Here is a 57,671-nt window from a genome sequence, read left to right on the forward strand (position 1 = left end):
TGGCCGCGTCACGGGGGAGCACGGGCAGACGGGGCACGACGATCAGGAAACAGATCAGGCTGAGCGCGCCCACACCGGCCACACTCGCCACGGCCACCCGCCAGCTGGTGGCCTGCCCGACCACGGTGGCGATGGGCGCGCCGAGCACCATGGCCAGCGACGAGCCGGTGAAGACGACGGCGGTGGCCCTGCCGCTGTGGCCGGGAGGGGCCAGACGGGCGGCGATCGGGGCGACGATCGCCCAGAACACGCCGTGCGCGGCGGCGGAGAAGATCCGGGTCACGGACAGGATGGTGAGGCTGGGCGCGAACGCCGCGACCAGCTGGGCCACCACGAACACGGCGAGTGTGGCCGCCAGCAGCCGGTTGCGGGTGAAGCGCATGGTCAGGGCGGTCATCGGGATCGTGGTGACGGCGGCGACCGCGGCGTACGAGGTGAGCAGCAGGCCCACCTGGGCCTCGGTGACGTCCAGGTCGGCGCTGATCTGGGGCAGCAGGCCGATCGGGAGGACCTCGGCGGTCACGTAGATGAACGAGCACGTCGCCAGCACGGTCAACGCGGCATAGTTGGGTCTGTCCGGCGCGGTGATCGTCGGGTCGGGCAGGCCAGGGGTGCGGGTCGGGCTGGACACGTGATTCACATTAAACTCTGTCTTCGAGTAAATACAGGGAGTTGGACCGATCGTGATCGGGACCAGGGCGTCCGAACTACTTCGGGTGGTGCACGAGAACCCGGACATCACCCGGGCTGACGCCGCCCGTACGGTCGGTATCGGCACCGGGGCGGCGACCGAGCTGGTGGCGCGTCTCACAGCCGCCGAGCTGATCAGCGAGCGCCCGGCCGGGCCGGCCGGGCGGGGGCGGCCCACCACCGTGCTGCAGCCGCACCCGCGCGGTCCGCTGGTACTGGCCGTGGCGTTCGCCCACGAGACCTGGCGGGCCGAGGTGGTGCAGCTCGGCGGTCAGGTGGTGGCCTGTGACGGGGACGAGCAGATGGCCGGCGCCTACGGGGACGGCGAGCGCATCCTGCACGAGGTACAGGGGCGTCTGACGAAGCTGCGGCGGCGTTTTCGCGGCCGGATCCGGGGTATGGGCGTCTCGGTGCCCGGGCTGGTGGCGATGGACCGGTTGATCGAGGCGAGCACGCTGGGCTGGTCGGGCCTGGACCTGAACGTGTTGTGGCCCAAGGCCCCGGTGATGGCGGTGGGCAACGACGCCACGTTCGCGGCCTCCGCGGAGTCGCGGCGGGGTGCCGCGGTCGGGGCCGCGGTGGCCCTGCACATCCGGGTGGACGCAGGTCTCGGCGGCGCGCTGGTGGAGTCGGGCCGGGTGCTCACCGGTGCGGTGGGGCTGGGTGGGGAGTTCGGCCACGTGCCCTTCGCCGGGGACGACGTGGAGTGTCCCTGCGGGGCGCGGGGTTGCTGGGGGGCCAGCCTGGACGGTTTCGCCCTGGCCCGGTTGCTCGGTCAGCCGGTGCCGGCCGATCCGGTGTCCTACGCCCGGCGCGTGGTGGCCTCCGGCGGCCGGACCGAGCGGCAGGCCGTGGAACTGGTCGCCGGTCGGCTCGGCCGCGGGATCGCCGGTCTGGTCAACGCGGTGGACCCGGAACTGGTGACCGTCGGCGGGCTGGGCGTGGACTACCTGAACGCGGCCTCGCGCGCGCTGGACGACGCCTACCTGGCCGGTCTGATGGCCTTCCGCCGCGCCGACCCGCCACCGGTGCTCGCCGCGCAGTTGCTGGAGGGCGGTCCGGTGGCCGGGGCGGCCGAGGAGGCCTGGACGCGGTTGTGGCCGTTGCTGCCGACCTGATCGGTTCTGTGTCGCAGGACTGTCGCAGGATCGTCAGAGGAACAGGCAGAACGGATGGCCCGAGGGGTCACTGAGGACGCGGACGTCGTCCTGGGGCTGAAAGTCGTGCAGCACGGCGCCGCACTCCTGGGCGAAGGCCACGGCCGGTGCCAGTTCCGTGACCCGGATGTCGAGGTGGACCTGCATCGGGGTCTGGTCGGTGCCGGCCGGCCAGACCGGCGGCCGGTAGTTGCTCTCCAGCTGGAACGACAGGCCCGGCCCGGCCGGGGCCCCGAGCGTGCGCCAGTCCGGGAGCTCGTCCTGCGTCAGTTCCCAGCCCAGGAGGCGGAGGTAGAACTCCGACAGCATCTGCACGTCGTCGGTGTCGAGCACGATGTTGCTCAGCGACAGGTCCGGTCGATCCACGAGATCTCCTTATCTAGGATGCAGCTCATGTCCGTTTCGTACTCCGATGTCGAAGCCGCGGCCGAGCGTATCGCCCCAGTGGTGCACCGCACACCCGTGATGACCAGCCGCCGCATCGATGAGCAGGCCGGTGCCCAGATCTTCCTGAAGTGCGAGAACCTCCAGAGAGCCGGTGCTTTCAAGATCCGCGGGGCCTACAACGCGCTGGCCCGGCTGGATGAGGGGCAGCGGCGGGCCGGGGTCGTCGCGTACTCCTCGGGAAATCACTCCCAGGCCGTGGCCCTGGCCGCGAGCATCCTGGGGATGTCGGCGACGATCGTCATGCCCCACGACTCCCCGGCATCGAAACTGGCTGCCACACAAGGCTATGGCGCTCAGGTTGTGCACTACGACCGCTACACGCAGGACCGGGTGGCGATCGCGGACGCGCTGGCCCGCGAGAGGGGCCTCACCGTCGTGCCGCCGTTCGACGATCCGTACGTGATCGCGGGGCAGGGCACGGTCGCCAAGGAACTGATGGAGGACGTCGACGGTCTCGACGCGGTGTTCGCCCCTCTCGGGGGTGGTGGGTTGCTGGCCGGAACCGCGCTCGCCGTGCGCGCACTCGCGCCCGCCGCCCGGGTGTACGGGGTCGAGCCGGAAGCCGGTGACGACGGCGCGCAGTCGTTCCGCTCGGGGGAGATCGTCACCATCGCGGCCCCGCGGACGATCGCGGACGGTGCGCAGACCACGGCGCTGGGCGCGCACACCTTCCCGATCATCCGCAGCCTCGTGACCGGCGTCCTCACTGCCACCGATGCCGAACTGATCGACAGCATGCGGCTTCTTGCCGGTTCGGCGAAACTCGTCGTGGAGCCGACCGGCGCCCTGGGCCTGGCCGCCGCACTGCGCCTGGCCCAGGGTGAGCTGGCCGGCCGCCGGATCGGGGTGGTGCTCAGCGGCGGGAACGTCGACCTGGACCGCTACGCGTCGCTCATCGCCCGCGGATGAGGTAGTCGCCGGCCTCGGGAACCGGTAGTGGGGCGCTGTAGTAGGTGCCCTGGGCGTGGTCGGCGCCCATCGAGATGATCAGCGCCTCGTCCTGCTCGGTCTTCACTCCCTCGACCGTGACCGACAGGCCCAGCCGGTGGGCCAGCGCGATGGTCGCGGCGAGCACGTCGCGCCGGGCCGAGCTGTGGGTCGGCGGCTGGTGACGGCCGGTGCCGAACCAGCGGTCGGTGAGACGTGTCGGCGCCGGCTCGGAGCGGGCGGTGTCCTGCGTGTCCTGCGTGGCCTGCGTGGAGAGGAACTCGCCGGCCAGCTTGAGCGTGTGCACCCCGAGAGCGGGCAGGTCGGGCAGCCGCGCGAGATGGGCCTGGCCGGTGCCGAAGTCGTCGAGCGCCAGGCTCACGCCGATGTGGGCGAGGTCGCGGATCACGCGGCGGGTGGCCGGGTCGCCGAGAGCGGCGTCCTCGGTGATCTCCAGCTGCAGCAGATCGGCCGGGAGACCGGTGCGCTCGAGGATCGTGACCACGTCGCGCACGGTCGCCGGATCGGTCAGCTGTTGCGGGTCGAGGTTGACCGAGACGATCGGCCCCCGCGGCAGCAGATGGTTCCAGGCCAGCCCCTGACGGCAGGCCCGCTCCAGCACGCTGCGCCCCAGTTCCTCGATCAGCCCGGCGCGCTGGGCGAGCGGGATGAACGCGTGCGGCTCCAGCAGCCCGTGACGCTCGTGCTCCCACCGGGCCAGAGCCTCCACCATCTCGACCCGGCCCGAGCGCAGCCCGACGATCGGCTGGTAGTGCGCCAGCAGCCGTCCCGATCCGATGGCGCCGGGCAGTTCCGCGGCCAGGGCGAGCCCGGCGACCTGCTTGGTGGCGCGCTCGACCTCGAACAGGGCGATCGAGCCGGTGCCGCGCTCGCGGGCCCAGGAACCGGCCAGACCGGCGTCGCGGAGCACGGTCTCCGGATCGGCGGAGCCGGTGAGCCGGGAGACGACCCCGACCGACGGTGACAGCACCATGGCCCGGTCGCCGAGGCTGATCGGCGCGCGCACCGCGAGCTGGGCGGCTGCCACCCGCTGGAGGACGTTCTCCTGGCCCGCGGTCGGCGATTTCGCACCGATCGCCGCCACGATGAACTCGTCACGCCCGATCCGGCCGATCAGGTCGTCCTCACCACCGAAACGGGCCGACAGCCGCTCGGCGACGGTGCGCAGCAGCTGATCGCCCACCTCGGTGCCGAAACCCCGGTCGAGGGGCTCGAACCCGTCCAGCGAGAGCAGACAGGCGCCGAGCACGCCCGGGGGTGAGGTGGCCAGCCGGTCGGTGAGCGCGGCGACGAAGCCCTTACGGTTGAGCAGGCCGGTCACCGGGTCGAGCAGCTCGGCCTGGCGCTGGTCGGCCCGCGCCCGTTCCAGCGCCAGCAGCGCGGAACTGCGGATGGCGTCCTGCTCCTCGAGCGTGCGGTCGCGCACCGCCCGCACGAAGCCCTGGCTGATGAACGAGATCACCTCGGCCACCCGCTCCTGCCGGTCGTCGTCGGCCGGGACCAGGAACTTGCGCATCACCAGCGCGTTGGTGCGGCCCAGGGCGATGGGGGAGCCGAAACCCAGAGCCACGAGCGCCTGGCCGATCTCGGTGCCGGGGGAGGGATCGAACGGGGTGCGCCCCAGCATGTCGATCAGCCGGATGGTCCACCGGCGCAGTTCGGCCACCACCACGGTGCGGTCGGCGGTGACGTAGCCGGTGGAAGACAGCAGCCGTGCCCATTCCCAGGCGAACAGGGCGGTGTCGATGGCTGCCTCGTCCGGGGGCGTCGGGTGACCGTCGGTCGTGACCGTGGGAATGCTCTCCTGGCTCATCCGGGCCTCGCCATTGCCTTTGCTGTTCAGGAGTGGACTGTTCGGAAGCGGACTGTTCGGGAGTGGACGGGAGCCGTTGGCGCCGGCGCGGATACGCACCAGGTGTCTGGGTATGCCGTTCGTCGTGCCGGCCGGGATCGTCTTGGCCCGTTCGGGGCTGGGGTCCACCGGAATCCTCCGCAGCTCAGTGCAAGGAACTCAGTCCAACAAGGCCGACGCAGCAGTTCGCTGCGGCAACACGATGCACATGCTCCGTCATCTTGCCGTGGCAACGGTGACCACGCGGCAGTGGTCTCGGCCGTCGTACGAGCCTAGTGGGTTGTTTTGCGCATACCTAGCGGAAGCGGGCACTGTGTCGGGGAATGGCGCTGACCAGGCCCGACGGCGTGTCGCGGGCCGGGAAGGCCTTCTTCGCCCACGACGGGGATGCAGCGCGGGTGCCATAACTCGGTTCGGACACGCAGAAGCTTTAACTCAGAGTTGACGTCCACTACAGTGAGCGACGCCAATTCGGATGGCGGAGTGGAGCCGGTCAGCGCCTGCAGGGAATGCACACTGCGCCCCGGGCAGCCTGGGGTTCAGGAGCGTGCGGAGCTCCTGTACATGTGAAAGGGGCTTCGCCGTGCCGGAGGACCTTTCGGAGGTCGATCTCTCGGGTGTCGCCGTCGGCGGCGCCGGACTCCTCCTCGTCGTGCTCGGATGCGCGGTGGTGTTTCTCGCCGTGCGCTACCGGCGCGAGAACATCCAGCTGAGAGTGAGAAACACCGAGTTGTCGATGGAGAACGATCGCTGGCACGAAGATTTCGCGGCGGCGACCGGTGAGCTGACCGCCCTGCGCGAGGGTCTTCATGCGGACTGTGCCTATCGCGGATCCCCCCGGGCGGAGGCATCATGAGCGACTTCCCCGCCGGGTCGAAGGTCGCCCAGGTGCGTCGTCTCGCCGGTCAGATGCTCGACAGCGCAGCCGATTCGGCCGAGCGCACGCGCACCGAGATGGAGCGCAACCCTGAGCTGACGGTGGCCGCGTTGGCGATCTCCGCCCTGCTGCTGGTGCTCGTGGTGCTGGTGATGCGTGCGATCCGGCGTAGCGCCCGCCGTCACCAGGCGGCCGAACTGCGCGACGACCTGGTCGACGCGGTGCGGATGGGCGAGATCGACGTCAACGACTTCCGCGTCTTCGCGATGATCGACTTCTGTGACCGGGTGGCCCGGCACGGCCGCCGTCCTCACTCCGGCCGCCATGCGAGCAGTCGGCCGGTGCTCGACAGCGCCCTCGCCAGCAGTCTGATCAGTGCGGTCGGGCCGGGCAGTCTGCTGCCACCCGGCGGCCCGTTCTGGCCGTACGCCGCGCCCGAGCCCGGTGAGGTCGAGGTCACCGACGTGTGGGTGCGGGCCGTGGGCTTCCAGCGCCAGATCGTGGGTGAGCGGCGCAGCCGTCTCGACGAGACCGTCGAGGCCGTGCCGACACCGGGCTCCGGCCCGCGTCCGCGCCGCTTGGTGTCGGTGCCGACCGGCGAGGTGCCGGTGGCGGGCGGCCCGGCCGACGACCGCGACCTGGCCGCACCGGAACGACTGCTGTCCGCGGAGTCGGCCGCGAACGTCGGGTCGATGCTCGAGAACGCTTCCACCCGGGCCGAGCTCGACGCGGTGCGCTCGCTCGAGATCGTGCCCGCCCCCGAGACCGACGAAACGGGTGACCTGGAGACCGCGCCGGCGCGTCATCGGCTCCCGACGCAGCCGGCGCCGGTCGTCGACCTGCGTGACTCGTCCGTCGACGTGCGGTTCGCCGGGGACGACGCCGGGTCCCGGACCATTCTGCCGGTGACCAGCCCGATCGGCCCGGTGGTGGCGTCGGCGGTCACGGTCGGTGACGAGTGGAAGCCGGTCAGCGGTGAGCTGCGGATTCCCGGCCCGTCCGGGACCGACCTGGCGGTCGTCCACCCGTCCGGGGGGTTGGAGGACGAGGCACCTGTTCGGGTGGCCGGTGCGACGACCCAGGCCAGTGGGTTGTCGGCTGTCGCCGGACTCTCGCCGGTGGAATCGCCTGCTGTGGAAGACTTGTCGGCCGGTTGCGTCGACAGCAGGGTGGCTGCAGGTTCTGGTCTGGCGGAGGGTTTCGTGGTTGATGCCGCGGGAATCCTGCCGGTCGGTGCCACCCGGAACCCGTCGGTGGATGCTCCACGAGACGTGACCGGTGCTGGTACCAGTGCTGTGGCTGGTGCTGCGGTGGACGCTGGGGCCGGTGCTGCTGAGGGTGCTGCTGAGAGTGCTGTGGACGGCGCTCGGGAGAGTGCCTCGACGGGTGTCCGCGCGGATGGGGGAGCAACTGCTGATGTGCCCGCGGCCCGCCCGGGGATGACCATGGCCGAGGCGATGAAGGTCGCGGCCACGCCTCCGGTCGGGGTGCCGGCCTGGGTGCCGGGCGAGGCGCCGTTCCCGGATGCGCACGATGCGCTGTTCGGGCCGTTGGCCGGTCCGGTGGTGACCTCGGACGAGGAGCCTTCCGCCGAACTGGAACCGGTGTTCTTCGCTGCGACGCAGGCCAAGTGGGCCGCGAGCAGGGCGGCGCAGGACCGGGCCGCCCTGGAGCGTCTGGCCGGTGAGGTGGCCGAGCGCGAGCGGGCGCAGGCCCGGGCCGCCGCTGACCGGCTCGGGGCCGAGCACGCCGCGGCGGAGTGGGCGGCCCGGGAGTGGGCGGCCGTCGAACTGGTCGCGGCGGAGAAGGCGGCGGCCGAGCGGGGCGAGGCCGACCGCCGGGCGAGGCTTCGGGCCGACCTGGAACGTTTCGAGCAGGCCCGGGCCGCACAGGTGCGGGCCGAGCGGGAGCGTCTGGAGCAGGCTCGTCTGGCCGAGCTGCGCGCCGAGCAGAAACGCACCGAGCGACTGCGTCTCGAGGCCGAGCAACTGCACGCCGAGCGGGAACTGGCCGCGGCCGAGTTCCGGGCGGCCGCGCAGTTCCGCGCCGCCGCCGCGGCCCGGGCCGCCGAGGCCCGCCGGGTACTCGCCGCTCTGAAGAACCTGGACACCCCGATCGCCGACCAGGTCGCGGCGCGGGCTGTCGGGTCGGGCCCGGTGGCCGGGGTCGAGATGGAGTCCGGTGCGCCTGAGGTCGACGCGTCGACCTGGACCGGCGCGTCTCAGGTCGCGGCGCGGGCTGTCGGGTCGGACCCGGTCGCCCGGGTCGAGACGGTGGCCGGGGTCGCTGCGGCTGACCTGGCGGACCCGGCTGCCGGCGCTGCGTGGTCGGACGCGCAGACCCGGACGGAAGTGGCTGCCCGGTCGGAGGTACCGGCTGAGATGGACGCCGAGGCGGCTACGGCGGATGCCGTGACCGTGCGGTCCATCGACCTGCGCGGGCTGGAGGCTCCGCAGCAGATCGATCTCACCCGCATCGAGCGCGAGCAGGCTGAGCGCGAGCAGGCTGAGCGTGAGGAGTTCGGGGACGGGCCGTTCGGACGGGTACCGGCGTCGGCGGGGTTCGGCCGTCACGAATTGCGAGACATCGGGGCGGCTTCCGTGCCGGTTCACCACGGGGCACGTCGGGGGCCGCTACCGGACTCCTCCGCCCCGTACGACCACCTGAGCCTGAAGATGACGCACGGTTCGCCGGTGCAGACCTTCGCGGGTGGGTTTCCGGGCGACGGGCGGTACGGCCCGCGTTCGGGTGCTCCGGGAGGATTCGCGGACGGTGCGGCATCCCGTCCGGAGGGCCCGGCCCGTCGGACGGGACGCCGTGCCGACCTCTCCCGGCACCAGGCCGGCCGGCCCAAGGACGCGATCTCCGGGCCGATCGACCTGCCGTTCTTCCCGAGGACGTCCGTGGCCCCCGAGACCAACCCGATCCCGGTCGTCGAGGGGCCCGGCGATCCGGAGGGGCTGCGGGCCGTCGTCGGCCCGAGCACGCCGAGCACGCCGAGCACGCCGAGCACGCCGAGCACGCCGAGCACGCCGAGCACGCCGAGCACGCCGAGCACGAGGAACGGACGGACACCCTCGTCCCCGGATACCTCCGCGATGTCAGTCGTCCCGCCGGGGTCGGACGGTGCGCCTGCCGGCGACGGCCGCGTGCCGTCCGGCGCATCGTCCGGAAGGACGTCGTCCTCGGACACCACCCCGGCCCCGCGTGGTTCGGAGCACCGCCCGCGCTGGATGGCGCCGGCCGAGCAGGTCGGCGGGGTGATGGAGAAGGGACCCGGCGGGCAGGACGATGCCGGAGAGCCGGGCGGCGGGGCTGCGCGGACCGGGTTCTGGGGGTTGCTTCCTGTCCGCCGCCCGCGCACCACGGTCACCGAGGTGACCGGGCACGGCAAACCGCCGGGGGGCCTGGTGCCGTTCACCGGGCAGATTCCGGTGCAAGGTGGTTCGGCCGGTACGGATGGGCAGGATCTGCGGGAGAACGAGGGCGAGGCGGTCCGGCACTGATTACCGCGGGTCATTTCGTTTAAAGCCGTCGCCGCGCGCTCACCGAGCGTGCGGCGACTGTTGTTTGAGGCATGGATGCACCCCTGCACTACCGAGAAATTACATCGCGAGATGTCCTGAATTGAACCGGCAACGAATTGGTTGCCACGGGCATCGGCCGGAAGAGTCCACGGGTGAGGTGTGCCCGATGAGGCGGTATCCACCCGCACAGGGGTCGGGTGGATACTCGCCTTCGCCACAGGGCGCCGAGCGGCCGAAAGGCTTCTGAGTAGCGCTGCGCTGCAGTCACTTTGCCGAGCGGAGGGGGTTCGGTTGCGATGCGGCTGCAGTGCGCGGGCGCGGAGACGATTGCTGAGATCACATAGCCATACCACTTTCTTTTAGTCGTCAATGGGCCGTTCGTGCCGTACCTTGCCTTGACCGGTGACAGATCCGGGCGAATGAGCGAAAGTGGGAGTCATGTGTGCGTTGCGCGGACTTCCCGGGAAGGACTGCGCGGATGGGGCAGATGGGCATGACCCAACAGGTGCCGAGTGGCGCGATGAGCCAGCCGATGAGCCAGCCACCGTTCGGTGAGGTGGGGCCGGCCGCAGTGCTCTTCTCCGTGGTGGAGGGAACGACGCGACGGGCCGTGCCCCCGGGGCAGGAGGTCACGATCGGCCGGAGCCGCAACTGTGACCTGCGCATCGCCTTCGAACCCGAGGACGACCACGTCTCCCGGCAGGCTGCCACCCTGCGGGTGCTGGCCGACTGCGTGCTGATCCGCAACGTCTCCTCGTCCAAGCTGCTCCAGCTGCGCCCGCCCACCGGCGCGGCCCGCACGGTCGAGCCTGGCGCGGCGACCACCTCGCTGCCCTGGCGCCAGTTCGACGTGGTCGTCACCGGCCGGTTCGGGCGCGACTACGTGGTGCACGTCGACGCCCGGGGTCTGCCGCCCTCACGCGCCGAGGTGGACGACGAGTCCGACTCCTCGCCCACGGTCGTGGTGCCGCCGATCATCCTCACCCCGGCCCAGCGGCGCCTGCTCACGGCGCTCTGCGAGCCGCTGCTGACCCGTTCCGGCCCGGAGGCCGGTGCCGCCACCTACCGCCAGGTGGCCGAGCGGGTCGGGCGCCGTCCGGGCTATGTGCGCAACGTGTTCAAGCAGGTGCGCGAGAAGCTCGACAGTCACGGCGTGCCCGGCCTGGTCTCGCGGGAGCGCCCCGACGCGGCTGAGGACTTCCGGTTGCCCCTGGCGATGTGGGCCATCCGCAGCGGCACGATCACCCACGCCGACCTGGCCCAGGCCCAGACCTGGTTCGCCGTGGCCGCGTCCGACCCGGAGGCCGCGCTGGACACCGACGACGACCACGACGCTCAGTAGGCCCCGTCGCCCTTCACCACGGCCCGCACCGTGCGCCAGAGGATGCTCAGGTCCAGCGTCATCGACCAGTTGTCCACGTACCGCAGGTCGAGCAGCAGCGATTGTTCCCAGCTGAGGTCGGAACGGCCGGACACCTGCCAGAGGCCGGTCATACCCGGGCGCACGCGCAGCCGGCGCACCGCGTCGCCGGAGTACCCGGCCACCTCACGGGGTAAGGGCGGGCGCGGGCCGACCAGGCTCATGTCGCCCTTGGCCACGTTGATCAGCTGGGGCAGCTCGTCCAGGGAGTAGCGGCGAAGGAACGCCCCCAGCGGTGTCACCCGGGGGTCGGTGCGCATCTTGAACAGCACCCCGTTGCCCTCGTCGTGCGTGGTCAGGTCGATGAGGCGGTGTTCGGCGTCGGTGACCATCGAGCGGAACTTGTAGATCGAGAACTCCCGGCCGCCCACCCCGACCCGGGTCTGCCGGAACAGGGCCGGACCCGGGCTGGTGACCCGCACCGCGATCGCCAGGCCGATGAGCAGCGGTGACAGGGTCAGCAGGATCGCGGTACCGAGCATCCGGTCGAAGGCGGCCTTGAGCAACAGATCGCCGCCGGTGGCCGTGGGCTGTTCCAGGTGCAGCAGCGACAGGCCCGCCAGCGGCCGGATGGACAGGCGGGGCCCGGCCACCTCCACGATGCCGGGAGAGACGATCAGCTCGACGTCCAGGTCTTCCAGGGCCCAGGCCAGCTCCCGCAGCGGATGGCCCCACAGATCGGGGTGCGACACCACGGCCACCACGTGGGCCTGCGTGGCCTCGACGGCCTCGATCACATCCTCGGGGCCACCCATCACCGGCACGCCGTCCATGTCGCTGGGGGTGACCGGGCTGGAGGCCAGGCAGATGCCGACGGGCACCATGCCGCGATGGCTGTTGTGGCGCAGCAGGTGCACCAGCTCGCGGGCGCCCTCGGCGTCTCCCAGCACGATCGTGCGCTCCAGCCCGATGCCCGCGGCCCGGGCGTGGTGCAGGCGCACCCGCAGGAGCTTGCGGGCGGCCAGGGCACCGACGACGGTGACGGGGACGGCGAACACCACCACCGAGCGGGACACGTTCGTGCGGGAGAGGTACGAGGTGACGGCGATCATCGCGAACAGCACCACGCCCGAGCGCAGCACCCGCTGGAACTCCTCGGTGCCGGCCCCGAGGAACCGGCGCTCGTAGACCCGGTCCAGGCCGGCGATGCCGATCCAGATCACCGGTAGCACGATCGGGATCCAGGCCCAGAGGCCCGGCGCCTCCCGGTCGAAACGCAGCATGATCGCCAGCAGCGCAGCGGCGCCGGCGCACAGCGCGTCGGCGAGGATGGCGTTGCGGCGGTACCGGGTGAGTACGGCCCGGGCGTCGATGTCCGCGTGGCGGGGGAGCCCCTTCGGTGGGGTGCCGGAGGGGACCGTCACTGAACCTGACACTGCACTCGCACTGCCCACAACCCCCGGTGCCACGGGAGCGCCGGGATCAGTGGCATTCCTGCGTTCAGCGTGACCATCGGTACTGACGTGCAGGTCGTGGCCAGTGGGGTCGGTCTTACCTCGTGAGTGCTCACGCCGGGACCTCAAGACAAACCCCCAGAACATGCCAGTCGGGTCAATGTCGTTTTCCCGGCCCGTATTTGCTGGCCCCCCAGCTCCGGGTCCGGGCGATCACACCTTAGGCCATTCATCACTGCCCGAGGTCGGATATTCACAATTGGTGACGCGATTATCCGAGCAGGTCAGAGGTATGAGTGAATTGCCCGGAATTGTGATGACCTTGAGGCGTAGGTGACGCCGGGCGGTGTTCGGGACTGGTCCCGGAACCGGGCGGCCGACGAAATGTGACCGGCAAAGATGGCCGACTCGCCCCGGGGTGTCGCTGTTGGGCTATTACTCGGTGCATCATCTAGACGGTGCGCCCGGACGGGTGAAAGCGTCGTCTGCGGTTAGCGGTGCAGAAACGGTCAATGAGCGACGCAGGGAGCCTGAATGCCGCCCTCGGAAACTTCGCGTCACCACGGTGCCGCCCGGACCGTGGTGGACAAGCTGCAGCTGATGTCCAACGCACCGCCTGAGGTCCGGGTCCGGCAGGCGCTGCAGCCGCCCTGGGCCGGCCGACGGCAGCCGGTGCGGCGCCCGCAGTCGTTCACGCCCGCCGGTGACGGCATCACCCGGCAGCTCTGCTCCGCCATCCATCTGAACGCCTCGTTCGGCGGTGAGGTGCTCAACGACCTCGTCTACCCCGACTGGAAGGCGATGGCGCCGAACTGGCACATCGATGCGGTCGCGCTGGCCCGGCACGCCGCCCAGGCCAAGCAGCGCCGTGAGACCCGTGACGTCTGGCTGCTCGTGGTGACCGCCGCGGTGGCCATCGTGCTGGAGGTCGCGCTGGTCTCGATCTTCACCGGGGAACTGGGGCCCGGCGGCCTGCTGATGCTCGCGTTCCTGGTGCTGGTCGGCTCGTACCTGGCGGGCTTCGCGATCATCTGGAAGCACTACCGGGCCGTACACGACTCGGCCCTGGCCTCGATCGGCATCAAGGGCCTCAACGCCGTGGAACCCCCGCCGCTGCCCGAGGAGATCGAGGGTCCGATCCGCAGTTCGGGGCGGGCCAACGTGGTGGTCTTCGCCGGGAAGACGCCGTTCAACGGTTCCGGCGAACAGATCGACAGCTGGAGCTTCACGGTCGACACCCGGGTCGGCACCGCGAGCGACCTGGGCAAGCGCGGTGAACCGCAGCCGTTCGACAGCATCGACCTGCATCGCTACCTGCTCGAGCAGATCCCGCTGACGATGGAGAACAAGCCGCGCACGGGGCACCGGCTGTACGTCATCGGGGGTCACGCCCGGGCGGTGGGTGGCCTGTTCCGGCAGGGTCCCGTGCTCGACGACCCGGACTACGAACTGCGCTTTCGCCGGCCGGTCTCGGAGGTCACGCCCGAGCACATCGACAAGGCGCTGCGTAACCAGCACCGTTCGGCCCGGCCGTACACCTTCTTCGAGGTCGTCGGCTGGGACGGGCAGGTGGTGGTGACCCTGTTCGTGCGGGTGGAGAAGCACGGCCCGATGCTCGAGGTGGAGATGGCGGTGACCGCGCTGCGGCCGCTGAAGCCCGACTACGGCGACGTGGTGAAGATCCCGCTGGGTCCGGGTGCCCATCGGCTGCCCCTGCTGCGCACGGTGCTGCCGATGGTGTGGCCGTTGCTGTGGGGCAGCCCTTCCCGCACCATCCGCAAGATCCGGATGGACCGGCACGAGGGTGCCGCGCGGGTCGACCTGGACCAGGAGCTCGAGGAGCGCAACGACCTGAGCTGGGCCGCGGCGCCCAGCCTGCGTGACCGTACGGCCGCCGCGGCGAACGGTAACCACTTCGGGGCGGCGGACGAGAAGATCTATCAGCACGCCTTCAAGCGCCGGTCGATCGACGTGCTGCGGCAGTTCCTGGTGGAGCACGACGTGGACGTCAAGGAGTTCGACCTGGCGGCGTCATTCATGGTGCCGGGCCAGGGCGCGGCCAGCTGACGGGTTTCCATAGCTGACGTACAGGTAACGGTCGGCCCTCGTGCAGGGGCCGGGTAGAGCGTTCTCACCATGACGACGACCTCGCCCGGCCCAGACACGGTTCACCGGGCCGACCCATCGGGCACTGCGACGCCCGGCCGGCTTGACGACTCTTCCGGACGGCAGCGTGGCCGTCGTCGCTTCCTCAGCTCCGCGGACGGTGACCCGCGCTGGGCCCGCCCCGCCTTCCTCGTCCTGTTGCTCGCGACCGCCGTGCTCTACATCCAGAACGTCGCGGTCTCCGGTAACGCCAACGAGTTCTACGCGGCCGCCGTACAGGCCGCCTCGAAGAGCTGGAAGGCCTGGTTCTTCGGCTCGTTCGACGCCGCGAACTTCATCACCGTGGACAAGCCCCCGGCCTCCACCTGGGTGATGGGCCTCTCCGCCCGGATCTTCGGGTACAGCAGCTGGAGCATGCTGGTGCCGCAGGCCCTTGAGGCCGTGGCTGCCGTCGGCCTGCTCTACGCCGCGGTGAAGCGCTGGTCCGGGCCCGCCGCCGGACTGCTCGCGGGGGCGGTCCTGGCGCTCACCCCGGCCGCCGCGCTGATCTTCCGGTTCAACAACCCGGACGCCCTGCTCGCGCTGCTGATGACCGCCGCGACCTACTGCATGGTGCGCGCGGTGGAGAACGGCTCGACGAAGTGGGTGCTGCTCTGCGGCAGCGCCCTGGGCTTCGCCTTCCTGACCAAGATGCTCCAGGGCTGGCTGATCGTGCCCGCCCTCGGCCTGGCCTACCTGGTCTGCGCGCCGACCTCGTTCAAGCGCCGCTTCGCCCAGCTGATCGGCGGCCTGGTCGCGATGATCGTCTCGTGCGGCTGGTGGATCGCCATCGTCGAGCTGTGGCCCGCGGACTCCCGCCCGTACATCGGTGGCTCGGAGAACAACTCCATCCTCGAGCTGGTGCTCGGCTACAACGGCCTGGGCCGGATCCTCGGTGGTGACGGCAACGGCGGTGGCGGTGGCGGCATGACCGGCGGCACCGCCGGATCGTCGTTCGGCGGTGCCACCGGCCTGAACCGGCTGTTCGGCTCCGAGATGGGCAACGAGATCTCCTGGCTGCTGCCCACCGCCCTGGTGGCACTGGTCTTCGGCCTGCTCCTGACCTGGCGCAACCCGCGCACCGACCGCACCCGCGCGGCCCTGATCATGTGGGGCGGCTGGATGCTGACGGTCGGCCTGATCTTCAGCTACATGAAGGGCACCATCCACCCGTACTACACGGTGGCCCTGGCTCCGGCCATCGGTGCGGTCGTGGCGATCGGCGGCAAGACCTGCTGGGACGCCCGTCACCTCTGGCGGGCCCGGATCGGCCTGGCCGGGATGATCCTGGCCTCCGGCCTGTGGTCCTACACGCTGCTGGCCCGCAACGCCGACTGGGCCCCCGGCCTGCGCTACGTCATCCTGGCCGTCACGGTGATCGCCGCGATCGGCCTCGTACTCCCGATCCGCCTGGCCGCCAAGGCACTGGTCACACTGGTCCTGGCCGGGATGCTCGCGGGTCTGGCCGGCACCGCCTCCTACGCGGTCGCCACCACCACGCAGTCGCACACCGGTTCCATCCCCTCGGTCGGCCCGGCCAGCGCGGCCTCCGCGTCCGGCGGTGGCTTCGGTGGAGGCGGCGGGGGCATGCCCGGCGGCATGGGCGGCACGGGCTCGTCGGAGACAGGCACCCCGCCCGGCGGCACCACCGGCAGCACCGAAGGCGGAACGAGCACCGACGGCAGCACGGGTACTGACGGCAGCACCGAGAGCGGTGGCACGACGCTGCCGGGACAGTCCGGCACCTCCAGCGACGACGACAGCACGACCACCGGTCGCGGTGGGTTCGGCGGTGGTGGCATGGGAGGCGGCTCGTCAGTCAGTGACGAACTGGTCGAACTGCTGAAGAACGCCGGCACCACCTGGGCGGCTGCGACGGTCAGCTCGAACTCGGCGGCGCCCCTGCAACTGGCCAGCGACGAGCCGATCATGGCGATCGGCGGGTTCAGCGGCAGTGACCCGGCACCCACGCTGGCGCAGTTCCAGGAGTACGTGGCCAACGGTGACGTGCGGTACTTCATCGGCAGCGGTAGCGGCGGCGGGGGTGGCGGTATGGGTGGTAACAGCGAGATCGCCACCTGGGTTGCGGCGAATTACACCGCGACTACCGTGGGCAACCAGACGGTGTACGACCTCCAGGCTGCCACCACGGACTCGTAGACCGCGCCGGAGTCCGGCCAGATCTGGTGCGGTGGCGTTGCGGATCCCCTCCCCGCAGCGCCACCGCACTACTTTTGTCAGACACTCTCATCGCGAGCGAGCTCTCACACAGAGGTGGGGCCGTGCAGACACTTGATCTGGAGCCGGGGTCAGCGGACCCGCCGGCCGATCCGCCGTCGACACCCCTGAGACTGGCGCTCTACGTGTTAGGGGTGGTGGGCGTCCTCCTGCTCGGTTCTGTCGTGGTCGGCCGGACCGAGAACGGCGTCCGGCGCCTCGACTCCCTGCCCACCCCGTCGTTCACCCGGATCCAGCTCGACGCCCTGCCGGTCTCGCTGCGTGAGACCTGCCCGGTGCGCACCGACCACCGCAACCACCTCACCGTCTCCTTCACCCTCGCGAACACCACCTCGTCGTCCGTTCTCGTCGAAGACCTGGACGGCCTGGCCCGGGGCGGCCTGCGACAGGAGAGACGCGTGAGTGCGGGCGGCAGTTGTGAGCTCCCGGCTCACCGGCCGGTGAAAGCGGCTGTGGCGCCGAAGAAGACGCGCCTGTACACGGTGCGCTGGAAGCTACCCGACACCTGTCCCGAGCGATCTCCGCTGCGGGTCGAGGTCAGCTACCGCCAGGCCGGCGACGGCCAGACCCGATCGGGCGTGGTGATCGTGCTCGACAGCCTGCGCGGCATCGGGTTCGTGCAGTGTCCCCACGTGGTCACGGAATTTCCCGGGGTCGAGGGCTGATTCGGCTCTGCGGATGCGCAAGAGGGTTCCGGCTCCCACACTCTCCACGTGCCGTCACCTGGGAACGCCTGCCCGAAACGCATGGAATTCGGGCCCTGCGGAGGCGTTCACACCGATCTGACCTGCGAGATGGCCGATCATCCGTGCCCCTTCGCGGTGGCCGGCGAGGTGATCTCCTGGCCCGGGCCCCCGGTACCCGGCCGATCCACGCTGAACACCACGAAACCCCTCGTCCTCACCGATTTCACCGTGCGTCCCTACGACGTGCGGGCGGTGGCCGAGGTCGGCGCGATCCTGCACGGTTCGTGCGACGGGGTGCTGGTGGGCGAGCACCACAACCGCCCCGACTTCCCACCCACCCTGATGGCGAAGCTGCTCGCCGATGCCGACCTGCGCCCCTGGATCACCCTGACCTGCCGCGACCGCAACCGGGTGGTGCTGGAACAGGAGCTCGCGGGCCTGGCCGCCGCCGGCGCGGCCGGGGTGCTCTGCGTGACCGGCGACGGACGCGGCCACGACGTGCGGCCCGACGTCACCCAGGTCTTCGACATCGACAGCACCCGGCTGGCCGCGCTCGCCGCCACCACCGGTCTGCACGTCGCCGTGGCCGAATCGCCCGATGCTCCGCCGATCACGCTGCGTCCCGGGCGTCTTCGGGAGAAGCAGCGTGCCGGGGCGCAGGTCTGCCTGCTGAACCACGTGGTCTCGCCGGCCCGGGTGTCGTCATTTGTGGACGACGCCCGCACCGCTGGTGCGACTCTCCCGGTGGTCGCGGGAGTGGCCGTCTACACCGACGAACGTTCGGCGCAGGCTCTCAGCCTGCCCGGTCTGGGGTTGGATCCGGTTGCGGTACAGCGGGTTCTGAGCGCACCGGACCCGGTCGCGGCGGGGATCGCGGCCGCGGTGGAGGAGGCGCGGGCGTTACTGGCGGTGGACGGGGTGGTCGGGGTGAACCTGTCCGGGCTGGCCACGGCGCGGGGAGACGTGGCGGGTGCGCGGATCAAGGCGGCGGTGGGGGATGCGCTTCGGGCTGAGTTCTAGAACTCTGGGGAGATTTTGCATGATCACGAACGGTCTTTTTTGGGGGGTTGACGGCATGGGTGGTGACGGGGGGTCGGCGATGGAGGCCGAGTTCGGGGTTCAGGCCCTGTGGACGGCCGAGGCCGTGCGTGAACTCGGCCCGGAGTATGCGATTCCGGCGGCCTGCAAGGGCAGTGCGAGTCCGGCGATGCTCCGGTGGCTCGGGCAGGTGTGCGGGCTGCGGGAGAACGACGTGCTGGCGGACGTCGGGGGCGGTCTGGGCGGGCCCGCCGCCTTCGCGGCGCGGGAGTACCGGGTGCGGCCGATCGTGCTGGAGCCGATGGTCGAGGCGTGCCGGGCGGCGCGGTCGCTGTTCGGCGTGCCGGCTCTGAGCGTTCTCGGCGACCGGCTGCCCCTGGCCGACGGTTGCGCCGACGCCGTGTGGTGCCTGGGGGTTCTGTGCACGACGCCGGACAAGCCCGCGCTGCTGGAGGAGATCGCGCGGGTGCTGAAGCCCGGTGCCGGCCTGGGGATGCTGGTGTTCACCGCGGACGAGCCGCGGCCGGCCGGAGCCCCCGAGGGTAACGAGTTCCCTTGCGAGGACGAGCTTCCCGGGTTGCTGGAGAAGCACGGACTGGAGGTCGCCGCGGTGGTCGCCGGGGAAGGTTTGCAGGATCACGGACAGGGGTGGACGCGGTGGGCGGCCGAGGTCTCCGCGCTCGTCGGGCGGCGGCACGCCGGGGATCCGCGGCTGGACGAGGCCCGGGAGCAGGAGCGGCGGATCGGGGAGCTGATCGCGGACGGCACCGTGCGCGCGAGACTGCTCGGTGCCGTCCGGAGATGACGCGACCGGCTTGGTCCATGACTTGGTCGGCTTGGTCCATGACTTGGTCGGCCCGGCTACGCCTCGGTCGGCCTGGTCATGGATGAGCTGACCTGGCCATGGATCGGCCGGTTCGGCCAGGGCTCAGCCGGCCTGGCCCATGACCTCGGCGGTCAGCTCGACCGAGCGCAGGCGGGCCGTGGTGTCCTGGTGTCCGAAGGCCACGATCAGTTCGTCGGCGTCGGCGTGCTTCTGGAACTGCTCGAGGTAGTCCTTGACCTCGGCGGGGGTGCCGACGGCCGAGTACTTCACCATTTCCTCGAGGTGCACGGCCTCGCCCGAGTCGACGATCTGCTCGGCCTCCGCCTCGGTCAGCGAGCGGCCGCGGCCGTAGAGCAGGCCGACCCGCTGGATCTTGGCCTGACGCAGGGCCTTCTGGGCCGCCTCGGTGGTCTCGTCGGCGAACACGTTCAGCGCGGCGATCACATGCGGGGCGGCGAGGTCTTCGGAGGGCTTGAACTCGCGGCGGTAGACCTCGACGGCCTGGTGCAGCGCGGTGGGCGCGAAGTGCGAGGCGAAGGCGTAGGGCAGGCCGAGCGCGGCGGCGAGCTGGGCGCCGAACAGCGAGGAGCCGAGGATGAACAGCGGCACGTTCGTGCCCTTGCCCGGGACGGCCTGCACGCCCCGCACGCGGGACTCGCCCTTCAGGAAGCCCTTCAGCTCGACCACGTCGGTCGGGAAGTTCTCGGCGGTGGCCGGGTCGCGGCGCAGCGCGTAGGTGGTGGCCTGGTCGGAGCCGGGCGCGCGGCCCAGGCCCAGCTCGATCCGGCCCGGGTGGATCTCGGCCAGGGTGCCGAACTGCTCGGCGATGACCAGCGGGGAGTGGTTGGGCAGCATGACGCCGCCGGAGCCCAGCTTGATCGTCTTCGTGTGGGCGGCCACGTGGGCGATGAGCACGCTGGTGGCCGACGAGGCGATCGCGGCCATGTTGTGGTGCTCGGCGTACCAGACCCGCTGGTAGCCGGTCCTCTCCGCGGTCTGCGCCAGGGCGACGCTCGCGGCGATGGCCTGGGAAGGACTCTGGCCCTTCGCCACGGGAGCCAGGTCGAGGATCGACAGGGGTGTGGCCACGGTTGCATGCCCTTCGTTACGGGAGTTTCTTCCACCAGGTGCCAACCCCGGCCGGCGAAGGAGTAGTCCCGATCCGGCGGATGTGTTTGACGGTGATCGATCACTCACGCCGGTGGCCATGGGCAGCTCCAGGTAGCTCTACAGGAAGCCACCGATACCATCGACGGACCGGACGAAGGAGACAAATGCAGCCCGGATTTGCTGCAGACGCCGCCACGGCCGCCTACTACGACGCCCGGGCCGGTGAGTACGACGACTGGTACACCGGCGAGGGCCGGTTCGCGTCGCGCGACCGGCCGGGCTGGAACGACGAGGTGAATCGCCTGGTCGCCCTGGTGTCGTCGCTACCGCCTGTCCGCACGCTGGACATTGCCTGCGGCAGTGGCTTTCTCACCCGGCACCTGACCGGCCTGGTGGTCGCCCTGGACCAGAGCCCGGCGATGGTGGCCCTGGCCCAGTCGCGGCTGCCCGGTGGGGTGTCGATGACCGGCGACGCGCTCGACCTGCCGTTCGCCGCGGGCGCCTTCGACCGTGTCCTCACCGGGCACTTCTACGGGCACCTGCCGGAGGGCGAGCGGGAGACCTTCCTGGCCCAGGCCCGGCGGGTGGCACCCGAGCTGATCGTGATCGACACCGCCCGCCGCCCGGGCGTGCCCGAGGCCCGCACCGAGGAGCGCGTGCTCAACGACGGCTCGAAGCACCAGGTGTACAAGCGGTTCCTGGCCCCGGAGCAGCTGGCCGGGGAGATCGGTGGCGAGGTGCTGCTGGCCGGCACCTGGTTCGTGGTGGTGAGGGCCGTGTTCACCTGAGCAGTTGACGTCAGGGGTGACGTCAGGAGTGACGTCAGGGGTGACGCACCGGCACCCCGCCGAGGGCCTCGACGAGATCCTCGGCCCGCACCGGCTTGGACAGGTACCCGTCCATCCCGGCCTGGGCACAGGCGTCCCGGTCTTCCTTGGTCACGCTCGCGGTCATCGCGATGATCGTCGGCTGGCGGTCGGGCGGGATCTGCGAGCGGATCGTGCGCGTGGCCTCCAGGCCGTCCATCACCGGCATGTGCATGTCCATCAGCACCACGTCGTAGTCGATCTCCCCGACGGCCTCCACGGCCTCCGCGCCGTTGGACGAGATCTCCACGGTGTGACCGAGTTTGGCCAGCATCAGCTTGCCGACCTTCTGGTTGATCTCGTTGTCCTCGACCAGCAGGATGCGCAGCTTGCCGGCGTCGGTAGGGGTCGGGCGCGGCGCTGTCGCACCGGACGTCGAGGTCGGGGTGGTGGGCCGGTCACCGGGGGGAGAGGGCTGGGGGATCTGACCGGCCCGGGCCCCGGCCGGATTCGGCCCGGGCTTCATCTGGTCGAGAGGGTCGAGAGGGTCGGGAGTGTCGGGTGTGTCGGGAGCATCGGCCGGGCCGGGTACCAGCGCCTGCCCCACCACCTCGGCCAGGGCGGCGCTGCGCACCGGTTTGGTCAGGATGGATGCGAAGATCTTTTCGTGGGTGCGGTCCCGCCGTCCGATGCTCGACAGCAGCACCAGCGGCAGGTCCTTGCCGCCGGGCAGCTGACGCAGGGCGAGGGCGAGCTGTACGCCGTCCATCACCGGCATCGCGTAGTCGAGGATCACCAGGTCGAACTGCACCCCGCTGCCGATCAGGGCGAGCGCCGTCAGGGGAGAGGCACTGTCCTGGCAGGCCATGCCGTAGCCCTCCAGCTGGAGCCGGAGAATGCGGCGGTTGGTGTCGTTGTCGTCGACGATCAGCACGTGGCGCCCGGCCACGATCGCCGGGGGTCGCTTGCGCAGGGTCTGGGGCCCGCTGAAGCGGCCCAGGGCCACGCTGAAGGTGAACTGCGACCCGACACCCACCTCACTGGTGACTGTCAGCCGTCCGTCCATCGCCTCGACGATCGCCTTGCTGATGGCCAGGCCCAGTCCGGTGCCGCCGTAGACCCGCGTCGTCGACGCGTCCACCTGACTGAACGACTTGAACAGACGTCCCATATTGGCCCGGGAGATACCGATCCCCGTGTCGGCCACGGTGAACCGCAGGCGCAACGGTGAGCCCGGCTCGTCCGGTTCGTCCGGTTCGTCGCTGCCCTCCAGTTCGACCCGCAGCAGCACGTCGCCCTGGGTGGTGAACTTGATCGCGTTGCCGACCAGGTTCGTCATCACCTGGCGCAGGCGGGTGACGTCACCGACCACCACGCCGGGGCAGTCGTCGTCCACGTGCGAGACCAGGTCGATGTCCTTCACCGATCCGGCGAACTGGGCGACGGCTCCCTCGACGCACTCGCGCAGCTCGAACGGGTGCTCCTCGAGCTCCAGGTCGCCGGACTCGATCTTGGAGAAGTCGAGGATGTCGTTGATGATCGCGAGCAGCTGGTCACCGCTGCTGCGCACGGTGTGCAGCAGCTCCCGCTGCTCGTCGTTGAGAGGTGTCTCCAGCAGCAGTCCGGTCATCCCGATCACGGCGTTCATCGGGGTGCGGATCTCGTGGCTCATGGTGGCCAGGAACGCGGACTTGGCCTTGGTGGCGTTCACCGCGGCGTCGCGGGCCTGCGTCATCGCCTCCATCGCCGCGGTCTTCTCGGCCTCGGCCCGGCGCCGCTCGGTCACGTCCAGCGCCACCGTGCAGATCGCGTTGGTCTCGCCGGACTCGTCCTGCAGCGGGACCCGCACGGTCTCGAAGTAGTGCCGCCCGTCGGCCAGGTCGGCGATCTCGTCGACGTGCACCGGGCCCTGCAACGCCCGTAGGTCGTTGGTCCGCCAGCGGCCGGCCAGCCGGGGGTCGAGTGTGTCGTCGGTGGTGCCCACCATGTCTTCCTGGGTGACCCCGAAGGCCTCCTCGAACGCCCGGTTGATCATCAGGTAGCGGCCCTGGAGGTCTTTCACGTTGATGATCGACTGGTTGTTCTGGATCACCGCGCGCAGCATGTGACTCTGCGTGTCGCGTTCCTTCTCGGCCTCGACCCGGGCGGTGACGTCGGTGGCCACGCCGATGTAGCCGTTGATCTCGGTCGGGTCGCCGTCGTGCATCGGCACCATCGACACGGTGACCAGACGGCGGGTGCCGTCCTTGGCGATGTAGGTACGCGGGCGCATCAGGGCCGGGTGCCCGGCGTGGTCGATGAACATGGAAAGACCGAACGGCACCCCGATCTCGGCCGCGATCAGTTCCATCTCCTCCGGGTCGTGCCAGGTCAGGCCCTTCTGGGTGCCGATCACCTCGGCGGCCGTGTACCCGAGCATCCGCTCGGCGCCACGGTTCCACATGGTGATGTGGCCGGTCGTGTCGATCGCGATGAACGCGTGCTCGGTGGCGTCGAGCACCTGGGCGAACAGGTCACGGGCCCGGCGCAGCTCGCGCTCGGTGTGACGTAGTTCGGTGATGTCCTGCACCGTGCCGACGATCCGTACGCTGCCGTCGTCCCGGGCGGGTTCCCGCCGTCCCCGGCCCAGGACGATGCGTACCTGTCCGTCGGGGCGCACGATGCGGTACTCGATCTCCTCCGCGTCGCCGTTCCGGATTCGCTCGGTGGCCTGCCGCACCCGGTCGCGGTCGTCGGGGTGGTTGAAGGCACGGGCCTGCTCGATCGACGGGACGGTGGTCGCCGGATCGGCGCCGAACACCCGGAAGAGCTGCGGGGACCACCACGAGGTGCCGGCGGTCAGGTCGACCGACCAGCTGCCGAGCTCGGCGATCTCCTGGGCCTCCTCCAGCTGGTTCCCCCGCCGGATCGCCTCGGCCGTGGCGGCGCTGAGAGCGTGCTGGACGACCATCTTCTGGGTGACGTCGCGTCCCACCACCATCATCTCGGTGACCGCGCCGCCGGCGTCCTGGATCGGCAGCATCGTCACCTCGATCTGCCGGTAGGTGTGGTCGCCCTGGTGCAGCAGACGCGTGGTGAAGTCGCGGCGCTGCCCGGCGTTCACGTCCGCCAGGGCCTGCTGCACCGACTCCAGTTCACCCGGGTGCACCAGCGTGCGCATGATGTCGGAGTCGGCCATCGCGGTCTCCGGATTCATCCCGAGCACGGCGTGCAGGGCGTGCGACGCGTACCGCACGTGCCCCTGCGGGGAGAGCCGGGCGATCACGTCGGGCGAGCTCTCCACCAGCATCCGGTACCGGCGCTCGGACTCGGCGACCTGGCCGATCAGCCGCTGCCGCTCGGCCAGCTCCTGCTCCCGCTCGAACAGGGTGCGGCGCAGGGTGAGCTGGGCCATCACCTGGTCGGCCAGCACGCGCAGCAGGTCCAGCTGGTCGGGTGTGAGCCGACGGGGCTCGTAGTCGATCACGCACAGGGTGCCGAGGATCTCGCCGGTGGGCGTCTCCAGCGGGAAACCGGCGTAGAAGCGAATGTCCGGCGCTCCCGTGACGAGGGGGTTCTCGGCGAAACGGGGGTCGGTCGAGGCGTCGTTGACGATCACCGGCCGGCCCTCGCGCACCACGTGGTCGCACAGCGCGGTGCGCCGGTCGCCCTCGCGGTTGGTCATGCCGACCGCGGCCTTGAACCACTGGCGGTGCTCGTCGATCAGCGTGATCGTCGAGCTGGGGGTGCGGGCGATCGACGACGCGACCTTGACCAGCGCGTCGAAGCCGGGTTCGGGGTCGGTGTCGAGCACGCGGTAGGTGTCCAGCTCGGCCAGCCGCCGGGTCTCGGCCGGATCGGCCGGATCAGCCGGGCCGGCCGGGTCTGAGTCGTCCGCGGGGTACTCGCTCACGGTCTGCCTATCGGCTGTCCAGGGCCCGCGCTGGACCGTGTCGGCCCGGGTTGCACCGGTCGGAACCGGGCCTGTCGCGACCTCGTTGGACACGGAAAGTTCACATCTGGGGAGGCACGTGTGGTTTCGAAGCAGTCCGTCGTGGCCCGGTCACTGGTGGTGCTCCCGCTCGCAGCCCTGTTGCTGGCTGGGTGCGGCGAGGACACCGACGCCCGGATCGAGCAGCTGAACGACTCGGCCAACAGCCTGAACGACGGCGCTCAGCAGCTCGAGGACGCCACGGAGAACCTCGATCTGGATCAGGCCGAGGAGAACCTCCGCAATGCCGCCGAGAACCTCGGTGAAGCCGGTCAGGCCAAGGCCGCCTGCTCTGCCGTCAGCACGGTGGTGGGCACCAGCGAGGGCGATGGCACCAAGGCCGCGACCGCGCGGCTCGCAGCCACGGTCTCCACCATCTTCGCCACGGTGGGTGACGAATCAGGAACAGATCTAGACCTCGACGCAATGCTGCAGGAGACCTGCCCCGCCGTCCATGAGCAGGCCCTCGGCCTGATCGAGCGAGACAGCCTGAACGAGTTGTACAGCAACTGAAATGTCACACTGAGTTACCTGTGGTGTCCTGGGGCAACGGTGGAGGGCTGATGAGGGCAAGGCCACGCCCGGAGTGTCTGTGAGAAATATCGGCGTTCCTGGTGGATGTGAGCGAAGATGCGCTGGATGGGCTTAGTGGGAATCTTGAGAACGCAGCAAAGGGTGAGATTGGCGGGGTAGCCTGCTGGGCGGCTGAGGGTGTGCTCGCCGGGGTCGAAGGCGACCTGGAGCGACGTACGACGTCAACTCTCACCATGTCGTTGAGTTACATGGTCTCGATATCGGTAGTGGATCCACGCTGGTCGAGGCCGACCGGGTCGACCTGGGCCGCACAACGGCCCGGATCGTGCCGGCGTGCACCAGGACCGTTCGAGACCACCGGGCTGAACAGCCTGAATGATCTTCCGGAGAGCTGATCGTGTTACGTGGTGTACGCAAGACGGTGTTGGTCCTGGCCGCGGCCCCGCTGGTGGGTCTCGTGCTGGCCGGATGTGGTGGAAGCAGTGGTGACGAGAGCAAGTCGGCTGCGACCACGACGACGGACGCGGTCAACACCGCGACCGACGTGCCCACGGCCACGACGTCGGGTCAGCGGTTCGACATCACGGCCGTGATGGTGTGCGACGCCGTGCAGTCGGCGCTGGACTCCGCCGGGGAGCTGAGCTCGGAGCCCGAGCAGCGCGCGAAAGACCAGGTGCAGTTCCAGAAAGACCTGGTGACCAGTCTGGAGACGGCGTTCCGCGGCTCCAAGACGCCCCGCGCGACGATCACGACCGTCAAGGTGGACAAGCTGATGGACTCCGGCTGCCCGGGTCTGCGGGTCAAGGCCCTGACGACCGCCAAGATGAGCACCATGGCGATGCTGAAAGACGTGAAGTAGCCCGACGTGGCCTGAAGTGGTCGCGGCCCGGCAGATCCCGTGACGCAAGAGCGCGCAGACCCGGTGGGCCTGCGCGCTCTTGGTGGTGTTCCGGGTGTCAGACCGACACGGGCTCCCGCACCACCGGCTCGGGGGCGGGCTTCGGCTTCTTCTTCGGCTGCCACGCCGTCTCGATGTAGCGGTGCCCGATCTCGGCCAGGCTGATCGCCCCGATCATGCCCACGACGATGATGACCGCGGCCACCTTCGGCGCCTCCGGGTTCAGGCCGCGCAGCTCCAGCACCAGCTTCACGCTCATCAGGACCGGGCCGTGCAGCGCGTAGATGGCGAACGAGCGGCTGCCCAGCCACTGCACGACCGGTGTGTTCAGCAGCCACTTCGCCGGGCCGCCGGAGGGCAGGGCCAGGCTGACCACCAGAACCGGCGCCAGCAGCATCATCGGCAGGAACCGGAACTCCCGCACGAAACCGCGCTCCCAGCAGGCCAGCACGAGCAGGAGCAGGGAGATGACGCCGACCGGGGCGGCCCAGCGCACAGACTGTGTCGCGCCGGTCTCGGGGGAGGCGATGGTGCGACGCCGCATGAACAGCAGGTACAGCTCGTAGGTCACCATGCCGGCGCCGAGCCCGGCCAGGCCCCGGCCGAACGCCACGGTGCCCACGCTGTTCTCGGTGCTGGGCAGGGTCCAGGCCAGTACGACCATGCCGGCCAGGAAGGCGGAGGGGCCCACCAGGCGGCGGTAGTAGGCCGTGGGCATGAATGCCACCACGGCCACGATCAGGATGTTCACCCACAGCTCGACCGACAGCGACCAGGCCGCGGCGTACCCGGAGAACTGCGGGCCGAGGATGCCCTGCACCAGCACGAGACTTGACGCCCAGGCCCGCAGGTTGCTGTCGGCGTGGTGGAAGGCGCCCCGCTCCGGCGTGTGGAAGATGCCGAACTGCTGGCACAGCGCGAGCACCGTCACGCCCAGCAGGGCGATGGCCCAGCCGGTCAGGTGCAGCGGCATGAAGCGGCGTACCCGCAGCTCGGCGAAGCGCAGGAAGTCCTCACGGTGGCGGGTGCGCAGCATGGTGCGCGCCATCACGAAACCACTGAGCACGAAGAACAGGTCCACCATCAGGTAGCCACCGGTGATCAGCCGGTCGAGCGAGTCCGGGATGCCGATGTCCCGGAACTCACGCCGTAGGTGGAAGACCACCACCACGATCGCGGCCAGGCCTCTCAGGCCGTCCAGAGCGGTGAAACGTCTGGGAATGGCCGGGGCCGATGTCGTTCCACCGATAGGGCTTTCCGGCACCCCCGATTCCAGTGGTGCCTCCGGGATCGGAGGCTGGGTGCGGTCGATCCTGTCCGACGAGATGTCGGAGACGGTCATCATCAGCCTTTCACCGGGTCATGCCAACAAGCATGGAATGTTAGGTGAAGGCTATGAGGCTTGTGGGTAGATCTGTGCATCAGTTGAGAAAAGGGGCAACGATTTCACATCCCCCTAACGGAAAACCGCACCGTGTAAGGGATCAGTCACCCGCAGCTCGCTGAAAACGCTGTGCGAGGCGAGATACCGCGGTCGTCAGCTCCGGTGGGCCGAGCACTTCGAAGTCGGCCCCGATGAGCCCGAGCCACGGTGCCATCGCCTCGGGGTCGGAGCCGCCGATCGTCACCACGCAGCGGTCGTCGCCGTCCGCCTCCACCGATTCCGCCGCGGTACCCAGCCGCTCACTGATCGTGGTGGCCGGCGCGAACACCCGCAGACACGCGGTGACCGCCCACGGTACCGACCGCGTCCTCTGCTTGACGAAGGCCGCCGCATCGCCACCGGGAACCTCGCGGCCGGTGAACCGGGCACCCACCGCGATCGGGTCGCTCAGGCGGTCGGCGCGGAAGGTGCGCCAGTCGTCGCGGTCGAGGTCCCAGGCCACCAGGTACCAGCGCCGGCCCCAGCTGACCAGGCGATGCGGCTCGACGGCCCGTTGCGACGTCACCCCCGCGTGGTCGGCGTAGGTGAAGCGCACCCGCTCATGGTCCCGGCAGGCCGAGGCCAGCAGCGACAGCGCGGCCGGGTCGGCCACCGGGCCCGGTGCCGACCCGGCACCCGGCGCGACCCGCACGGTGAAGGCGGTCAGCGCGTCCACCCGCCGCCCCAGCCGGGCCGGCAGAACCCGCTGGAGCTTCATCAGGGCGCGCAGTGCACTCTCCTCGAGCCCGGCTCCCGTGGCCGTGCGCAGGCTGAGCGCGATGGCGACGGCCTCGTCGTCCTCCAGCAGCAGGGGAGGGAGGGAGGCGCCGGCCCCGAGCCGGTACCCGCCCACCGAGCCCCGGGTCGCGTTGACCGGGTAACCGAGGGAGCGCAGCCGCTCCACGTCGTGCCGGATCGTGCGGGTGCTCACGCCCAGTCGCTCGGCCAGCTCCGGTCCCGACCACTCGCGGGGCGTCTGCAGCAACGACAGCAACGTGAGCAGGCGCTTGGAGGTCTCGGCCATACCGTCAGCGTGACACGGCAAGCGGAACGATCCGTTCCTGATGCAGCTCCCCTCACTTCCGTGATCATGCAAAACCTCCCCGGCGTTCTAGAACTGTGCGGCGAGGAGTTCTAGAACTCTGGGGAGGTTTTGCATGATCACGACAGGTTGCTCGGGGGACGCCGGGGCTCGGCGGAGGGGGCGGTTCTCCTGGGCTTCGGTGGGCAACCGGGTGGGTCGCCGGGAGTAACGGTGATCACCGGGCTAGCGTCGGGTTGTGGAACACGAGATCAGGGTGCTCACCGACGCGCAGGAGATCGGCCGGTCGCTGGAGGTGTTCCTGACCGCGATGGTCGGGCTGCCGCGGGCGGACGCGGAGAAGCAGCACACGTTCATGGAGCCCGGGCGCACGGTCGGGGCCTACCTGCCCGGGGAGCGGCTGGTCGGCACGGCCAGTTCGTTCACCAGCTGGATGATCGTGCCCGGCGGCCGGAAGGTGCCGCAGGCCGCGGTCACCGACGTCGGTGTGCTGCCCACCCACACCCGGCGCGGCCTGGCCAGTGCCCTGGTGCGGAACCAGCTGGAACAGTGCCTGGCCCGGGGCGAGATCCTGGCCAGTCTGCGGGCCAGCGAGGCCACGATCTACGAGCGCTGGGGTTTCGGCATCGCCAGCGCCGTGGCCGCGGTGGATATCACCGTGCCCCGGGCGCAGTTCCGGGTCGGCGTGCCCCAGGGCGGTGACGTGCGCCTGATCGACCTGCGCGAGCGCGCCGACCAGGACCTGCTGGCCCGGATCTACGCCGGCGCCAACTGGGTCGGGGCCATCGACCGGTCGAGCTACTGGTGGCGTGCCAAGGCTCACATGCGTCAGCTGAGCCAGGAGCACGTTTATGCCGTCGTGCACGGTATCCCCGGTCACGAAGACGGTTTCGCGATCTACAAGCCCGAGGACACGACCGCCTGGTTCCGCTCGAAAGACCGCGGCATCGTGGTCGGCGACTTCGTGGCCAGCACCTCACGCGCGCACTTCGGGCTGATGCGGTACCTGCTGTCGATCGACCTGCTGCAGCGGGTGGTGCTCGACCCGATGCCGGTGGATCACTCGCTGGAGAAGCTGCTCACCGACGAGCGGGCCGTGAACACCCACTCCGTGCGCGACGAGACCTGGCTGCGGCTGGTCGACGTGCAGGCGGCTCTGCGCGCCCGCACCTACCGGGCCCCGGGCGAGGCCGTGCTGGAGGTGCGTGACGCGTTGCTGCGTGAGAACACCGGCCGCTACCTGGTTTCCGCCGACGGCGTGGCCCGCACCGACCGGCGGCCGGACATCACGCTCGACGTGTCCCAGCTGGCCTGCACCTACCTGGGCGGCACCTGCTTCTGGCAGCTGGCCCAGGCCGGTCGCATCGCCGTGCACGACGACGAGGGTCTGACCCGTGCAGACCACCTGTTCGGCCTGAGGCGGGCCCCCTTCAGCGGCACGATGTTCTGAAAGCCCCCCCCAAAACCGAACAAGAAAGGGTGAGGCTCACCCCCACCCTCACCCTCGTCCTCAATGCAGCCCGGGCACCGCTCCCCGAGCCGCCTCGAGTACCGCACCCGAGCGAATCGCCGCGCTCACCCAGCCGATCTCGGGAGCCAGGAAGCGGTCCGGCCCGGGCCCCTCGACCCCGGTGCGCAGCAGGTCACGCACGGCGCCGGTGCCCCGCGCGGGCTGAAGGGGCGCCCGGAGGTCCAGCGATCGGGCCGCGGTCATCAACTCGATCGCCAGCACGTCGCGCAGGCCGTCCACGGCCTTACGCAGTTTACGGGCGGCGTGCCAGCCCATCGAGACGTGGTCCTCCTGCATGGCCGAGGACGGGATCGAGTCCACCGAGGCCGGGGCCGCCAGTCTCTTCAGCTCCGACACGATCCCGGCCGCGGTGTACTGCGCGATCATCAGACCCGAGTCCACGCCCGGGGTCTGGGCCAGGAACGGGGGCAGGCCGTCGTTGCGCCTGGCGTCCAGGTGCCGGTCGGTGCGGCGCTCGCTCATGCTGGCCAGGTCGGCGACCGCGATCGCGAGGAAGTCCAGGGCGTAGGCCACCGGGGCGCCGTGGAAGTTGCCGTTGGACTCGACCCGGCCGTCGTGCGTCACCACCGGGTTGTCGATGGCCGAGGTGAGTTCGCGCAGGGCCACCAGCCGGGCGTGTTCCAGGGTGTCGCGCACTGCGCCGTGCACCTGCGGGGCGCAGCGCAGTGAGTACGCATCTTGCACGCGGGTGCACTCCGGGCCCCGATGGCTGTCGATGATCGGCGAATCCTCGAGCAGGGCGCGAAGGTTCGCTGCCGAGGACTGCTGGCCCGGGTGCGGGCGCAGCCGGGCCAGGTCGGCGGCGAACACCGCGTCGGTGCCCATCAGTGCCTCGACGCTCATGGCCGCGGACAGGTCGGCCACGGTGACCAGCCCGGTCAGGTCGTGCAGGGCCAGCACCAGCATGCCGAGCATCCCGTCGGTGCCGTTGATCAGTGCCAGGCCCTCCTTCTCGACCAGGTGCAGCGGCTCGATGCCCGCCACCGCCATGGCCTGCCCGGCGGTCATGGTGTTGCCGTCCGCGTCGGTCACCGGTCCCTCGCCCATCAGTGCCAGCGCGCAGTGGGCCAGAGGAGCGAGATCACCCGAGCAGCCCAGCGATCCGTACTCGTGCACGACCGGGGTGATCTGCGCGTTGAGCAAAGCGGCGTAGGTCTGGGCGGTCTCCGGGCGCACGCCGGTACGGCCCGTCGCCATGGTGGACAGGCGCTGCAGCATGAGCGCACGCACCACCTCGGTCTCCACCGCCGGGCCGGCGCCCGCCGCGTGTGAGCGGATCAGGCCCGCCTGCAACTGGGCGCGGGCCTCGAGGGGGATGAAGGTCGTGGCCAGTGCGCCGAAGCCGGTCGAGATGCCGTAGTGCGGCTCGGCGTCCTCGGCCAGCGCCGCGATCACGGCGCGGGACTGGGTGATCGCCGTCAGTGCGGTCGGGCTGATCTCGATCCGGGCACCGTGGCGGGCGACGGCGACGACGTCGTCCATCGTCAGCGGGCCGATGCCCAGCTCGACCGGTGCACGGGTTTCTGGGGCAGGGATAGTCGTCACGGCGTGATTCGACCGCGTCGCCATCTTCGGGGCAAGTTCTGTGCTTGTCCGACGGCTTGTCTGACTGCTTGCCTGGCGGGGCCAGTGTGATCCCTGAGATATCCGCTGTTCGGTGAATCGGGCTCCGGCGATTCGGGCTCCGCACCCTCGTCGATAGGTGACATTCTGTTGTCATGTTGTGGCTGAGAGTGAGCGACGGGTGTGGTGGACTCCGGTCGGCGACGGCTCTGGCCGCCGCCGGCGCAGGGCTGATCTTCGGTTCGGCGGGAACGGCTTTCGCTGATTCCGGGGCCGAGGTGGTGGGCGTCAGTCCTCCTCGCGAGGTGGTGAAGTTCGCGCCCTACGCCGTGTCGGTCACGTTCAGTACGGACCTGCAGGGGGCGGGTGCCTCGATGAGCATCCACGCGAGCACCGGTGAGGTCGGCGTGGGCAAGGTCTCGACCAGCTCGAGGACGCTGCGACGCTCGGTCGTGACGGGTGCTCCCAACGGGGCCTACACGGTCGACTGGTCGGCGGTGGCGGAGAACGGCGACAAGCTCTCGGGTCGTTTCCGTTTCACGGCGGGGCATCCCAACAACGACCCCCTGATCCCGGGTCGGCCGGTGCCGGAGGTGACGGTCTCGTCCCCGGCCGGGCCGGTGGTTCCCTCCCCGTCGGTCAAGGACCCGTGGCGCAGCGACGGCGACGTGACGGCCGCACCGGTGCTGGATCGCCCCGACCCGCCGGCGAACGGCGATGTCTCGTACGGGTTCCCGCTGACCGCGCTGGGGCTGGGGGCGTTGCTGGTCATCGCGGCCGGCCTGGTCAGCCGCCGGCACCCGCAGACCGGCCACGAGCGGCTGACCATCCAGACCCGTAACGGCGTCTACTCGGCCTGATCCGGCGCGTTCTCCGGCTGCTCCTTCCGTCCCGCTCGCCGGGGCAGGGGGAGCAGTTTCAGTTCGGCGGGGATCCGGTCCAGGTCGATCGTCCGGCCGCTGCGTGAGACCTTTGTGTGGGTGCCGGTTTCGGTTCCGTCGTCGGTTTCGGTTTCGGTTTTCGGATGATGGACGCCGGTCACGGCGGCCGCGGTCGGCCCGGCTTGGGTGGAACGCGGGTCGGGCGGGGCCGTCGTGGTTCCGCCGGATTCCCGATCGCCGTCTGCGCCCGGCTGATCGTGGCTGTCCGGTCGAGAGACGTCGGCCCCGGCCGGCGCGATGACGCGCACGTCCACCACGGAGGACTTCCCGGCGGAGGCGGACCGGTCCTGGTTCCCGGCGGTGTCGGCTCGTGCGGGGGTCGCGCCGGTGTCGGGTCGCGCCGGGGGCGCGGCGGGATCGGGTCGCGCCGGGGTCGTGGCGGCCCGGCGTCGCGGTAGGCGGCCCAGGGCGTCGAGCGCCCGGGTGAGCGGGGAGTGCGGGGCGCGGATCAGGGTGGCGACCAGCCAGGCCGAGAGCAGGTACACGGGCAGCAGATAGACCGCGGTGAGCACGTCGGTCCGGACGCCGCAGAGGATCAGGCCGGTGAGGGCGAGCAGGGGTGCGCTGCGGGACGTGCGGATCCGGTCGGCGCGTGAGGGACCGTGGGCCGGGAAGGCCAGCGACCCGGTGTTCGCCCGCAACCAGTACACCGTCAGGGTTCCGGTGCCGATCCCGGCGAGGGCCCTTCCCGCGGCGGTCAGCCCGATCGGCATCCAGGGGGCCGCCGTGACCGGATCGTTCACGGTCAGCAGGGCCGCACCGCTGAGCAGGGACAGGCCGCCCAGCAGAGGCGTCACCCCGAGATGCCAGAACCGGCGGCGGCCCGGCGGACGGTGCCAGGCCAGGGTGACGCCGCAGAGCACGAGCAAGAGGTCGAGGGCGACGCTGCAGCCGCTGGGCACGGGCCCGGTGAGGCCGGTCAGGGGGCCCGTCCCGCCCACGACCGCGAACGGTGCGGCGGTCAGGGCCAGGCCGGTCAGGGCCGGCAGCAGGGGCGCCCGGGATTGGCTGGTTCCTGGCGAAAAAGGCTCTGCTCCTCCCGCTTCGCTGCCTTCGGGAGAAGATGTGGCCTTGGCCGGTGCGGGTTCGGGGCGGGTCGCGGCGCTCATCGGTGACGTAGGCCCTTTCGGCAGGAACGGATGCCAGCGGAGCCTAAAGATCAACGCGCTGTGATCGGTGATTACCCAGGGTGGACACGAAGTCGGATTCGGATATCGGCCGTTCGACTCAGCCGTCCATGGCCTTCCTGTCCCTGGCGTCGCGTCCGTAAGCCTGTGTTGCTCTTGACCCAGACCTGAGCCGGGATTGTCGGTAGCGCCGGTTAGGGTTTGCCCCATGACCCCGGCGCGCGGTGCGATCCGGCTGGCCCGGTCGGCGATGTTCTCGCTGACCGCCGTCAGCCTGGCTGTCGCTGCCCACGCCGCCGGCGGCGAGCGGGTCAGTCTGCCCGTGGCCGTGCTCTGTGTCCCGGCCGTCATGCTCGTGGTCAACCTGCTCGCGGCCCGGCGCCGCGGGGCGGTCTCGCTGGTGCTGGGTCTGGGCGTCACCCAGATCGTGCTGCACGTAGCGCTGATGGCCGCGATCATGTCCGACGGCTGCCGCATGGCCGGGCGCCACCTGTCCTCCCACGTCACGGGCTACGGGGCTGCGTCGCTCACGACCTGCGACTCGGCCATGGCCGGCCACCAGGCCTCCGACATGTTCGCCATGTCGCCGCGCATGTTCACGGCCCACACCGTCGCCGTTCTGCTGCTGGCCCTTTTGCTGGCGCGGGGCGAGGCCGTGGTCTGGGCCCTGACGGGCAACCTGAGCCACCGTCTGGCGCTGCCCCGGGTCGTGACGCCACCCCCGGCGGTGCGCCCCCTCCCCGTGCTGCTCCGTGAGGCCCTGCTGCCGCTGGCCGATGTGCCGCGCCGCAGCGTGCGCCGGCGCGGGCCACCCGCCCGGTCACTCGTCTTCTGAAGAGCCCCCGTCCAGACCGGAGGGGCACCTTGCGGTGGCACCGTCCGACGGTGTCGGCCGGTCCTTGGGTAGTGGCGGGCAACCGGGCTGTGGCAGGGAACCGGGCATTACCGGGGAACATCGGTGCGGCTCGGTCGCACTGATCTTCCCCGGTCACGCGCGAAGCCCTTTCGATCTCGCGCGAGGTCGCCCAGGCAGGCCCGAGGCGGCCTAGTGCGGGGACCACGAAGATTGGCCACCGCACTACGTCATGCGTGAAGCGGTCTCGGTCATGCGTGAGGCAGCCTCGGTCATGCGTGAGGCGGTCTCGGTCACGGAAGTGCCGGCGCAGGTCCGCCGGGTGTACCCGGCGGCCTCCTCGCTCGTGATCCTGCGACCCCCGGTTCTTCTGCCGGACGGTGCTCCCCTGCCCGACGGTGCTCTTCTGCCGGACGGTGCTCCCGATCCTGGGGAGCACCCTTTCCCGGCCTTTCCCGGAACAGGGACGAGGCCGAGGGGCCGGATGCCGTTCCGGAAGACGAGTTCAGTTACCGACCAAGATTTCCCGACCGGAGATGTCCCTGGCGCCTGGGCGCCGGAGTCTGCGCGTCGTCCATCATTCGCTGCTTTCCAGAAAGATTCTGAACACATGTCGCAGTCACGCATCCCCCTGGCCGTCCGGGCCGGAGCCGCTCTTCTCGCCGCTGCCACGATCAGCGTCGCCGGTGCGGCCGTCGCTCAGGCCCACGTGCGGGTCACGCCGGACAGCACCGCCGAGGGCGGCTACTCGCGGCTGACCTTCCGGGTGCCGAACGAGTCGGACACCGCGGGCACCACCTCGGTCGAGGTCAGCCTGCCCACGGACACGCCGTTCACCTCGGTGATGACCAAGCCGGTGCCGGGCTGGAAGGCCGAGGTCACCCAGGAGGATCTGCCGAAGCCCGTCGATCTGGACGGTACGACGGTGACCAAGGCCGCGAGCACGGTCACCTGGACCGCCGACAAGGGAACAGCGATCAACCCGGGCGAGTACCAGGAGTTCTCGATCTCGGTGGGTCCGCTGCCGAAGGAAGGCACCACGATCGGCCTGCCGGTGAAGCAGACCTACTCCGACGGCAAGGTCTCGGACTGGAGCGAGCCGGCCGTCGAGGGTGAGGAAGAGCCGGAGAGCCCGATGCCGTCGTTCGAGGTCACCGCGGCCGAGGCGGACGACCACCACGGCACCACCGCTGCCGCTGAATCCGCAGCCGACACCACCGAGCACACCACGGACGAGAGCAGCTCCGACTCCGCCGCCCGCTGGCTGGGCGCCGGTGGCCTGGCCGTCGGTGTGATCGGGCTGCTGCTGGCGGCTCTCGCCTGGCGCCGGGTGGCCACCCTGACCGCCGCCGGCTCGACCAACACGACCGGCTCGACCGGCAAGACCGGGAGCTCGGTGTGACGATCCGGAACGGCGGTACCGGCCCGGTGCCGGACGGCCGGGCCGATCGCGGGGCACCCGATGGCCAACCGGCCGCGTCGGGCCCGGCCGGACAGGTAGTGGGCATCTCCTCGCCGTGGCGGTTCCTTCCGCAACGGACTCCGGGAAAACGGTTCGCCGCCGTGCTGGCCCTGGTGCTCTCCGGTCTCGTGCTCGGGGCGGGCCCGGCCCTGGCCCACGACCAGCTCGACGAGACCAACCCGGCCGACGGCTCGACCGTTCAGACCGTGCCCGACGAGATCGTTCTGGACTTCAGCGCCACGCCGCTGGCGCTCGGTTCGGCGGTCCGGGTCGTCGGGCCGGGCGGTGACATCACCAGCGGCAAGCCGAAGGTGGTGGACAACCGGGTCACGCAGGAGGTCTCGGCGGGACGGCCCGCCGGTGACTACACCGTGCAGTGGCGGGTGACCTCGTCCGACGGTCACCCGATTTCCGGCGAGTTCGGTTTCACCGCGCGCAAGGGCGACGAGGTGTCGACCGCGTCACCCGAGCCGTCGTCCGCCGCGACCGGGACGGAGGCGGCGGCCCCCGGAACCACCGTTGCCACAGCGGCGACCGAGACCGAGGACGGCGGCACCTCACCGGTCCTCATCATCACGCTGCTCGTGCTGGCGCTCGTGGTGATCGGCGCGGTGGCGTACCTGTTCGTGCTCGCGCCGAAACGCTCGAGAGAGAACTGATTCCACCCCTGATGCGGTGCCCGCGGGGGCACCGCATCAGGGCGGGGCGAGAGGTAGCACCACGATCACGCGCCGGTTCAGCCGCCGGCCGGCCTCGGTCGAGTTGTCGGCGCGGGCGCTGGTCTCGCCGAAACCCTGCACCAGCAGCTTCACGTCGACACCCCGGAGCTCACGGCTCAGCGCGGTGGCCACGGCGCTCGCCCGCCGGCGGGACAGGTCCAGGTTCAGCTGATCACTACCGATGCTGTCGGTGTACCCGTTGACCTGGATCCGGCCCCGCACCCCGGTCTCGCGGATCTGGGCGGCCAGCTGTTCCAGGCGGCCGTGGGCCCGTGGCGAGAGCCGGAAGGAGCCGGAGGGGAAGAGCACGTCGGACAGGAACGTGATCTCCTGACCCTCCTGAACGGTCGGCGGTACGCCCGGATCCGGCGATGACACCACCGGGGCCGGGCGGTCCCGTATCTGCCGGCCGCCCGGATCCGTGACGCTGTCGGCCGCCTTCAAGGCGCCGTCCGACGCCGGTGGCCGCTCTCGCGCGGGAGCGAGCACGACCAGCCCGACCCAGCCCACCACGAGCACGGCGGCGAGAGCCATCAGCCCACCGGCCAGCGCGTTACGGTGCAGCGCCCACCAGAGGGCACCTCGGCCCATCGGTCTGGGCCGGCCCGGAGCGCTGGGCTCCGGATCGGGCCGGAAGGGCTCGATCAGCGGGGCGGGCGGGGTCTGCAGCACCCGCAGGCCCCGGTCGTCACGGGAGCGCGCGAGGGTGACCAGGGCGCTGGCGGCCCCCTCGGCGGAGGCGGTGCCCTGCGGATCGGACAGCGCCGCCCAGTCCAGCCACACCGTGAGACTGCTGATCAGCCCGTCGGGTTCGAGGACGGCGACCACCCGCAGGGGCACCCGGAGTTCCTCGAGACCGGACGGGGGAGCGGTCGTCCGCCCGCCCGGCCGGACCCGCTGGTGCACGACGACCACAGCCTCCTCGGTCACCTCGCCGGAAGAGACGAAGCGCCGCGACGGGGTCCAGGACAGCTCCTGGATCATCAGCCGCACATCCCGGGCGGCCCGGTCCAGATCGTCGCGGCCCCGCACGACGATGTCACCCTCGCGCCGGGGCACGCGCAACCGGCCGTCGAGGGTGAAGCAGAGGACGAAGTCGCCGGGATCGCGCCGGAGGATCGCGTCGCGCACCGTCTCCAGAGGGTCGGGCCCGTGGAGCGCGAAGCCGGGCCCAGGGGACCCGTGATCGCGAGGCGGCGCCTCGTTCACCGGGGCGAACGGCTGATGGGTGCGGGCACGCTCCGCAGACTGCCCGTAACCGTACGCAGTGCGCAAGGGGGCTAATACCTGATGGAGGCCAGAGATCGTGTGCATTCCTTGCGGCCGGAGCGCAAGGAATGCACACGATCGTCCCGACCGGTGCTCTCCTCAGGCGTTGGTGACCAGCCCCAGTTCGGCCGGGGCCACCAGGCCCTCGTGCTTCGGCAGCACCCGCACGGTGTAGCCGAACGGGCCGGTGCGGCGCAGTTTCAGGCGGCCCTCGAAGACATGCCGGCCGTCGGCCGGATCATTGTCAGCGGGGCCGGAGTACAGCAGGTCCTGCACGACGAAGTCGGTGATCCGGTCTTCCGGGGAGACCCGGCCGTGCACCACCTGCACCTCGACGTCGTCGGCCGTCAGCCCGTCCAGGGAGATCACGGCCCGCACGCTCATCTCGTCGCCGACCTGCGGCGAGTCGGACAGCCCGGAGGAGTCGACGTGCTCGACCCGCACCCCGGGCCAGGACGCGCGCACCCGGCTCTTGAACGCGGCCAGGTCACGGGCCCGTTCGGGGGTGGTGGCCCGGCCGGCGTTCGCGGCGGGCAGGTAGAGCTGGCGCACGTAGTCGGCCACCATCCGGCTGGCGAGCACCTTCGGCCCGAGCGAGGAGAAGGTGTGCCGCACCATCGACAGCCAGCGCTGGGGCAGACCTTCGGCGTCGCGGTCGTAGAAGCGCGGCGCCACCTCGTTCTCGAGCAGGTCGTAGAGGCCCGCGGCTTCGAGGTCGTCACGGTAGTTAGGGTCTTCCACCCCGTCGGCGGTCGGGATGGCCCAGCCGTTCTCCCCGTCGAACCACTCGTCCCACCAGCCGTCGAGCACCGAAAGGTTGAGCCCTCCGTTGAGGGCCGACTTCATACCGCTGGTGCCGCAGGCCTCGAAGGGACGCAGCGGGTTGTTCAGCCAGACGTCGCAGCCCGGGTACAACGACTGGGCCATCGCGATGTCGTAGTTGGGCAGGAAGACGATGCGGTGCCGTACCTCGGCCTCGTCGGCGAAGCGCACCATCTGCTGGATCAGCCGCTTGCCGGTCTCGTCGGCCGGGTGCGACTTGCCCGCGATCACCAGCTGCACGGGGCGCTCCGGGTGCAGCAGCAGGCGCTTCAGGCGCTCGGGGTCGCGCAGCATCAGGGTGAGCCGCTTGTAGGTGGGCACCCGGCGGGCGAAACCGACCGTGAGCACGTCCGGATCGAGAATGCCGTCGATCCAGTGCAGCTCGGCGTTGCTGGCGCCGCGCTTGAGCCAGGAGGCGCGCACCCGCTGCCGGGCCTCGGTGACCAGGTCGGCGCGCAGGTCACGGCGGGTGGCCCAGAGCTGCGCGTCGGGGACCTTGGCGATCTCCTCCCAGGCCCGGGCCTCGGTGCGGATCTGCGGGCCGATGTGCTTCTCGGCCAGCTCGATCATCCGGTGGTCGACCCAGGTGGGCGCGTGCACCCCGTTGGTGATCGAGGTGATCGGCACCTCGGGCGGGTCGAAGCCCGGCCACAGACCGTCGAACATCTCCCGGCTGACCACGCCGTGCAACTGCGAGACGCCGTTGGCGCGCTGGGCCAGGCGCAGGCCCATCACTGCCATGTTGAACACGGAGGGGTCGCCGCCCTCGTAACTCTCCGCACCGATCGCCAGGACGCGCTCGACGTCCAGACCGGGAAGACCGGCCTCCGGCCCGAAGTGGCTCATGATCAGTTCACGGGCGAACCGGTCGATGCCCGCCGGCACCGGCGTGTGGGTGGTGAAGACGGTCGCGGAGCGAACGCTCTCGAGCGCCTCGTCGAAGCTCAGGCCGGTGCCGACCAGCTCGCTGATCCGCTCCAGGCCGAGGAACCCGGCGTGGCCCTCGTTCGTGTGGTAGACCTCCGGCGCCGGGGCACCGGACAGCCGGCTCCACAGCCGGAGGGCGCGCACGCCGCCGACCCCGAGCAGGATCTCCTGGTGCAGTCGGTGTTCGGGGGTGCCGCCGTAGAGCCGGTCGGTGACGGCCCGGGCCGCCTCGTCGTTCGCCTCGTGGTCGGAGTCGAGCAGCAGCAGGGGGACGCGTCCTACCTGCGCCTTCCACACGTGCGCGACCAGGGGACGCCCGCCGGCCAGGGTCACGGTGACCTCGGCGGGCGAGCCGTCGGGCTCGCGCAGCAGGGAGATCGGCAGCTCGTGCGGGTCGAGCACCGGGTAGTCCTCGTGCTGCCAGCCGTCGCGGGTGAGTGACTGCTCGAAGTATCCGCGCTGGTAGAGCAGGCCGACCCCGACGATCGGCACCCCGAGGTCGCTGGCCGACTTCAGGTGGTCACCGGCCAGGATGCCCAGGCCGCCGGAGTACTGCGGCAGGACCGCGGTGATGCCGAACTCCGGAGAGAAGTAGGCGATGGACCGGGGCGCCGGCTCACGGTTCTCGGCCGCGAGCTCCTGGGCGAGCGTCTGGTACCAGCGCGGCTCGGTGAGGTAGGTGTGCAGGACATCGGAGGCCTCCCGCACCCGGGCGACGAACTCCTCGTCGGCGGCGAGCGCCTGGAGCTCCTCCGGGGAGAACGACCCGAGCATCGCCACCGGATCGCGGCGCGCTGCTTCCCAGCGGGCCGGGCTCAGCGACGCGAAGAGTTCGAGGGTGGGCTGGTGCCATGACCATCGGAGGTTGCTCGCGAGCTCGGCCAGGGGCGCGAGCGGCTCGGGCAGGACGGTCCGGACAGTGAATCTGCGGATCGCTCTCACCGGGCCAACCCTAGGTCATCCGGGCTCCGGTGCGCGGCCATCAGTGTGAACCTCTTGCACAACTCGCAAGAAGTTTCGGTCCGGGCGTGCCGATAGGTTCTGAAGCACCGCAGTGATCACCCTGAAACTACCGTCTGGTTGGATCTGGGCCAGGGGCTGTCGTGGCGCGACCATGGTTCGTGGTGGTGGCCCGACGGTCACCGGAGCTTCCGGCCCGCCGGTGGTTCATCCCGTCTTTCGATGGCGTACCAGTGAACTGATGGGTACGGCTCGGGTCAAGGGGCGCGGTGGAAATGCGGGAACCCCCCGCCATGGTCGAGTCTGGTACGCAGCAGGCCTTGTTTCTTGTTTGTCGGAAGTTGTTCAGAAGAGGCGGGGGGCCGGCCGTCGAGATGGCGCCTCGCCGGGAAGGTCGTCGGGAGCGTCCATGAGCCTCCACAGTGGCTTTGATCAGATCGGCCGCACTTCGGGTGTCGCGGGAACGGGTAAACCTATGGAGACACGAGCGAGCACGACTCCTGACTACAACGGCAAGGACGCCGCGCTCCCCGCGAGCGTCGCCCCCTACCTCGCCGAGGGCAAGGGGGAGAACGCGCCGGTGGTCCTCGGGCGTCCGGGCATCGGCCGCATCCCCGTCACCGGGGTGACCCCGCATGTCGACGGCGGTCGCTGGCCGGCCAAGGCCGTGGCCGGTGAGACGATCGCGGTGAGCGCCACGGTGTTCCGCGAGGGCCACGACGCCGTCGCCGCGACCGCCGTCCTCATCGATCCCGAGGGCAGACGCCACAGCGAGGTCCGGATGACTCCCGGTGCTCCCGGGACCGACCGTTACCACGCCACTTTCACGCCCGACCGGATCGGGATGTGGTCGTACGTGGTGGAGGGCTGGAGCGACCCGTACGGCACCTGGGAACACGACGCCGTGATCAAGATCGGCTCGGGCGTCGACGTCGAGCTGATGCTCGAGGAGGGTGCCCGGCTGATGGAGCGCGCGGTCAAGGAGACCAAGCAGCGCCGCAAGCCGATGCTCAACCTGTCCGAGGCCGCGGCGGTGCTGCGCAACAGCAACCGTTCCGTCTCCGAGCGCCTGGCCGCCGGCCTGTCGGTGCAGGTGAAGGGCGCCCTGGCGGAGAGCCCGCTGCGTGACCTGGTTTCGCCCTCGCCGGTGTTGCGCCTGGAGGTGCAGCGCGAACGGGCGCTCTACTCCACCTGGTACGAGCTCTTCCCCCGCTCCGAGGGGGCCCGGCTGGACGAGAACGGGCGCTGGATCTCCGGCACGTTCCGGCAGGCCGAGGAACGTCTGCACGCCGCTGCGGCGATGGGCTTCGACATCGTCTACCTGCCGCCGATCCACCCGGTCGGCCGGGTCAACCGCAAGGGCCCCAACAACACGCTGACACCGGGTGAGACCGACCCGGGCTCTCCCTGGGCCATCGGCTCGGACGAGGGCGGCCACGACGCGGTCCACCCCGATCTGGGCACGCTCGACGACTTCGACCACTTCGTCAGCACGGCCACGGCGCTGGGTCTGGAGATCGCGCTGGACCTGGCGCTGCAGTGTGCGCCCGACCACCCCTGGGCCAAGGAACACCCGGAGTGGTTCACCACGCGCGCCGACGGCACCATCGCCTACGCCGAGAACCCGCCGAAGAAGTACCAGGACATCTACCCGATCAACTTCGACAACGACCCGGCCGGGCTCGGCGCCGAGGTGCTGCGGGTGGTACGGCACTGGATCGGTCACGGCGTGAAGGTGTTCCGGGTGGACAACCCGCACACCAAGCCGGTGTCGTTCTGGGAGTGGCTGATCCGCTCGGTGAACGCCGAGCACCCGGAGGTGCTCTTCCTGGCCGAGGCCTTCACCCGGCCCGCCATGATGCAGACCCTGGGCAAGGTCGGTTTCCACCAGTCGTACACGTACTTCACCTGGCGGAACACCAAGGAAGAGATCACCGAGTACATCACCGAGCTCACGGGCTCAAGTGCGGACTACATGCGGCCGAACTTCTGGCCAAACACACCTGACATCCTTCACGACTTCCTGCAGAACGCGGGGCCCTCGGCCTTCAAGCTACGGGCCGTGCTGGCAGCCACCCTCTCGCCGAGCTGGGGTATGTACTCCGGCTACGAACTGTGTGAGGGCGCTCCCCTGCCGGGCCGTGAGGAGTATCTGGACAGCGAGAAGTTCCAGTACCGCCCGCGGGACTGGAAGAGCTATGAGGCGGGCGGCGCCAACCACGGCCGCTCGATCGCGCCGTACATCACGCGGCTGAACGACATCAGGCGTCACCACAAGGCACTGCAGCGCCTGCGCAACACCGTGTTCCACGACGTCGACGACGAGCAGATCATCTGTTACTCGCGGCGTCTGGAGTCGAGGGAGACGGCCGGTGGCCCCGAGGACGTGCTCATCGTCGTCGTCAACCTCGATCCGCACGCCACCCGAGAGACGATCGTGCACCTGAACATGCCCGCCCTGGGCCTGGACTGGTTCGACGGGTTCATCGTCGAAGACCTGATCACCGGTACGACCTACCCGTGGCAGGAGCACAACTTCGTCAGTCTCGACCCCTACTTCCAGCCCGCCCACGTCCTCCACGTCAGGAGGCTCTGAGTTGCCCAGGAACATCGGTGGCGCGGGTATCCATCCCGGTCTCGACAACGATCCCAACTGGTACCGCAAGGCCGTCTTCTACGAGGTGCTCGTGCGCGCCTTCGCCGACTCGAACGGGTCGGGCTCCGGTGACTTCACCGGGTTGATCGGCAAGCTGGACTACATCCAGTCCCTCGGTGTCGACTGCCTCTGGCTGCCCCCCTTCTACGCGTCGCCCCTGCGTGACGGTGGGTACGACATCGCCGACTACTGCGCCGTGCTGCCGGAGTTCGGCACGATGCCGGACTTCCAGGAGTTCGTGGCCCAGGCGCACGCCCGGGGCCTGCGGGTGATCACCGACCTGGTGATCAACCACACCTCGGACGCGCACCCGTGGTTCCAGTCCAGCCGCAATGACCCGGAGGGCCCCTACGGGGACTTCTACGTCTGGAGCGACACGGACGAGCTCTACTCGGACGCGCGGATCATCTTCGTCGACACCGAGTCCAGTAACTGGACGTTCGACCCGGTGCGGCGGCAGTACTTCTGGCACCGCTTCTTCAGCCACCAGCCGGACCTCAACTTCGAGAACCCGGCGGTACAGGAGGCGATCCTCGACGTCGTCCGCTTCTGGATGGACATGGGCATCGACGGCTTCCGGCTCGACGCCGTGCCCTACCTGTTCGAGGAGGATGGGACCAACTGCGAGAACCTCTCGCAGACCCACGACTTCCTGCGCAAGCTGCGCACGACGATCGACGACGAGTACCCCGGCCGGATCATGCTGGCCGAGGCGAACCAGTGGCCCAAAGACGTCGTCGAGTACTTCGGTACCGAGGACGAGCCCGAGTGCCACATGTGCTTCCACTTCCCGGTGATGCCGCGCATCTACTACGCGCTGCGTGACGAGAAGGCCAAGCCGATCATCGACATCCTGGCCGAGACCCCCGACATCCCCTCGCACGGCCAGTGGGGCACGTTCCTGCGTAACCACGACGAGCTCACGCTCGAGATGGTCACCACCGAGGAACGCGCCGCGATGTACGGCTGGTACGCACCCGACCCGCGCATGCGCGCCAACATCGGCATCCGGCGCCGGCTCGCGACCCTGCTCGACGGCTCCCGCGCGGAGATCGAGCTGGCGCACGCGCTGGTGCTGTCCATGCCGGGCAGCCCGACGCTGTACTACGGCGACGAGATCGGCATGGGCGACAACATCTGGCTGCCCGACCGCGACGCGGTGCGCACCCCTATGCAGTGGACCCCCGACCGCAACGCCGGTTTCTCCACCGCCGACCCCGGCAAGCTCTACCTGCCGGCCGTGCAGTCACTGCAGTACCACTACGCGGCGGTGAACGTGGAGGCCCAGATGGCCACCTCGAGCTCGCTGCTGAACTGGGTGCGCTCGATGCTGCAGATCCGGCGTGATCACCCGGCGTTCGGCATGGGCACGTACCAGGCGGTCGAGGCCGACAACCCGGGAGTTCTGGCGTTCCTGCGGGTCTACCAGGGCGACCCCGAGACCGGGGCGGCCCCGGAGATCCTGCTGTGCGTCAACAACCTCAGCCGCACGGCCCAGGCCACCACGCTGACGTTGCCGCACTGGACCGCCGACCACGAGATCAGCGACATCTTCGGCGGGACCGGGTTCAAGCCGGTGCCGCAGAACGGTGAGCTCAATCTCAGCATGGGGTCCCGGGACTTCTACTGGCTGTCGATCTCCCCGCCGATCGACCCCACCGCCCCCTCGATCGGGAATTCCGTCGCCGCGAGCGCGAGCGCAGGAGCCGCCCGATGAACGAGCCGGGCGGTCCGTCGACGGGAGCCGTCGACGTGGCCGGCCTGCTGGCCAGCTGGTTGCCCCGGCAGCGCTGGTTCTCGGCCGGTCACGGCGGGGTGACCCTGTCGCCGGCGGGCCAGATCATGCTGGTCCCGCCGGTGCCGCAGCCGTCGCACGTCGAGCCCGCGACCGGGGAGTTCGCACTCCCCACCGCGGTGCTCGCACCCCAGGCGGCCATCGACCGCAAGGTCGGCATCGTCGTGCACCTGATCAGCGCGCTGCCGGCCGGCCAGTCGGCCACCGGCAGTTCGACGGCGACCGGGGCCGCCACCTACCAGGTTCCGCTGACCTACCGCAGCGAGCCGGTGCCCGACCTGGCCCACGCGCTGCTCGGTGAGCTGCGCACGCCCGACGGGCCGCGGTACGTCTACGACGCGCCGCACGACCCGGACTTCGTCTCCGCCTGGACCGAGCTGATCGCCGGTTCGGGAGAGGCGATGTCGCAGGCCGGCACCCCGCGCAGCCGGGTGCGGGGTGTGCGTCGCGCCGGTGAGGCCCCGCCGGATCCGCACCGGGCCGCGAAGGTGCTCTCGGGGGAGCAGTCGAACACCTCGATCATCGTCGGCGCAGACGGCTCGGACGGCTCGGAACCGGTGATGATCAAGCTGTTCCGGGTGCTGCAGCCCGGCCGTAACCCCGACGTGGTGGTGCCCGGTGCCCTGGCCCGGGCCGGCAACGAGCGGGTGCCGCGGCTGGTCGGCTGGGTCGAGGGCGAGTGGGTGCAGCCCGGCGGTCAGCCGGCCTGGGGACACCTGTCCGCGGCGGCCGAGTTCGTCGCCGGCAGTGCCGACGGCTGGCGCGTCGCCACCAGTGCCGTCACCAACGGGGAGACCTTCGCGGGTCTCTCGTCCCAGCTGGGCGCCGCCACCGCGGCCGTGCACGCGGCGCTCGCGGCGGCCCTGCCGACCCGGCCCAGTACCCCGGCCACGCTCTCGGCGCTGGCCGAGCACCTGCACCAGCGTCTGAACTGGGCGCTGGGGGCGGCCCCGGCCCTGGCCGAGTACGCCGACGCGGCCAGGGACGTGATCGATCAGGTGAGCGGCCTGAGCGAGGCCCCCGACCTGCAGATCGTGCACGGTGACCTGCACCTGGGCCAGGCCCTGTACTCCGAGAGCCGGGGGTGGGTGCTGCTCGACTTCGAGGGCGAACCGTTGCGGCCCCTGGCCGAGCGTGGTGACCCCGATCTGGCCCTGCGCGACGTCGCGGGCATGCTGCGCTCGTTCGACTACGCCGCCCGGCACTCGGTCCTCGGGCTCGCGGACGACGACCCGCGTTCGCTGGCCGCGTCCACCTGGGCCGGCGAGTGCCGCGAGGCCTATCTCAACGGGTACGCCACCGAGGCGGGCCGTGACCCGCGCCAGGACGGTGCGCTGCTGCGGGCCCTGGAACTCGACAAGGCCCTGTACGAAGTGGTTTACGAGACCCGGCACCGCCCGGGCTGGGTCGAGGTCCCGCTGCGGGCGGTCGGGCGTCTGCTGTCCCGCGTCCACCGCTGACTTCCGCACGATCTCAGAGATGAGGGGCACCCATGGTGGACGTCCGCGTCCACCATGGGTGTCTTCTCAGGAGTTGTCGAGGGGGAGACCGGGCGGATTGATCTCGGACTTCTCGACGGCCTCGTTCTGGAGGTTGTAGGCCTTCAGCCAGGCGTCGTACTGGCCGTTCTCGATCAGATAGTTGATGGCCGCGGCGACCGGCTCGTTCAGGCCGCTGCCCTTCTTCGAGGTGGCCGCGATCAGACCCTGCAGCGACTCGCCGGCGCCCGAGTAGGTGCCCGCGCTGCGGGTCGGGGTGCTGCCCGCGGCGCCGCGGGCAATGGCGTACTGGATACCGGGGTTCGGGCCGAAATAGGCGTCGATCTTGCCCGAGGCCAGGGCCAGCGCGCTGCCGTTGTGGTCGGTGTAGTACTTCACCTCGAGCTTCTTGCCCTCGGCCTCGAGCTTCTTCTTCCACTCCAGCAGGATCTTCTCCTGGTTGGTGCCCGCGCCGACGGAGACGGTCAGGCCGGCCAGGTTCTGGTAGTCACCGTCGAAGTTCCAGGTGCTGTCCTTGTTCACCTCCCAGCCGAGCTCGTCCTTGCGGTAGGAGGCGAAGTCATACTTGGCCTTGCGTTCCTCGGTGTCGGTGATGTTGGAGAAACCGACGTCGTTGCGGCCGCTGTCGATCCCGACGAAGAGGTTCTCCCAGGTCACGTTGGAGACCTTGGGGGTGAGCCCGAGCGTGGCGGCGACCAGCCGGCCCAGGTCGGGCTCGGCGCCGGTGATCGTCTTGGCGTCGGTGCCGGTGAACGCCAGCGGGGGGAAACCCGAGGGCAGCGAGCCGACGCCGATCACCAGTTCACCGCTGTCCAGGATCTTCTGGGGCAGCTGGGAGCGGATGTCGCTCTGTACCGGCACATCGATCGTGGTCTCGGTGTACGGGTCGCCGGTGGCCACCGCGATCTTCACCTTCGAGGTGCCGCTCGTGGCGGCCGGGGCACTGTCGGCGTCCGCGTCGCCGCCGCAGGCCGTCAGTGTGGTGGTAACGCTCAGCGCCAGGGCGGCCGTGAAGAGGGCACGGCGTCGGGGGGTGGACATGGTTCTCCTCGGGAAATGGTTCTGGTGTGGGGAATGTGGGGGGGAGTTACAAGACCTTGCCGAGGAACTCGCGGGTGCGAGGATGCTGCGGTTTGTCGATCACCTCGGCGGCCGGGCCGTGCTCGACCAGGCGCCCTCCGTCGAGGAAGAAGACCAGGTCGGCCACCTCCCGGGCGAAGCCGATCTCGTGCGTGACGATGACGAGAGTCGTTCCGGTGCGGGCCAGTTCCTTGATCACGGCAAGCACCTCACCGACCAGCTCGGGGTCGAGGGCCGAGGTCGGCTCGTCGAACAGGATGAGCTCGGGTTCCAGGGCCAGGGCCCGGGCGATCGCCGCCCGCTGCTGCTGCCCGCCGGAGAGCTGACGAGGGTAGGCGTGCGCCTTCTCGGCGATGCCCACCTTCTCCAGGAGTTCGAGGGCTCTCTTCTCCGGCGTGGGACGCCGGTGTGCACGAGGTGCCTCGGTCACGTTCTCCAGGATGGTCAGGTGCGGGAACAGGTTGAAGTTCTGGAAGACGAAACCGATGCGCGAGCGTTGCTGCCGGATCGCCCGGTCGCCGAGTTCGTGCAGCCGGCCACGGTGTTCGCGCACACCGATGAGTTCACCCAGCACCTTGACATAGCCGAGGTCGAGCTGGTCGAGGTGGTTGATGGTGCGCAGCAGCGTGGACTTCCCGGCGCCGGAGGGCCCGATGACGGCAGCCACCTGCCCGGCCCGGATGTCGAGGTCGATGCCGTCGAGCACTCGGTGGGTGCCGAACGACTTCGTGGCGCCGCGGATCTCGACGGCTGTCTTCTCGCTCATGCGAACCTCTTCCGGGTGATGGTGCGCAGCCGCTGGAAGGGCGTCGGGGGCACCGTGCGCTGTGAACCGCGGGCGTAGTGGCGCTCCACGTAGTACTGCACCACCGAGAGCACGCTGGTGAGGATCACGTACCAGACCGTGGCCACCAGCAGCAGCGGCACGATGTCACCGGGGAAGGTGGCGCCCAGCGTCTGCACGGTGCCGAACAGGTCGAGCAGTGACACGTAGGAGACCAGCGAGCTGGCCTTGATCAGGCCGACGAGCTGGTTCACGTAGGCCGGTACGATCGCGCGCTGCGCCTGAGGGAGCACGATCCGGCGGAACTGCCGGGCCCGGCTCAGCCCCAGGGCGTTCGCCGCCTCGTGCTGCCCCTGGTCGACCGAGGCCAGACCGGCGCGCACCACCTCGGCCGCGTACGCCGCCTCGTTGAGACTCAGCCCGATGATGCCGATCACCGTGTAGCCGAGCAGGTCGGTGGTGTCGACGTCGGAGAACGACGGGCCGAACGGGATGCCGATGCTCAGCTGGGGGTAGAGGGCGGAGAAGTTGAACAGGAACAGCAGCAGCACGATCAGCGGGACGGCGCGGAAGATCCAGATGTAGGTCCAGCTCACGGCCTGCAGCAGGGCGATGCCCGAGAGCCGCATCAGGGCCAGCACCACGCCGCCGAGCAGCCCGAGCACCGCGCTCCAGACCGCTACCTCCAGTGTCAGCAGCAGGCCGTCGAGGACGGACGGCTGCGTGAACCAGAAGCGGAATCGGTCCCACTGGTAGAAGGGGTTGCTGATCAGACCGTGTACGACCTGGGCCGTGACGACCAGGACCACGGCGGTCGCGACCCAGCGCCAGGGGTGCCGGGACCGGACGACGGGTCGGCTGATCAGGAGGTCGTCGGGAGGTGGGGTGTCAACCTGCAGGCGGGGTACGACGGAGGAATCGGCGCTCACGGGAACGTCTCCTTGGGGGATGCGGGCATGATGGCGCGCACCGTGCGTGAAGCATGAAAAGTGTTGCAGAGCAGTCAGAAGTGCTGAGGGTCAGTCAGATCCGACAACAGGAGGCGCGACGGGCGGGCGCGGGGGCGACGTGCTGGGTGCGGCACAGGGCATGGCGGAGCTGACAGTTCACGGCTCGCCCTCTCTGTGACCGGTGCGTCGACGGTGACTCCCGGGTGCGGTGAATCACTCTGCGAAGCAAGCTAAAACGCCCATTACCTTTTGTCAACCAAATCGGTGATGATTGGGTTCGGAACAGGACGGGTCTTCGGAGGTGGACGCAGTGGGAACGGCGACGAGGGGTGATCGGCGCGACGCGGACGTGATCGTGGTCGGCGGTGGTGCGATGGGGTCGGCTGCGGCCTGGCAACTGGCCGGGCGAGGGCTCGACGTGTTGCTGCTGGAACGGTTCGAACTCGGTCACACGCAGGGGGCTTCGCACGGGGCGTCGCGCATCTTCCGGTTGTCCTACCCCGACCCGCTACACATCGGGCTGGCGCGGCGGGCGGGGGAGTTTGTGGCGGGAGCTCGAGGGTGAGTCGGGTGCGTCGCTGCTGACTGTCACCGGCGGCGTCGACCACGGCGGTTCGCCCGATCTGGACCGGCTGCACGCCGGGCTGCAGGCCGAGGGGGTGGAGAGTCATTGGCTGGACGCCGCGGAGGCCGAGGTGCGCTGGCCCGGCCTCCGGGTCGACAGCCGCGCGCTGTACCACCCGGGCAGCGGCCGGCTGCACGCCGACCACGCCGTCGCCGCGCTGCAGTCCGCGGCGGGTGAGCGGGGGGCGGTGGTGCTGCACCGCACCCGGGTCCAGCGGATCCGGGTGGTCGACGACGGATGCGTCGAGGTCGAGACCGAACCCGACCGGCTTCCTCTGCGGGCCCGCCGGGTCGTGGTGGCGGCGGGGGCCTGGACCGAGCACCTGCTGGCCGGGCTGGTGCCCCTGCCCCGGCTGCGGGTGACGCAGGAGCAGCCGGCGCACTTCGTACCGGTCGCCGGGGAGGCCGGTTGGCCCAGCTTCGTGCACCGGATAGCCCCGGATGCGAACAATTTTCAGAAGTTCCACAGCGGGATCTACGGTCTGGCCACTCCCGGCGAAGGGGTCAAGGTCGGCTTTCACGGCGTCGGGCCGCGGGTCGACCCGGACCGCCGTGACTTCCGCCCCCGCCCCGAACTGGCGGCCGCGCTGGAGGAGTACGTGCGCACCTGGCTGCCCGGTCTCGATGCCTCGACCGCCGCACCGATCAGCTGCACCTACACCACGACCCCGGACGAGACGTTCGTGCTGGACCGGCGCGGCCCGATCGTCGTGGCCGCCGGATTCTCCGGGCACGGCTTCAAGTTCGTCCCCGAGATCGGCCGCATCCTGGCCGATCTCGCGGTCGACGGAAAACGTCCCGACCCGCTCTTCGCCCTCGACCGTCCCCGCCGGGCGCCGCAGCCGGCCTGACCTCGTCCACCGACCCCGAACCAGTCCCGAACCAGTCCCGAGCCGGTCCAGAGCCGGCCCCGAGTCGGCACTGGTTCCCACCGAGCCCACACCTGATCGAAAGGACCCGATGACCACCGTCCAGCCCGCCCCCGCATCCGGGGACCCCGCATCCGGGGACCCCACCTCGGGTGGCCCCTCTGGTGGCTCTGCGCACCCGCTCACCCCGGGCGTCCCTGCGCTGACCGGAACGCCGCGCGCCCATGGTGACCACGACGTCCACCCGCTCGACAACCCGGCGTGGGCCTCGCTCACCGGCCCGCACACCCACTTCGCCGAATCGGTCGGGCGGGCACGCCGCTACCCGCGCGACGTGTCACCCTTCGTGGCCGTGCCGAACGTGTCGACGGTGCCGGACCCCGAGATCTGGCGTGACCTCGCGGAACTGGCCGGGCCGGGACAGATCGTGGCGTTGTCGGGCAGCCCGGCGCTCGCCGGGACGCTGCCGGCCGGCTGGGAGATCGCGATGCAGGGCGAGGGGGTACAGCTGGTGGCGACGGACGATCTGGTCACCGCTCCCGACGAGGAGGCGGTCCGGCTCGGGGAGGCCGACGTGGCCGAGATGCTCGACCTGGTCGCCCGCACCCGCCCGGGCCCCTTCGAGCCCCGCACGTATCAGTTGGGCACCTATCTGGGCATCCGGCGCGGCGGTGCGCTCGTGGCGATGGCGGGGGAGCGGCTGCATCCACCGGGCTGGAGGGAGATCAGCGCGGTCTGCACCGATCCGGCCTATCGTGGGCAGGGCCTGGGCACCCGGCTGGTGAAGGCCGTCGCGCACGGCATCCGCGAACGCGGCGAGACCCCGCTCATGCATGCCGCCGCCTCGAACGAGAATGCCATCCGGCTGTACCTTTCGCTGGGTTTCGCCCGGCGGCGCAGGACCGGGTTCTTCGGGTTCCGGACGCCGCGGTAGGGCCGGGCTCAAGGTGGCGGGGCAGGACGACGATCGGCAACGGTGTCGACTCGGCGGTGGCGCCTGACCAGGCGGGTGTTCGTCGATCTGGGGTTGTGGATGAGTGCCTTCGGGCTGCTCGTCGGACTGGTCTTCCCACCGGTTCTCGTTCTGATGGGCGTGCCGTCCGGGGTCGCTTTCCACTGGTCGTTCCAGGCCCTGTGCGTGGGGGCGGGACTGCTCGTCGGCGGGGTGAACTATCTCCTGGCCCGGGCGGTGGTGGGCAGCCGTATGCGTGCGCTGGCCCGGGGGATGGACCTCACCGGACGCCATCTGGCGGTGGCCACCGACACCGGCGTCACCGGTCTGGGGGACCGGGAACGGTGGACGCTGCCGGTGGACTCGGAGGACGAGCTCGGCACGGTGGCGATCGCCTACAACGACCTGGTCGCCGAGGTGCTCCGGTTCCAGTCGGTGGCGAGGGCCATTGCTTCGGTCAGTGCTGCGGCCGTCGCGGCCGGACGGGCCTGCGCCCCGGAACGGGTCGCCGGGGCCGTGCTGGACGCCCTTCTGGAGGCGACCGCGGCCGATTCCGGGGCGATCGTGCGCGAAGACGCCTCCGGGCTGCAGGTTCTCAGTGCGCGGGACTGCGATCCGCTGCAATTGGTCGCGGCCGGCCCGGGGGCCCGTCGTCACCGTGCCTCCTTCTCCATCGGCGATGCGCCCGGGCTGCTCGTGGTCGAGACCTCGCAGAGCGATGACGAGGGACTGGAACGCATCGTCGAACTGGTGGCCGACCTGCTCGCCATGACTCTGTACACCGCCGACCTGCAGGCGGACCTGCGCCGCCAGGCCGGGGCGGACGAGCTCACCGGCCTGTCCAACCGGCGTGAGGGTCTGAGCCGACTGCGCCAGGCCCTTGAGCACGCCCGTGGTACCGGCACCCCCATCGGTGTGCTGATGATCGATGCCGACCACTTCAAGGCCGTGAACGACACCTATGGCCATCTCGTGGGCGACGAGGTGCTGCGGCACCTGGCCACGACCATCCGCTCGGTGCTGCGCCCACCCGATCTGCTCTGCCGCTACGGCGGTGAGGAGCTGCTCATGGTGCTCCCCGGGGCCGAGGTCTCGGTGGTCGCGGCGATGGCCGAGCGGGTCCGGTCGACGGTGGCGGCCTCCCCGTGGCTCCTGTCCGACTCCGACGGAGCGGACGGGGTTCCGGTCCGGCTCACCGTCAGCGTCGGAGGGGCCGGTGTCCACGGCCCGGACATCATGTCGGTGGAGGCGGCCCAGCACCAGCTCCTGAACCGCGCCGACGCCGCGCTCTACACCGCCAAACGGCTCGGGCGTGACCACGTGACCATGGCCGATGCCGTTGGCGTTCCGGGGGTCGGCCGCCTTCCTTCGTAATCGTGCGAACCTCGCCCGGGGCGGTGGGGGCGTCTCCCTGACATGTCCTACGAGTCCGGCCCCGCGATCAACGTGGTGGACGCACTCGACGAGGAGGCAAGCGGGCCGTGGGCTTCAGGCCCTCCGACGGCAGGCCCGTCCCCGCGGAACTCGAGTCCCGGTTCCGGCCCACTCGGCAGAAGCCGAAAGTGGGGCCGGCGCCATGCGCGGCTCGTACGTCGTGATCAAGGGTGAGTACGAGCCGGTGGAGGACCGGAGGGCGGATCCATGTCGGACGAGAGAGACGAGCTCTGGCGCGTCGCGGCCGGGCAGCGCGGGTACTTCACCGCAGCGCAGGCCATCACGGTCGACTACTCCCACCAGGCGCAGTATTTCCATGCCCAGCGCGGAAACTGGATTCGGGTGGGCCGGGCGCTGTACCGATTGCGGGAGTTCGATGATCTACCGGCAGAACCGGGTGATCACCTCGTCCGTTGGTTCCTGTGGAGCAAGGAGCGTGCCGTGGTGTCCCACGCCACCGCTCTGTCGGTGCATGATCTCGGTATCGCCAATCCTGACCGGATTCACCTGACCGTCCCCCCGGGCTTCCGTCAGAAGGATGCGGCCCTGATTCTGCACCGAGGAGAACTCGAGTCAGGTCAGGTCCAGCAGCACAACGGGTTCCTGGTGACGACCCCGATGCGTGCCGTTGCCGAGACCGCAGCGGCTGGCGCTGACCAAGACGTCATCGACAGTGCCGTCGCCGAGCTCCTGGACCGTGGTCTGGCGACGCGCCGTCAGCTGCTGAAAGAGGCGTCGGAACTCGGCCCGGCATCGGAACTCGCCGTTCAGAGGGCTTTCTCGTGAACCAGAGATATCGTGACTGTCGAACTGATAGTCCTCCCGCAGGAAATACGTCTCGTTCACGGTCAGGGCGTTGACGAGTTTCTGATCCAGGGTTCTGTCGCCCAGTCGCAGGGCCGAGAAAGAGACCGAGAAATCGGCTGTCCCATGGTCGGCCATCATGGCCTGGACCCGCTTGTCGACGAAGTACCTCTTGCTGAAGGAGAACTGAATGCCGGTACGTCGATAAATGTATTCGCGCAGCCGGTCGAAATCAGAATCGCGTAGTCGCGTCCCGGACGTACCCGGTCCGGCGCTCGTGGCCTCGGTGGGAATCACCACGCCTCTCCCTCGAGCATCATGGCCGCCTGATCCACCGAGAAGGCGATGAAAGGATCTGCCGGAAAGCGGGTCCGGGCGGCGTACAGGACCGGCAGGCAGCCCGGTCCCTCCAGCGCCGCCAACTCTCCGATCGCCGCTGCCACCACGCGCTGATTCGTATCTTCACGAACCAGTTCGCCCAGCCACTGCGACACCTGGGTGGTGCGCAGACACGAGAGCACCATCACGGTCAAGATCCGGATGTCCGGGTCAGGATCGTGCAGCAGCTGGGGGATGCGGCGGGCTGTGGCCGTGGTGGTCCGCGACAGCACCTCGACCACCGCCATCCGGAACCCGGCATCATCGCTGGACAAGTGGTGTATCAGGCTCTCGACGACCTCATCCACGTCATACCGGGCCAGGTGGGAGAAGATCGCGTCACGGACGGTCTGATCAGGTTCCACCGCGACCCTGGCCACGAGTGCGCACACCGTTGACGAGCAGGACGATGATGAGCTGCTGTTCGTCGCGGTCGAATCGCTCCAGACCCAGGCGGATGCGTAGAGGGCTCTCCTGCTGTTCCCGCTGGCGCTGCAACCGCTCACGCAGCCCGCCCACGCGACGTACCGGGGCCCGTGAGGCGGCCCGTACCTTGGCCACCAACTCCGCGCGCACCGTGTCGATGTCGAGGGAGACCGTGCCGCCGGGCTTGGGTACGTAGTCAACGGCACCCAGTTCCAGCGCCTCGAAGGTGACCTGCGCATCGGCGGAGGTGAGTGAACTGACCATCACCACCGGCAGCGGATGATCGGTCATCAATCGGGCCAGGCAGGTGATCCCGTCCATCTCGGGCATGTTCACGTCGAGGGTGACCACGTCGGGCGGGTTCGCAGCCACCTGGTCCAGCGCGTCAAGGCCGTTGCGGGCGGTGGTCACCTCGCACCCGGCCTCGACCAGCATCTCCTTGAGGGCTCTGCGCATCAGTGCCGAATCGTCCACCACCAAGACCCGGATCGGCATCGGTACCGCGACCTCTCGCTCGAGTCGGATGCCGGCCCCGGCATGCCCTCCTGTTCACTCGGGCCCGATGTACTCGATCTTGAGGTGAGGGCGGACTCAAGATCCGCGGCCGGTCACCGGGCCACGTACAACCTGACGGAGTCGGGGGAGGGCTCGATCTCGGTGGCCGGGGGCAGGAGGGTGGTGCTGCCCGGCGCCGGGGGACGGGGTTCGGCGCTGTCCCAGAGCAATTCGTAGGAACTGAGGGGCGAGACGTCGGGCAGGATCACGGTGGGCGGCAGCGCGGCGCCGGCGATGACGAGCAGCAGGGAACCGGTGCTCCCGCCGGTGCCGACGGAGGTGGAGGGCTCGGCGAAGAGCACCTGAAGCATGCGGCGCTGGGCGTCTCCCCAGTGCGCCATGGTCATCTCGGTACCGTCCTCGGCGAACCAGGCCACGTCCCGCAGGCCGCTGGGCCCGGGTTCGCCGGTGAAGAAACGGGAGGGGTGCACGGCACCGAACCGCTGGCGCAGTGAGACGAGGTGACGCGTGGTGGCGAGCAGGTCGTCCTGCCAGGGCTCGAGGTCCCAGTCCAGCCAGGAGACCGGGCTGTCCTGCGAGTACGGGTTGTTGTTGCCGTTCTGGCTGCGGCCGAACTCGTCACCGGCCACGAGCATGGGCACCCCGGCGGAGAAGAGCAGCGTGGCGAGCATGTTCCGGATGTTGCGGCGGCGGGCGGTGAGGACCGCCAGGTCGTCGGTCGGGCCCTCGACGCCGTGGTTCCAGCTGTGGTTGTTGTCGGTGCCGTCGCGGTTGTCCTCGCCGTTGTCCTGGTTGTGCTTGACGTTGTAGGCGGTCAGGTCGGCCAGCGTGAAACCGTCGTGCGCCGAGATGAAGTTGACCGAGGCCCCCGGACCGCGCGAGGCATCGAAGGTGTCGGCCGATCCGGCGATGCGGGTGCCGAGATCGCGCAGCCCGCCGGAGGTCTCGCCGTTCGCGACCCGGGCGCCGGAGGTCAGCCAGAAGTCCCGCACGTCGTCGCGGTAGCGGTCGTTCCACTCGGCGAACGGCGGTGGGAACTGCCCGGTGCGCCAGCCGTCGGGGCCGAGGTCCCAGGGCTCGGCGATCAGCTTGGCCCCGGCGAGCACCGGATCGACGCGCATGGCCACGAGCATGGGGTGGTCGGCGTGGTACTCGTTGCGGCCCCGGGCGAGCGTGGGGGCCAGGTCGAACCGGAACCCGTCGATGTCCATCTCCTGCACCCAGTACCGCAGGGAGTCGAGCACCAGCTGCACCACCCGGGCCTGGGTGGAGTCGAGACTGTTGCCGCATCCGGTGAAGTCGATGTCCCGCCCGTCACCGTCGAGCCGGTAGTAGGTGGCGGCGTCGAGCCCGCGGAACGACAGCGTCGGGCCCACCACCCCGGCCTCGCAGGTGTGGTTGTAGACGACGTCGAGCAGTACCTCGAGCCCGGCCTCGTGCAGGGTCTGCACCATCTGCCGGAACTCCGTGACGACCGCCACCGGGTCGTCCGCCGCCGCGTAGGCCGGGTTCGGCGCGAAGAACCCGAGCGTGTTGTAGCCCCAGTAGTTCGTCAGGCCCCGGGCCTCGAGATGCCCCTCGGACTGGCTGACGTGCACGGGCAGCAGTTCCAGCGCGGTCACGCCGAGACCGGTCAGGTACTCGATCGTCGCCGGGTGGGCCAGTCCGGCGTAGGTGCCGCGCAACCCCTCGGGCACCCCGG

At 70.2% G+C, this 57,671-nt stretch carries 45 protein-coding genes and 1 pseudogene (2 of these 46 running past the window's edge); 27 read left to right on the top strand and 19 right to left on the bottom strand.

Annotated elements, in window-relative coordinates:
• Positions 1-631, bottom strand: partial view of an MFS transporter gene (locus QSK05_RS16605; RefSeq protein ID WP_285598130.1) — the 5' portion only. The gene continues 620 nt to the left of window position 1, outside the view; 631 of the gene's 1,251 nt are visible here — the first part of the coding sequence; the start codon lies at positions 629-631; its stop codon lies beyond the left edge, outside the window.
• Positions 632-683: 52 nt separating this feature from the next.
• Here QSK05_RS16605 and QSK05_RS16610 point away from each other — a divergent pair, with 52 nt between their 5' ends.
• Positions 684-1,808 (top strand): ROK family transcriptional regulator, encoded by a 1,125-nt coding sequence (locus QSK05_RS16610; protein WP_285598131.1) that lies wholly within the window; start codon positions 684-686, stop codon positions 1,806-1,808.
• A 33-nt stretch (positions 1,809-1,841) separates the two neighbouring features.
• Here the strand turns inward: QSK05_RS16610 and QSK05_RS16615 are convergent, their stop codons facing one another.
• Positions 1,842-2,213: a VOC family protein gene (locus QSK05_RS16615; protein ID WP_285598132.1), complete on the bottom strand. Its 372-nt coding sequence runs from the start codon at positions 2,211-2,213 to the stop codon at positions 1,842-1,844.
• A gap of 27 nt (positions 2,214-2,240) precedes the next feature.
• On the opposite strand from QSK05_RS16615, the gene QSK05_RS16620 reads away from it, so the two are divergent.
• Positions 2,241-3,203, top strand: a complete 963-nt coding sequence (locus QSK05_RS16620; RefSeq protein ID WP_285598133.1) for a threo-3-hydroxy-L-aspartate ammonia-lyase — start codon at positions 2,241-2,243, stop codon at positions 3,201-3,203.
• Here the strand turns inward: QSK05_RS16620 and QSK05_RS16625 are convergent.
• Positions 3,187-5,223 carry a putative bifunctional diguanylate cyclase/phosphodiesterase gene (locus tag QSK05_RS16625; protein ID WP_285598134.1) on the bottom strand — a complete coding sequence of 679 codons (2,037 nt, stop codon included), beginning with the start codon at positions 5,221-5,223 and terminating at the stop codon, positions 3,187-3,189. The genes QSK05_RS16620 and QSK05_RS16625 overlap by 17 nt on opposite strands.
• A 454-nt stretch (positions 5,224-5,677) precedes the next feature.
• On the opposite strand from QSK05_RS16625, the gene QSK05_RS16630 reads away from it, so the two are divergent.
• From QSK05_RS16630 to QSK05_RS16640, 3 genes are all read left to right on the top strand, one after another.
• Positions 5,678-5,950 carry a hypothetical protein gene (locus QSK05_RS16630; RefSeq protein WP_285598135.1) on the top strand — a complete coding sequence of 91 codons (273 nt, stop codon included), beginning with the start codon at positions 5,678-5,680 and terminating at the stop codon, positions 5,948-5,950.
• A complete protein-coding gene (locus QSK05_RS16635) occupies positions 5,947-9,477 on the top strand; it encodes a coiled-coil domain-containing protein (RefSeq protein WP_285598136.1) in 3,531 nt (1,176 codons plus the stop codon). Before QSK05_RS16630 ends, QSK05_RS16635 begins: the two co-directional genes overlap by 4 nt.
• Before the next feature lie 553 nt (positions 9,478-10,030).
• Positions 10,031-10,840 carry a hypothetical protein gene (locus QSK05_RS16640; RefSeq protein ID WP_285598137.1) on the top strand — a complete coding sequence of 270 codons (810 nt, stop codon included), beginning with the start codon at positions 10,031-10,033 and terminating at the stop codon, positions 10,838-10,840.
• Here the strand turns inward: QSK05_RS16640 and QSK05_RS16645 are convergent.
• Positions 10,834-12,282, bottom strand: coding sequence for a sugar transferase (locus tag QSK05_RS16645; protein ID WP_285598138.1), 1,449 nt, complete (start codon positions 12,280-12,282; stop codon positions 10,834-10,836). The two genes, QSK05_RS16640 and QSK05_RS16645, sit on opposite strands and share 7 nt — an antisense overlap.
• Before the next feature lie 564 nt (positions 12,283-12,846).
• Between QSK05_RS16645 and QSK05_RS16650 the strand changes: the two genes are divergently transcribed.
• From QSK05_RS16650 to QSK05_RS16670, 5 genes are all read left to right on the top strand, one after another.
• A complete protein-coding gene (locus QSK05_RS16650) occupies positions 12,847-14,379 on the top strand; it encodes an AbeC-like domain-containing protein (RefSeq protein WP_285598139.1) in 1,533 nt (510 codons plus the stop codon).
• Positions 14,380-14,448: 69 nt separating this feature from the next.
• Positions 14,449-16,617: an ArnT family glycosyltransferase gene (locus tag QSK05_RS16655; protein WP_285598140.1), complete on the top strand. Its 2,169-nt coding sequence runs from the start codon at positions 14,449-14,451 to the stop codon at positions 16,615-16,617.
• A 122-nt stretch (positions 16,618-16,739) separates the two neighbouring features.
• A complete protein-coding gene (locus QSK05_RS16660; RefSeq protein WP_285598141.1) occupies positions 16,740-17,360 on the top strand; it encodes a hypothetical protein in 621 nt (206 codons plus the stop codon).
• Between the two features lie 81 nt (positions 17,361-17,441).
• Positions 17,442-18,401: a methylenetetrahydrofolate reductase gene (locus QSK05_RS16665; protein WP_502879778.1), complete on the top strand. Its 960-nt coding sequence runs from the start codon at positions 17,442-17,444 to the stop codon at positions 18,399-18,401.
• A 55-nt stretch (positions 18,402-18,456) separates the two neighbouring features.
• Entirely contained in the window at positions 18,457-19,224 is a 768-nt protein-coding gene (locus tag QSK05_RS16670) for a class I SAM-dependent methyltransferase (RefSeq protein WP_285598143.1), read from the top strand.
• A gap of 123 nt (positions 19,225-19,347) precedes the next feature.
• Here QSK05_RS16670 and QSK05_RS16675 read toward each other — a convergent pair whose 3' ends face one another.
• The gene (locus tag QSK05_RS16675) at positions 19,348-20,334 is read right to left on the bottom strand and encodes an LLM class flavin-dependent oxidoreductase (protein WP_285598144.1); all 987 of its coding nucleotides are present in this window, start codon (positions 20,332-20,334) and stop codon (positions 19,348-19,350) included.
• Positions 20,335-20,519: 185 nt separating this feature from the next.
• On the opposite strand from QSK05_RS16675, the gene QSK05_RS16680 reads away from it, so the two are divergent.
• Positions 20,520-21,143 carry a class I SAM-dependent methyltransferase gene (locus QSK05_RS16680; RefSeq protein WP_285598145.1) on the top strand — a complete coding sequence of 208 codons (624 nt, stop codon included), beginning with the start codon at positions 20,520-20,522 and terminating at the stop codon, positions 21,141-21,143.
• Positions 21,144-21,177: 34 nt separating this feature from the next.
• On the opposite strand, the gene QSK05_RS16685 is transcribed toward QSK05_RS16680, so the two are convergent.
• On the bottom strand, positions 21,178-25,053 hold the full coding sequence (locus QSK05_RS16685; RefSeq protein WP_285598146.1) for a PAS domain S-box protein: 3,876 nt from the start codon (positions 25,051-25,053) through the stop codon (positions 21,178-21,180).
• A 120-nt stretch (positions 25,054-25,173) separates the two neighbouring features.
• Between QSK05_RS16685 and QSK05_RS16690 the strand changes: the two genes are divergently transcribed.
• Together QSK05_RS16690 and QSK05_RS16695 are read left to right on the top strand one after the other, a co-directional pair.
• Positions 25,174-25,644: a hypothetical protein gene (locus QSK05_RS16690; RefSeq protein ID WP_285598147.1), complete on the top strand. Its 471-nt coding sequence runs from the start codon at positions 25,174-25,176 to the stop codon at positions 25,642-25,644.
• Positions 25,645-26,062: 418 nt separating this feature from the next.
• On the top strand, positions 26,063-26,524 hold the full coding sequence (locus QSK05_RS16695) for a hypothetical protein (RefSeq protein WP_285598148.1): 462 nt from the start codon (positions 26,063-26,065) through the stop codon (positions 26,522-26,524).
• A 97-nt stretch (positions 26,525-26,621) separates the two neighbouring features.
• Here the strand turns inward: QSK05_RS16695 and QSK05_RS16700 are convergent, their stop codons facing one another.
• A complete protein-coding gene (locus tag QSK05_RS16700; protein ID WP_285598149.1) occupies positions 26,622-27,905 on the bottom strand; it encodes an acyltransferase family protein in 1,284 nt (427 codons plus the stop codon).
• A 142-nt stretch (positions 27,906-28,047) separates the two neighbouring features.
• Positions 28,048-29,010, bottom strand: a complete 963-nt coding sequence (locus QSK05_RS16705; RefSeq protein WP_285598150.1) for a helix-turn-helix transcriptional regulator — start codon at positions 29,008-29,010, stop codon at positions 28,048-28,050.
• Positions 29,011-29,266: 256 nt separating this feature from the next.
• On the opposite strand from QSK05_RS16705, the gene QSK05_RS16710 reads away from it, so the two are divergent.
• The gene (locus QSK05_RS16710; RefSeq protein WP_285598151.1) at positions 29,267-30,478 is read left to right on the top strand and encodes a GNAT family N-acetyltransferase; all 1,212 of its coding nucleotides are present in this window, start codon (positions 29,267-29,269) and stop codon (positions 30,476-30,478) included.
• Positions 30,479-30,538: 60 nt separating this feature from the next.
• Here QSK05_RS16710 and hutH read toward each other — a convergent pair whose 3' ends face one another.
• Positions 30,539-32,128, bottom strand: coding sequence for a histidine ammonia-lyase (hutH, locus tag QSK05_RS16715; RefSeq protein WP_502879769.1), 1,590 nt, complete (start codon positions 32,126-32,128; stop codon positions 30,539-30,541).
• Positions 32,129-32,277: 149 nt separating this feature from the next.
• Here hutH and QSK05_RS16720 point away from each other — a divergent pair, with 149 nt between their 5' ends.
• The gene (locus QSK05_RS16720) at positions 32,278-32,982 is read left to right on the top strand and encodes a copper resistance CopC family protein (protein ID WP_285598153.1); all 705 of its coding nucleotides are present in this window, start codon (positions 32,278-32,280) and stop codon (positions 32,980-32,982) included.
• On the opposite strand, the gene QSK05_RS16725 is transcribed toward QSK05_RS16720, so the two are convergent.
• The gene (locus QSK05_RS16725; RefSeq protein ID WP_285598154.1) at positions 32,970-34,172 is read right to left on the bottom strand and encodes a hypothetical protein; all 1,203 of its coding nucleotides are present in this window, start codon (positions 34,170-34,172) and stop codon (positions 32,970-32,972) included. The two genes, QSK05_RS16720 and QSK05_RS16725, sit on opposite strands and share 13 nt — an antisense overlap.
• A gap of 226 nt (positions 34,173-34,398) precedes the next feature.
• Here QSK05_RS16725 and QSK05_RS16730 point away from each other — a divergent pair, with 226 nt between their 5' ends.
• The 3 genes from QSK05_RS16730 (at position 34,399) to QSK05_RS16740 (ending at position 37,164) form a co-directional block, all read left to right on the top strand.
• Complete coding sequence (locus tag QSK05_RS16730) at positions 34,399-35,025, top strand: hypothetical protein (RefSeq protein ID WP_285598155.1); 627 nt, start codon at positions 34,399-34,401, stop codon at positions 35,023-35,025.
• 628 nt (positions 35,026-35,653) lie between these two features.
• A complete protein-coding gene (locus QSK05_RS16735; protein WP_285598156.1) occupies positions 35,654-36,445 on the top strand; it encodes a YcnI family copper-binding membrane protein in 792 nt (263 codons plus the stop codon).
• Complete coding sequence (locus tag QSK05_RS16740; RefSeq protein ID WP_285598157.1) at positions 36,442-37,164, top strand: copper resistance CopC family protein; 723 nt, start codon at positions 36,442-36,444, stop codon at positions 37,162-37,164. The genes QSK05_RS16735 and QSK05_RS16740 overlap by 4 nt, the downstream gene beginning before the upstream one ends.
• 36 nt (positions 37,165-37,200) lie before the next feature.
• Here the strand turns inward: QSK05_RS16740 and QSK05_RS16745 are convergent, their stop codons facing one another.
• Positions 37,201-38,499, bottom strand: a complete 1,299-nt coding sequence (locus tag QSK05_RS16745) for an OmpA family protein (protein WP_285598158.1) — start codon at positions 38,497-38,499, stop codon at positions 37,201-37,203.
• Between the two features lie 93 nt (positions 38,500-38,592).
• On the bottom strand, positions 38,593-41,184 hold the full coding sequence (gene glgP, locus QSK05_RS16750; RefSeq protein ID WP_285598159.1) for an alpha-glucan family phosphorylase: 2,592 nt from the start codon (positions 41,182-41,184) through the stop codon (positions 38,593-38,595).
• A gap of 493 nt (positions 41,185-41,677) precedes the next feature.
• Between glgP and QSK05_RS16755 the strand changes: the two genes are divergently transcribed.
• The 3 genes from QSK05_RS16755 to QSK05_RS16765 are packed head-to-tail and all read left to right on the top strand — an operon-like array spanning position 41,678 to position 47,113.
• Entirely contained in the window at positions 41,678-43,798 is a 2,121-nt protein-coding gene (locus tag QSK05_RS16755; RefSeq protein ID WP_285598160.1) for an alpha-1,4-glucan--maltose-1-phosphate maltosyltransferase, read from the top strand.
• Position 43,799: 1 nt separating this feature from the next.
• Positions 43,800-45,575 (top strand): maltose alpha-D-glucosyltransferase, encoded by a 1,776-nt coding sequence (gene treS / locus QSK05_RS16760; protein ID WP_285598161.1) that lies wholly within the window; start codon positions 43,800-43,802, stop codon positions 45,573-45,575.
• Complete coding sequence (locus QSK05_RS16765; protein ID WP_285598162.1) at positions 45,572-47,113, top strand: maltokinase N-terminal cap-like domain-containing protein; 1,542 nt, start codon at positions 45,572-45,574, stop codon at positions 47,111-47,113. Before treS ends, QSK05_RS16765 begins: the two co-directional genes overlap by 4 nt.
• Before the next feature lie 66 nt (positions 47,114-47,179).
• On the opposite strand, the gene QSK05_RS16770 is transcribed toward QSK05_RS16765, so the two are convergent.
• The 3 genes from QSK05_RS16770 to QSK05_RS16780 are packed head-to-tail and all read right to left on the bottom strand — an operon-like array spanning position 47,180 to position 49,915.
• Entirely contained in the window at positions 47,180-48,193 is a 1,014-nt protein-coding gene (locus tag QSK05_RS16770; protein WP_285598164.1) for a transporter substrate-binding domain-containing protein, read from the bottom strand.
• 46 nt (positions 48,194-48,239) lie between these two features.
• Positions 48,240-48,998, bottom strand: coding sequence for an amino acid ABC transporter ATP-binding protein (locus tag QSK05_RS16775; protein ID WP_285598165.1), 759 nt, complete (start codon positions 48,996-48,998; stop codon positions 48,240-48,242).
• Complete coding sequence (locus QSK05_RS16780) at positions 48,995-49,915, bottom strand: amino acid ABC transporter permease (RefSeq protein ID WP_352301651.1); 921 nt, start codon at positions 49,913-49,915, stop codon at positions 48,995-48,997. Before QSK05_RS16780 ends, QSK05_RS16775 begins: the two co-directional genes overlap by 4 nt.
• 361 nt (positions 49,916-50,276) lie before the next feature.
• Here QSK05_RS16780 and QSK05_RS16785 point away from each other — a divergent pair, with 361 nt between their 5' ends.
• The 6 genes from QSK05_RS16785 to QSK05_RS16805 all read left to right on the top strand — a co-directional run bounded on the left by QSK05_RS16785 (position 50,277) and on the right by QSK05_RS16805 (position 54,631).
• On the top strand, positions 50,277-50,531 hold the full coding sequence (locus QSK05_RS16785; RefSeq protein WP_285598167.1) for an FAD-dependent oxidoreductase: 255 nt from the start codon (positions 50,277-50,279) through the stop codon (positions 50,529-50,531).
• Positions 50,509-51,441 (top strand): FAD-dependent oxidoreductase, encoded by a 933-nt coding sequence (locus QSK05_RS16790; RefSeq protein ID WP_285598168.1) that lies wholly within the window; start codon positions 50,509-50,511, stop codon positions 51,439-51,441. The genes QSK05_RS16785 and QSK05_RS16790 overlap by 23 nt, the downstream gene beginning before the upstream one ends.
• A gap of 109 nt (positions 51,442-51,550) precedes the next feature.
• Positions 51,551-52,393 (top strand): GNAT family N-acetyltransferase, encoded by an 843-nt coding sequence (locus tag QSK05_RS16795; protein WP_285598169.1) that lies wholly within the window; start codon positions 51,551-51,553, stop codon positions 52,391-52,393.
• A 42-nt stretch (positions 52,394-52,435) separates the two neighbouring features.
• On the top strand, positions 52,436-53,785 hold the full coding sequence (locus QSK05_RS16800) for a GGDEF domain-containing protein (RefSeq protein WP_285598170.1): 1,350 nt from the start codon (positions 52,436-52,438) through the stop codon (positions 53,783-53,785).
• A gap of 107 nt (positions 53,786-53,892) precedes the next feature.
• A complete protein-coding gene (locus tag QSK05_RS36650) occupies positions 53,893-54,009 on the top strand; it encodes a hypothetical protein (RefSeq protein WP_502879771.1) in 117 nt (38 codons plus the stop codon).
• Positions 54,010-54,052: 43 nt separating this feature from the next.
• Positions 54,053-54,631: a type IV toxin-antitoxin system AbiEi family antitoxin domain-containing protein gene (locus QSK05_RS16805; protein WP_285598371.1), complete on the top strand. Its 579-nt coding sequence runs from the start codon at positions 54,053-54,055 to the stop codon at positions 54,629-54,631.
• A 120-nt stretch (positions 54,632-54,751) separates the two neighbouring features.
• Here QSK05_RS16805 and QSK05_RS16810 read toward each other — a convergent pair.
• The 4 genes and pseudogenes from QSK05_RS16810 to glgX form a co-directional block, all read right to left on the bottom strand.
• Positions 54,752-54,949: pseudogene (locus tag QSK05_RS16810) on the bottom strand (hypothetical protein); the annotation flags it as partial.
• Positions 54,943-55,335: a HEAT repeat domain-containing protein gene (locus tag QSK05_RS16815; protein WP_285598171.1), complete on the bottom strand. Its 393-nt coding sequence runs from the start codon at positions 55,333-55,335 to the stop codon at positions 54,943-54,945. The pseudogene QSK05_RS16810 and the gene QSK05_RS16815, both read right to left, overlap by 7 nt.
• Before the next feature lie 46 nt (positions 55,336-55,381).
• Positions 55,382-55,948 carry a response regulator gene (locus QSK05_RS16820; protein ID WP_285598172.1) on the bottom strand — a complete coding sequence of 189 codons (567 nt, stop codon included), beginning with the start codon at positions 55,946-55,948 and terminating at the stop codon, positions 55,382-55,384.
• A gap of 113 nt (positions 55,949-56,061) precedes the next feature.
• Positions 56,062-57,671, bottom strand: partial view of a glycogen debranching protein GlgX gene (gene glgX, locus QSK05_RS16825; protein ID WP_285598173.1) — the 3' portion only. It continues 532 nt past the right edge of the window; 1,610 of the gene's 2,142 nt are visible here — the last part of the coding sequence; its start codon lies beyond the right edge, outside the window; its stop codon occupies positions 56,062-56,064.

The sequence above is a fragment of the Kineosporia sp. NBRC 101731 genome (assembly GCF_030269305.1).
Classification (GTDB): Bacteria; Actinomycetota; Actinomycetes; order Actinomycetales; family Kineosporiaceae; genus Kineosporia.

Coding starts and splice junctions, on each gene's coding strand:
- QSK05_RS16620 (WP_285598133.1), top strand. CDS start 2,241: ATGTCCGTTTCGTACTCCGATGTCGAAGCCGCGGCCGAGCGTATCGCC.
- QSK05_RS16635 (WP_285598136.1), top strand. CDS start 5,947: ATGAGCGACTTCCCCGCCGGGTCGAAGGTCGCCCAGGTGCGTCGTCTC.
- QSK05_RS16640 (WP_285598137.1), top strand. CDS start 10,031: ATGAGCCAGCCACCGTTCGGTGAGGTGGGGCCGGCCGCAGTGCTCTTC.
- QSK05_RS16650 (WP_285598139.1), top strand. CDS start 12,847: ATGCCGCCCTCGGAAACTTCGCGTCACCACGGTGCCGCCCGGACCGTG.
- QSK05_RS16655 (WP_285598140.1), top strand. CDS start 14,449: ATGACGACGACCTCGCCCGGCCCAGACACGGTTCACCGGGCCGACCCA.
- QSK05_RS16665 (WP_502879778.1), top strand. CDS start 17,442: ATGGAATTCGGGCCCTGCGGAGGCGTTCACACCGATCTGACCTGCGAG.
- QSK05_RS16670 (WP_285598143.1), top strand. CDS start 18,457: ATGGGTGGTGACGGGGGGTCGGCGATGGAGGCCGAGTTCGGGGTTCAG.
- QSK05_RS16680 (WP_285598145.1), top strand. CDS start 20,520: ATGCAGCCCGGATTTGCTGCAGACGCCGCCACGGCCGCCTACTACGAC.
- QSK05_RS16700 (WP_285598149.1), bottom strand. CDS start 27,905: ATGACCGTCTCCGACATCTCGTCGGACAGGATCGACCGCACCCAGCCT.
- QSK05_RS16705 (WP_285598150.1), bottom strand. CDS start 29,010: ATGGCCGAGACCTCCAAGCGCCTGCTCACGTTGCTGTCGTTGCTGCAG.
- hutH (WP_502879769.1), bottom strand. CDS start 32,128: ATGGCGACGCGGTCGAATCACGCCGTGACGACTATCCCTGCCCCAGAA.
- QSK05_RS16720 (WP_285598153.1), top strand. CDS start 32,278: ATGTTGTGGCTGAGAGTGAGCGACGGGTGTGGTGGACTCCGGTCGGCG.
- QSK05_RS16725 (WP_285598154.1), bottom strand. CDS start 34,172: ATGAGCGCCGCGACCCGCCCCGAACCCGCACCGGCCAAGGCCACATCT.
- QSK05_RS16730 (WP_285598155.1), top strand. CDS start 34,399: ATGACCCCGGCGCGCGGTGCGATCCGGCTGGCCCGGTCGGCGATGTTC.
- QSK05_RS16735 (WP_285598156.1), top strand. CDS start 35,654: ATGTCGCAGTCACGCATCCCCCTGGCCGTCCGGGCCGGAGCCGCTCTT.
- QSK05_RS16755 (WP_285598160.1), top strand. CDS start 41,678: ATGGAGACACGAGCGAGCACGACTCCTGACTACAACGGCAAGGACGCC.
- QSK05_RS16765 (WP_285598162.1), top strand. CDS start 45,572: ATGAACGAGCCGGGCGGTCCGTCGACGGGAGCCGTCGACGTGGCCGGC.
- QSK05_RS16770 (WP_285598164.1), bottom strand. CDS start 48,193: ATGTCCACCCCCCGACGCCGTGCCCTCTTCACGGCCGCCCTGGCGCTG.
- QSK05_RS16775 (WP_285598165.1), bottom strand. CDS start 48,998: ATGAGCGAGAAGACAGCCGTCGAGATCCGCGGCGCCACGAAGTCGTTC.
- QSK05_RS16795 (WP_285598169.1), top strand. CDS start 51,551: ATGACCACCGTCCAGCCCGCCCCCGCATCCGGGGACCCCGCATCCGGG.
- QSK05_RS16805 (WP_285598371.1), top strand. CDS start 54,053: ATGTCGGACGAGAGAGACGAGCTCTGGCGCGTCGCGGCCGGGCAGCGC.
- QSK05_RS16820 (WP_285598172.1), bottom strand. CDS start 55,948: ATGCCGATCCGGGTCTTGGTGGTGGACGATTCGGCACTGATGCGCAGA.